Source organism: Microbispora oryzae (assembly GCF_017896165.1).
In the GTDB taxonomy this organism is placed as follows: Bacteria; Actinomycetota; Actinomycetes; order Streptosporangiales; family Streptosporangiaceae; genus Microbispora; species Microbispora oryzae.
Window position 1 is genome coordinate 230,687 of record NZ_JAFCNB010000009.1, and the last position, 55,995, is coordinate 286,681.

Consider the following 55,995-nt stretch of genomic DNA (forward strand, 5'->3'; position numbering starts at 1 on the left):
GTCGTCGTCCAGGACGTCCACCTGACCCCCACCGCGCGGCTCGCGGACGTCGTGCTGCCGGCCGCGGCGTGGGGCGAGCGGACCGGCACGGTCACCGCCGCCGACCGGACGGTCCACCTGTGCGAGAAGGCCGTCGACCCGCCCGGGGAGGCCAGGTCCGACCTCGAAATCCTGCTCGACTACGCCCGCCGGATGGGTTTCCGCGACCGGGACGGCGGGCCCCTGATGCGCTGGGAGGATCCGGAGTCGGCCTTCGAAGCGTGGAAGGCCTGCTCCCGGGGCCGCCCCTGCGACTACACCGGGATCACCTACGACCGGCTCCGCGCGGGCGGCGTCCCGTGGCCGTGCGCGCCGTCCAGCTCGCACGGGACCGAGCGCCTGTACGCCGGGGGCCGGTTCCCCACCGCTCCGGAGCACTGCCAGTCGTACGGGCACGACCTGGCGACGGGGGCCGAGCTCGGCGCGGAGCTCTACCACGCGGGATCACCGGCCGGCCGCGGCGTGCTGCAGGCCGCGGACTTCGAGCCGTCGCCGGAGGTCACGGACGAGGAGTTCCCGCTCGAACTGACCGTCCGCCGGATCCCGCCGTCCGACGGACCGGAGGAGGCGGAGGAGAAACCGGTCCTGGAGGTCCATCCCGCCGACGCGGCCCTGCTGGGGCTGCGGGACGGCGACCCGGCCGTGGCGGCCTCGCCGCTCGGCCGGATCGAGGCGCGGGCCCGCCTGACCGGCACGCGCCCGGGAGCGGTCGTGCTCTCGCTGGGCTCCGGCGTTCCTGCCGAGGTCGCCCTGGCCGTGCGGGAGATGACCACCACCGGCTGGGACCCGGTCTCCCGCACCCCGCTGCGGACCTCGGCCGCGGTCCGCCTGTCGGGGACGGGCGCGGAACCCGCGGCCGTGGAGAACGGAGAAGGCGGGGAGGGCAGGGAGGGCAGGGAGGGGCTCCGGTCCGCCGCGTCCCGGTTCACAAGGGTGCTGCCCGCCGGTGGGACGGCCGTCGGGACGGCAGGGGCGGCCGCAGAGGACGGGGCCGTCCCCGGTGCCCTGGATCCGGGGGTGCCCGCGGCCGCGGGCGGCTCCATCGAGGCTGTGGAACGGTTCGAGGGGGTGTGATGCAGCTCGCCCACTACCTGGGCCTGCTCCACCGGTCGCAAAGTGAGCTCGCGGAGGCGTTCCGCGCCATCAGGCGGGGTCATCCCCGTGAGCCGGACCTCTCCGGGGTGTGCGAGCGGCTGGCGGCGCAGTGCCACGACCAGGCCTACCGGCTGGAGCCGTTCCTCCGCAGATACGCGGTCGACGCGGCGGCCGAGCAGCCGGAGCGTCTCCATGTTCCGTTGTTCTCCGGGGCGCGCAGCGGAGGTCTGGGATTACTGCGGGACCTGCACGACCTCTATCTGCTCGCGACGGAGTGCGAGGTGTCCTGGACGCTGATCGGGCAGGCGGCACGTGGCGCCAGAGACGAGGAGCTGATCGATCTGGTGCGGCACTGCGGTCAGGAGACGGCCGTCCACCTGCTGTGGCTGCGCACCCGGATGCGTCAGGCGGCCCCCCAGGTGCTCGCCGTCCCGTCCGGATGACCGCCCTTCGGGCGGCCCGGCTGCGCGGGTAAACGAAACGGCGGGCACGCGTTTCGCGTGTCCGCCGTCGGTGGGAAGGAGTGGGCGATACTGGGATTGAACCAGTGACCTCTTCCGTGTCAGGGAAGCGCTCTCCCGCTGAGCTAATCGCCCGTGTCCCCGGAACGAGCCGGGATCCGAGCGGAAGACGGGATTCGAACCCGCGACCCTCACCTTGGCAAGGTGATGCTCTACCACTGAGCCACTTCCGCACTCGCCACCTGGGCTTCACCCGGCGGCGCGTGCTCAACTCTAGCGGATTCCCGGGGGTCCCGGTGCCGCATGTCGAGGTGGAGACGGGATTTGAACCCGTGTGCGCGGCTTTGCAGGCCGCTGCCTCGCCTCTCGGCCACTCCACCAGGGTGAGGACCCAGGCCGTTCACCCTGGCGGGGTGATCTTCTGCCGTCGGGTCGCGCCGTGGGACGGATCGGGCGATCGCCCCAGGTCACGAGCAGCACATTAGCCGCCGTTCCGGCTCGTTGTCGCGGCCTCGCACAGCACCCGTACCAAAGTCGTGCGGTGTGCGGACAAGCCGTTGACCTGACGCCGGGGCGCGCGGAAGATCGATGACGAACCGGACGAGGGAGGGGTATGCCATGGCCAAAGTACTGATGATCACCGGCGACGGCGCCGAGGACCTGGAGGTCATGTATCCGTACCAGCGCCTGCTGGAGGAGGGGCACGAGGTCACCCTCGCCGCCCCGACGGCGAAGCGGCTGCAGTTCGTCGTGCACGACTTCGTGGACGGCTTCGACACCTACACGGAGAAGCCGGGGCACGCCTGGGCGGCGGACGCGGCCTTCGCCGACGTGCGCCCCGAGGAGTACGCGGCGCTGGTGATCCCCGGCGGCCGGGCGCCGGAGTACATCCGCAGCGATCGGGACGTCCAGGAGATCGTCCGGCACTTCGCCGACGCCGGGAAGCCCATCGCGGCGCTGTGCCACGGGCCGCTGGTGCTGGCCGCCGCCGGCGTCCTCAAGGGGCGGGAGAGCAGCGCGTACCCGGCCTGCGCGACGGACGTGGAGCTCGGCGGCGGGACGTGGATCGACAGCGAGGCCCACGTCGACCAGAACCTCGTGACCGGGCGCGCCTGGCCCGACCACCCCGCCTGGATGCGCGAGTTCGTGAAGATGCTCCGGGCCGCGACCTCCGCCGAGTGATCCCGCGTCCTTACGGATCCGCCCCGGCCCGCCCCTCTCGCCGTTCACTCGTGGCGAGGGCGGGCCGGACGCGTTCCGGGGGTCGTGGGGCGACTGTGGCGACTGATCCTGCCCGATATCGGGCAAGAACGTTGGTAATCGGCGTCATTGCTGCGTTAGGGTCCTGCTCTGTGTCAACGGCACGGCATCCCTTCGAGGATCTGATCGGCCATCTCACCCGGACCACGTCTCTCGGCCCGGGGGAGGCCGCCCGTGTGGTCGCCGACGTGCTGGCGTACTTCGGCGAGCCCGCGGAGGAGTACGTGCGGCGCCGTCATGGCGAGCTCAAGTCGAGGGGGTTGACCAACGAGCAGATCTTTCCCCGGATCGCGGCCGAGCTTTCCGGCCGGCGTGTCACGGCACCGGAGCTGTCCCTGCGCCAGCTCCGCCGAATCGTTTACGGATAGGAGCTGATATGTGCGGAATCGTCGCTTATGTCGGGCCAAAGGACGCGGCGCCCATCCTGCTCGAAGGGCTCCAGCGCCTGGAATACCGGGGCTACGACTCGGCCGGCCTCGCCGTCGTCAACTCCAGGAGCCTGAAGACGCGCAAGGTGAAGGGACGCGTGGCCGACCTGGCGAGCGTTGTGCCCGCCCGCTTCAAGGGCACGCTGGGCATCGGCCACACGCGCTGGGCGACCCACGGCGTGCCGAGCGACGTGAACGCGCATCCGCACCTCGACATCGAGGAGCGGATCGCGGTGGTGCACAACGGCATCATCGAGAACGCCGACGAGCTGCGCAGCCGCCTGGAGACCGACGGGGCCGTGTTCAGCAGCGAGACCGACACCGAGGTGCTCGCCCACCTCATCGGCCGTACCGTCAAGGAGACCGACTCGCTTGAGGAGGCCGTGCGCAAGGCGCTGAACAGCGTCGTCGGCACGTACGGCATCGCGGTGGTCGACGCGCAGCGGCCCGGGGAGATCGTGGTCGCCCGCAACGGCAGCCCCATCGTCCTCGGGATCGGCGAGAAGGAGATGTTCGCGGCGTCCGACGTCGCGGCGCTGATCCGCTACACCCGGCAGGTCGTCCACCTGGAGGACGGCGAGCTCGCCGTGCTGAAGGCGGACGGGTTCCACACGTTCACCAGCGACGCGCGGGAGACCGCGAAGGAGCCGTTCACGGTCGACTGGGACGCCGGGCACTACGACAACGGGGGCTACGAGCACTACCTGCTGAAGGAGATCTCCGAGCAGCCCGACACCGTCGCCCGCACCCTGCGCGGCCGCATCGACGACCGGTTCCACATCGCCCACCTCGGCGGTCTGAACATGGACGCGCGCGAGACGAGGTCCTTCCGGCGAGTCAAGATCATCGGGTGTGGCTCGGCGTACTATTCGGGGCAGATCGGCGCGCAGCTCATCGAGGAGCTGGCCCGCATCCCGGCGGACGCGGAGCCCGCGTCGGAGTTCCGCTACCGCAGCCCCGTCGTGGAGCCCGACACCCTGTACGTCGCGATCAGCCAGTCGGGCGAGACCTACGACACCCTCGCGGCCGTGCAGGAGCTCAAGCGCAAGGGCGGCCGGGTGCTCGGCATCGTCAACACCGTGGGCAGCGCCATCGCCCGCGAGTGCGACGGCGGCGTCTACCTGCACGCGGGCCCCGAGGTGTCGGTCGCCTCGACCAAGGCGTTCACCTCCACCGCCGTGGCGTTCGCCCTGCTCGCCCTGCACCTCGGGCGCGTACGGGACATGTCCCCCGCCGACGGGCGGCGGATCTGCGAGGGGCTGCGCCGGCTGCCCGAGCAGATCAAGGAGATCCTCACGATGGAGGAGCAGATCAGGGCGCTGGCGATCAAGTACGCCGAGGCCCCCGGGATGATGTTCGTCGGCCGTGTGCGCGGCTACCCGGTGGCCCGCGAGGGCGCCCAGAAGCTCAAGGAGATCTCCTACGTCCACGCCGAGGCGTACCCGGCGAGCGAGCTCAAGCACGGCCCGCTCGCGCTGATCAGCGCCGACCTGCCGACCGTCGCGGTCGTCCCCGACGACGAGCTGCTCGACAAGAACCTCACCACCCTCGGCGAGATCCGGGCCCGGCACGGGCGCATCCTCATGGTCGGCCACCGCACCGCGGACGCGGCCGACGACTGCGTCGTGGTGCCGAAGAACGAGAACGAGCTCGACCCGATCCTGCTGACCATCCCGCTGCAGCTGTTCGCCTACCACGCCGCCGTCGCGCTCGGCCGTGACGTCGACAAGCCGCGCAACCTGGCCAAGAGCGTCACTGTCGAGTGACCGTCGAGTGACTGTCCCTGTCGAGTGACTGTTGAGTGACCTCAGGGCCCTCCGCCGTCCGGGCGTACGGCTCCCGCCTCGCGCGGCGGGCCGTACCCCCGGAGGGCGTCACTCCTTGAAGAACTCCACGAGGGGGAACATCGTCTGCCGGGGGTCCTCGAAGATCGAGGAGTGCCCGCCGCCGACCTCCAGGAGGCGGGCGCCCGGGATGCCCGCGGCGAGCTCCCGCGACTGGGCCAGGGGGATGAACCGGTCCTCCACGGCGGCGATGATCAACGCGGGCACCCGGATGAGGGGCAGGTCGGGCCGCACGTCGATCCGCAGGGCGAAGTCGATCTGCGCGTCGGCGCCGGGGCCCGCGTCGGCGCCGAGCAGGATGACCCGCTTGAGCTGCTCCTCGGACAGCGAGGCCAGGAATCCGTCGGACAGGGTCAGCGTGGCCAGCAGCTTGCCCGTCTCCTCGTCGCCGCGGGCCAGCAGGGTGCGCCACAGCTCGATGTTCATCCGCATCAGCGGCCGTGCCCAGGCGTACCCGACGACGGTGGCCAGCCGGGTGACACGCTCCGGGTGACGCGCCGCCACCCGGATGGCCACGGGCGCGCCGAGCGACGCCCCCGCGACGGCGAACCGCTCCATGCCGGTCTCGGCCGCGGTGGCGACGATCTGGTCGGCGATCACGTCGATGTCGAGCGGGCCGTCCGGCAGCCGGCTGTCACCGGAGCCGGGCATGTTCGGCAGCAGGACCGTGTGTTCCGCGGCGAGCGCGTCCAGCAGCGGAGCCCATGTGGCGGGGCCCGTGCTGCCCGTGCCGTGGATGAGAACGAGACCGGGCCCCGTTCCGCGCACCTCGAAGTCCAAGATGTCGGTCACCTGGCAGAGATTACCTGTGGATGGGGAAATGGCGCCTGCCCCCTGATCGGGCGTCTGCCCTCGCCCGTCTGGTAGATCCGTCCCAAGACGTCCGCTTACGCCGGATATGTGGTCACTAACGGTGATTCGCCATAGTCTGTGCGTGTAACGGGCTCTTCGGGGGGAGGGTGCCGGGCATGCGACGCCGTACGGTGCTCGCTTTGGGGGTGCTGGCCTTGGCGGGGTGCGGTACCACGGCCCCGCCGTTCCAGGGGGAGATCTCCCTGGTGGTTCCGGGAGCGCCCGGCGGATGCGCGGAACGCCTGGCGGGGGAGCTGAAAGCCCTCATCGAGGGACGCCGGTGGGCCCGGACCGTGCAGGTGGGCCACCGCGCCCGGGGAGGCGGGTCGTCCGCCGTTGGCCGCCCCACCGGCCGTGCCGAGCTGATGATCGTCGATCCCGCCCTCGTCGCCGCCACGGGCGGAAGGCGGGCGCTGCTGCCTGACCGCATGGTTCCGCTCGCGCGGCTGGCGGGCCAGTGGGAGGTCATGGTCACCGCGCCCGACTCTCCGTACCGGACCTTCGACCGCCTCGCCGCGGCCCTGCTGCGCGATCCCGCGCGTGTCCCGGTCGGGGGCGGGCCCTCCGCCGGGCCGGACCACATCCTGTACGGCATGACCGCCCTCGGGCTGGGGGCCGACGCCCGGCTGCTCGACTACACCGCCTTCGACGACCGTGCCAGGGCGATCGAGGCCGTCATCGACGGGCGGACGGCGGTAGCCCTCGGCACGGCGCGGGATGTGGCCGGTCACGTCCGCGCGGGCCGTCTGCTGCCGCTCGCGGTCTCGTCGTCCGAGCGGATCGACGGTCTGGACGCGCCGACGCTGAGCGAGTCGGGCGTACGCGTCGTGTTCGCCGACTGGGCGGGACTGGTCGCGCTGGGGACGCCGGGCGGCGGCGGATACGACGCGCTGCTCGACCTGTGCGGTGCCGTGGCCGGCTCGGCCGCGTGGGAGCACTGCTGCGGCCGGAACGGGTGGACGCCCATGTACCTGGAGGGCGACGACTTTCGCCGGTGGCTGGGCGAGGAGACCCGCCGCACCGCGCTCACGCTGCGGGAACTCGGCGTTCATTAGCCGCCGGCTCCGGCATCGGCCGGTCCCTGGTGGGCTCTGGTGGGCTCTGGTGGGCTCTGGTGGGGCTCGCCCCTGGCCGGCCGGTCCGGTGGTGCCGGTGGTGCCGGTGGTGCCGGTGGTGCTGTGGCGCGGTGGTGCTGTGGGTGCGCTGGTGCGGGTCCGGCGTGCGGGCTTCTGCGCCGCGGGGTCGTTCGCCCGGGTCTCGGCCGTGCCGAAGGTGGGTCTTCTCGCTCAGAGATTTCACTTGGGCCACAGGTGAGTTGGGCTCCACCTTTCTCTTTCCAATTTTTCGAACTGGCTAGCGGTTGCCAGGTGACTTTCTGTAGCGTTGCCATTGCGTGACGGAGTGATGGGGGAGGTGTCTCGGTGTCGGTGTTTCATGATCCTGTTGTCGACGGCCCTGTTGTCGACGGCCCTGTTGTCGACGACTGCGTCGATCGACCGGCGTCGGGTCGGCTGGCCCGGGGTCACTCCGTCTCGGATGCTGTTCCCCCGGGTTCCAACCGAGACGTTTCGGCACGGTCGGCACGGTCGGCACGGTCGACGGGATCGGCATGGTCGGCGGCATCACCACGGTCGGCGGCATCGGTGCCGCCGGAGCTTGAGGGCACGTGCCTGGACCCGTCGTATGCGGATTCCCGTGCGGCTCGCGGCGCGGAGTCCGGTGCCGCCGACGGTGCGGCCGGTGACGGCGCTGTCAGCGGTTGTGCTGCCGGTGTTCCAGGCTGGGGGCCGCGTCCGTCGACAGTGGAGTTGCTGCGGATGGCGGCTGAGTGGGCGGCTGCGGAGGTGCCGGACAGCGTAGAGGTGTGCGTTGAGGAGGCGGAGGTGCTGAGCCAGGCGGTGGATCTGCTGGGTTCGGCGATGGCGGGGCGGGTGCATCGGGTGGATGTCACGGGTGGGGCAAAGGAATGTGGACATGCATCCACCGCTTCATGGCTCCGCTCAGACAGACCGAGCACCCCTGATCTGAACGCGGCGGCACCGAGCATGTCAGTGCCGAGCGCCTCAGCGTCGAGCACGCCATCGTCGGGGGTGTCTACGTCGGACGCGGCCATGTCAGGTGCGGCGGAGCCTAGCGAGGCGGAGTCCAGTGCAGCGGTGCCGGGCATGCCGGGAGCGCCGGGGATGCCTGGTGTGCCGGTGGTGGTGCGGCGTGGTCCGGGGATGACGGGTGCGCAGGCGTCGCGGTGGTTGCGGATCTCCGGTGAGGTGGCCCGCCTTCCCCTGGTGAAGGCCCGCTACCGGGCCGGGTCCCTGTCCGGCGGAGCGGTGGACGCCATCACCACGGTGACGGCGAAGCTGACCGACGCGCAGACGGCCGAAGCCGAGCAGATTCTGGTGCAACTGGCCGACAGCGCGACCTGCGCCGAGGTGGCCAAAGCCGGCCGCTACATCCGGGAGATCCTCGACCCCGGCACCCTCGTCGAGGAGTGCGAGGACGACTACGCCTCCCGGTTCGTGCTGCTCCGCCCCTCCAGCACCGGCGGCATGGAGGGTGACTTCCGCCTGCCCAGGGAGGCCGCCGCGCGGCTTCGGGAGTTCATGACCGCCTACGCTCGGCCCAAGGACAGGGACGACGACCGGCCGCTGCGGGTCCGCCAAGCTGACGCGTTCGCGGCGCTGCTCAGTGAGAAGGTCTCCACCGAACTCGTCGTCTTCGTCCGCGCCGAATCCCTCCCCGAAGACATTCACGCCCCTACCGGCACACAGAACCCCGCTCCGGACATGTCACCAGGTGCAAGCGGCATGCCCGGCACGGCAGGTGGGCGCGCTGGCGAGGTAGGTGGCATGGCCGGCGAGGGCCGAGACGGTCCAAACGACGAGGCCGCTCCTCCCGGGGATGGTTCCCCCGACGGCGCGACCGAGCAGTCGTGTCCTGGCGACCCCCGTCCCGACCATGCCGCAGAGCCCGGCCATGGTGCAGAGCCCGGCCATGGTGCGGAGCCCGGCCATGGTGCGGGTTCTGACGATGCCGCATGGTCCGCCGACGGCCTACGCTCCGGCAACCGGGGTGATGGCGTGCCCGCTGCGGCTGCGGCTGCGGCTGCCGCTACCGCACACCCCGCTACCGCACACCCCGCTACCGCACACCCCGCTACCGCACACCCCGCTACCGCACACCCCGCTACCGCACACCCCGCTACCGCACACCCCGCTACCGCACACGCGGACGCGGACGCGGAGGCGCAGGCGGATGGGCGGGCGGAGGCGCAGGCCGCCGGAACGCGCGCTGATGCCTGCCGCACGTGCGGACATACCCCCGACAGGTTGGCTCCGGGCCTGCTGGTCGCGACCGGGCAGTTGCTGCCGGTGAGTGACGTGCACCGGCTGGCGCGGACTTCGCGGTTGACCCGGCTGGTGATGGATGCGAAGGGTCAGGTGCTGGACATGGGGCGTTCGGTGCGGCTGGCCACCCCAGCCCAGCGGAAGGCGCTGCTGGCGCAGTACGCGACCTGCTACTGCCAGGGCTGTCCGATCCCGGCCGACATGGCCGAAGTCGACCACGTCCAGGGCTGGATCGACGACGGCGTCACCAACCTCGACCTGCTGGCCCCCGCCTGCACCTTCCACAACCGCGACAAATTCACCCACCCCCACCGCTACACCACCCACCGCAACCCCGACGACACCAGGACCCTCCTCCACCACCCGAAGGGGCGCCTCACCCGCCAGCCCCGAACCGGCCGGGTTACCCGCCCACCGGGGTAAGGAGGCCGGCGACCGCTCGCGCTGGGGGTTACTTAGAACGTCGACCGGCTCGATAGCGGCGCCACAACACCAATGGCACTGTTCCTAGGGAACCCGCTAGCAGCGGTGAAGAAACGATTCCTGCGGCGACGTCCAATGCTGGCTGGGTGAACGTGTCAGGGATTGGAAGTATTTTTGCGCGGTCAAAAGGCCAAGCGATTACGAAGGCTCGGCCTATGACTTTGTCCATCGGGATCGAGCCGCCGCCGGGATCGTCTGTGTGAAATCGCGAGTCGGACGACAGGGACCGATGGTCGCCCATCACCCACAGCTGATTTTCCGGTACGGTGACCTCGAAGGTCTGAGTCGAGGGCTCGTCCCCCGGATATAAATAGGCCTTTTCGTCAAGTGGAGTGCCGTTAACGGTGATCCGACCTGTGGAATCGCAACACTTCACCGTGTCGCCTGGAATCCCTATGACCCGCTTGATGTAGTCGGTCTCGCTTGGGGCCATGCCGAATTCGGTGCCAACCCAGTGAAATGCCTTGGCGATTGGATTGCTGGGCTCCTGGTACGGAACCTCGATGTCCCAGGAGTCGACGCCTGAGAAGACGACGATATCGCCGCGCGCGATCTCGCGGACGTGATAGACGAGCCTGTTGACCAGTACTCGATCGTTGATGAGCAGGGTGTTCTCCATCGATCCGGATGGAATGTAGAAGGCCTGGGCCACGAATGACTTAATCAGCAATGCCAGGCCCAGCGCCACGACGACGAAGATCGGGAACTCTCGCAGAAACGAGTTCCTCTTGCCTCTGTCGTCCGTTTTGGTCTCCGGGATGTCTTCCGCGACCACATCTACCCCGCTCTCTGTAGGCCAGTGCATGAAAGCACCGCGATGCCGAGCTTCGCTAGTGCTCGCACGAGACTGGACTCGCGGTCTGACTCGGCAGGACGCGTCCTGTGCCGGTCGGTCAGAAGTTGGCCGCTCCGGTGGCGCCGTGGGCGGTCCAGCCGAGGTCGTCGCGGGCGCGGGCGACGGCCGGTTCGCCGCGCTGGCCGCGGCGGGTCACACCGACATCACCCGAGCTCAGGGGAAGTTGTTGCAGCGTGTCGGCGAAGAGGGCTCCCCGGTCACCGAGCTCGCCGAATCGGCCCAGGTCACCAAGCAGACCGCCGGATATCTGGTGGACCAGGTGGAGCGTACGGGCTACCTCGAACGCGCTCCCGACCCCACCGACGCCCGGGCGCGCCTGGTCCGCCTCACCAACCGATCCCTACATCGACGCCGGTGATCTCCCCTGATCTGAGGCGGAGCAGTCCGCGGGGGAGATCACGGCACGGTCCGCCGCCTCGCCGAGCCGTTGTGGGCGCGCTGGTCCATCCATACGGATTTGGGCTTTCATGGGTGGGCAAAGGGCTCATCATGCCGACGAAGGGGGCCGTCGTCCTGTCGACCGTGTGGAACTGGGTGACGCTGGCGATCGCCGTGGTGGCGGCGATCGTCGCGGTGGAGCTGCTGCGGCGGGTGCTGAAGTCGCGCCTCATCGGAGAGCGGTGGGCGCTCGCCGGTCCCGTGGTGCGCCGCTGCACGTGGCCGGGGTTCGCCTCGGCGGTGCTGGCGGCGGCGAGCGCGGTCTACAACCCCGATATGTCCGGCCCCCAGGCCAATGCCCTGGTCCAGCGGCTGTTCACGCTGCTGCTGATCGGATGCGTGACGTGGCTGGTGATCCAGGCCGCGTACGCGGTGACCGACGTGGTGCTCGACCGGCTCACCCAGGTCGAGGGTGCCCGCAACCGGCGGGCCCGGCGGATACGCACCCAGATCACGCTGGTTCGCCGGGTCTCGGCCGCCGTCGTCGTGCTGGTCGCGCTGGGCGCGATGCTGTTCACGTTCCCGCAGGTCCGGGCGCTGGGTGCGGGGCTGCTCGCGTCCGCGGGGATCGCCGGCGTGATCGCCGGCATCGCCGCCCAGTCGACTCTGGGCAATCTGCTCGCGGGCCTCCAGCTTGCCTTCAGTGACGCCCTCAGGCTTGACGACGTGGTCGTGGTGCGGGACGAGTGGGGCCGCGTGGAGGAGCTGACCCTCACGTACGTCGCCCTGCGCCTGTGGGACGAACGGCGGTTGATCCTGCCGGTCTCCTACTTCACCGCCAACCCGTTCGAGAACTGGACGCGGCACGAGAGCCGCATCCTCGGCAGCGTCTTCCTCCGGGTGGACTGGGCCGTACCGGTCGAGGAGATCAGGGCCGAGCTCTACCGGGCGCTGCGCGACAACCCGCTCTGGGACCAGAAGGACTGGACCCTCCAGGTCACCGACGTCACCCCGCAGGGGCTGATCGAGCTGCGCGCGCTGATGAGCGCGGCCGACTCCGCGAGCGCCTGGGACCTGCGCTGCGACATCCGCGAACACCTGGTGGGATTCATCCGGGAGAAGTATCCCGAGAGCCTGCCGCGGCTCCGGATCGACCAGGTCTGACGCCCGGCGCGGGGCGGGATCACGGGGAGTTCGACGCCCGCAGGACGCGGGTGCCGCCCGCGATCAGCGCGGTCGCCAGGATCCACCCCGCGGCGATCAGCCCGTTCGCCAGCCACTGGGTCCAGCCGACCGGCTGCCACGCGCCCCGCTGTTCGAACACGCTGACCGGCACCAGCAGATCGAGGGTGTAGGTGAACGCGTCGAACCGCCGCGACTCGTCCAGACCGATCTGATGAGGCGGCCAGTGGGAGAAGACCGCGGTGCCCGCGCCCAGCAGCAGGGCCACCCACAGCCCCGCCAGCCAGGGGCGGTAGCCGTACCCGACGATCAGATCGAGCACCCGGCCCCACAGCCGGCCGGGAAACCGCAGCGTCCGCCTGCGTGCCCGCTGCTTGGCGAGCAGCACCCGGCGGGCGTCCGCGTCGTGGCCGATCCTCCGGTAGTAGGTGGCGAGTTGCTCGTACGGCTGGGGCCGGTAGCCGTCCGGATCCCGGCGGACCCACGACAGGCGTTCCCGGACCGGCGCCTGCCCCCGCAGTGACTCGTACGTCAGGCCGTTGAGCTGGACGTGCTCGGGGTAGCCGGCCATGCGGTCGAACAGCACGCCGAGCCGCGAATAGTTCAGGTTGACCTCGCCCTCGATGGACGCGGGGAGGAGGATCAGCTCGTCGACCTGCATGTGGCTGAGGTGCAGGGCGCGGTCCTGCGCGGACAGCACGGCCCGGTCGAAGGAGAGCACCCCGCCGATCCTGGCCCCGCGCAACCGGACGGTGCCCCTGGTGGTGAACCCGTGGCTGAACTCGGCGGCCGTCGCCTCCATGTTGTCCGCCTGCACGGCGTGCGAGCCGGGGGAGACGATGACCGCCCGCTGGGCGTGCAGCCCCGTGTTGAACCGGGCGCCGACGAGGCGCAGGCAGCCGGTGGCGTGGAGGTCGCGCAGGAACGCCCCGCCGTCCACGATGAGCCCGCCGCCCCACAGCGCCACCGGTCCCCGCGTCCAGGGCTCCCGCCAGTCGTAGGCGGCGTCCGGGCCGCCGTCCAGGCGCTCGCCCGGCATGGGCCGCGGTGGGCCGGGATCGATCGGGTGCACACGCGCGTGTGTGAGCCGTAACTGCCCGGTGATGTGCGCGTTGTCCAGATAGACGCCCGCCCGTACGGTCGACCCGGCGAGATCGAGGAGTCCGTCGATCGTGGCCCGGCGCGCGGCGAAGCTGCGGATGTCACAGCTCCTCATCCGGACACCCCTGGTCCTGGAGTCGCTCAGGGAGACGTCTCCCCCGAGGTGGCAGCCGAGCAGGTGGATCTTGGATCCGATCGTCGCGTCGGTCAGGTTGAGATCGCCCACGACGCGCGCCCCGGCCAGGCGGACGGCCGCGACCCGGCCGGGCCGGTTCCCGCGCACACCCAGGAGGAGGGCGATGACGACCGAGGCCCGGACCGTACGGCCGCGGCCCCAGGAGCCTCCGGCCGCCGGGTCGTCGCGGGCGCCGTCGCGCAGATCCACCCAGGCGCCCGACGGGTACGCCTCCCACAGCCGCCGCTCGGCCGGGGTCATCCAGCGCACCGGGCGTGATCTTCCCACGGAGCGGACCCTACCTCTCCGCGTGGCACGCGAGGCTTCCGGTGTCCCGATCAGCAGTCGCAGGAACAGCGGTCACATGATCAGCAGTCGCAGGAACAGCAATCACAGGAACAGCCGTCACACGAGCAGCCGTCACAGGAGCAGCAGTCGCCACAGCCCCCGCCGTGCCCGTGGCCGTGGGAGCAGCGGCAGCAGTCACAGCAGTCGGCGCAGTCACAGGAGCAGTCGCAGTCGTTCAGGCAGCACCGCTCGTGCCACGGGCGGTGCCGCTGCGCGCTCCAGGGCGGCCGGTAGAGCCCGCAGGTCAGGAAGGTGGCGCCGCCCGCGACCACCTTGCGGGTCACGCCGGGGCCCGGCACCTCGTCGGGGAAGTCCCCGGGTGGCGGGCCGGGGGTGAAGGGCACGCGGTCCACGGCCCGCCGCGTCTCGTCCCGCAGCAGCGCCTCCACCAGGTGCGGGTCCTCCAGGTCCAGGTCCCGTACGGCGAGTGCCAGGCCGTGCACCGACCGCTCGCAGAGCAGGCGGGCCTCCTCGACCGGCGTCCCGGTGGCGTCGAGCGGGTTGAACGCGCCCCGCGCCCGGTCGGCGGCGAGGTCCTCGACGGCGTCGAGCAGGTGCGCGATCCGCCCGAAGTGGCGTCCGGCCTCCCGGAGGCTCTCGGCGTTGCCCGGTCTGCCCGCGAGGACGGCGGTGTGGGCGAAGGCCGCGGCGACCGCCTCCTCCGTCGGCTCGGTGAGCTGGAGCAGGGCGCGGCCCGGCGCCGCCTCCAGGGCGGCCTGCCGGTCCGCGGCTTCGGTCAGGACGGCGCCGTCGAAGCCGATCGCGCGGGCGCCGTCGCGCGCCGCGGCGGCCCACGACGCCGCGAGACCGCGCAGCGGCGCGCCGGAGAGGGGCCGGGCCGCGAGGCCGTCGCGGTCGGCCGCGTGATCACGGATCTTCCCGGCGGCCAGCGACAGGGACACCACGGCGGCCAGACGGGCGCCCGCCGCCCCGGACGGCACCACCCGGGCGGACCTGAAGCCGCGCAGTGCGCAGGGCCCGGCCTTCCGGCGGCCGGCGCCGCCCGGGATCTGCGCCTCGGTCAGGACCGAGAGGATCAGCCCGTCGTAGTTGGTCGCGGCTCTGGCCGCCTGCCCGTGCCGGTCCCGCAGGGTCAGGCAGAGCCCGCACAGGTGCGCGCGCCAGGCGTCGTGAAGGGAGGGACACGAGTGACGGGCGCACGGCTGGAGGATCCCGAACATCAGGCTCCTTGGGGGGTCGCGCTGTCGGGATCACCCCGTTTCGGGGTGATTATGTCACCGAAGTGGAGGGAGGGGCGCAGGGCGGAGTGGCGGAAACTTTCCTCGGGACACGTCCGCCCCCCTCATTTGGGACAGCGGCTAATAAAGACCTGCACCCTGCCGCAAAGGTGGCGGTCCGGTATTGGTGACTGCTCTTTCCCTGGCCCGCGCGGCGGTAGATCGAGACTTACCGGAGGGCCGTGTGGCACGGCCGCCGGGCGGTGCGAACGTTCCCCGCAGGGCGTTCCCCTCGATTCTCTTGAGATGCAATATAGGCATAAACGGGACTCGCAGTGGTAATGACCCTGTGAGGTGTGTGATGTCGCAGAATCCATTCGCCAGGCTCGTCCGATGGCTCGGGCTCGACAGGAATCCGCTTCGGCGCCGGTGCGACCGGGTCGAGGCGGTCGTCAGGCTGGCCGCGGTCATCGGCGTGGCCGTCGCGCTCGTGGTCGGCGTGTTCGCCGGCATGCGCGAGTACGGCCGCGGAGTGCGGACCGAGGCGCAGCAGGCCCACACCCGCCATCAGGTGAACGCGACCCTGATCGAGAACGTCACGACCCCCCGGCTGTCGACGGCCGGCGCCGCGGTGGGGCACGCGCAGGCGCGCTGGAAGGCCCCGGACGGCATGGAGAGGGTCGGGACCGTCGACGCCTCGCCGAACAAGCGCATGGGCGACGTCGTCAAGGTATGGACGGACGACCACGGGATCATCACGCCTCGCCCGCAGGATCGGGAGACCACGGTGGTCTCCGCGCTGACGGTCGGGACCGGCATCCCGCTGGGTGTCGCGGCCTTCCTGTCCCTGGTGGTCGTGGCCACCCGATCGGTCAACCAGTGCCGGGCGCGCCGCGTGTGGGAGGCGCAGTGGACCGTTGTCGAGCCCATGTGGCGGATCAACGGCCGCTGATCCCGGGCGGGGCCGGGCGGGGTCAGCGCTCGACGATCTCGTTCTTCCCGATGACCACGACGCCGCTGTCGGTCACCGTGAACCGCTGGCGGTCGTAGTCCAGGTCGAATCCGATGCGGGCGCCGTCGGGGATCACCACGTTCTTGTCGATGATCGCGCGGCGGACGATCGCGCCCCGCCCGACCTTCACACACCCCATCAGCACGGAGTCCTCGACGTGGGAGTGCGAATGCAGCACCACGCCGGGAGACAGGATCGAGCGCAGGGCCGTGCCACCCGAGACGATCACGCCGGGGGAGACGAGCGATTCGAGGGCGTGCCCGATCCGGTCGCCGTCGTTGTGCACGAACTTGGCCGGCGGCAGCGGGTCCTGCCCGGTGTAGATCGGCCATCGGTCGTTGTAGAGGTTGAAGACCGGGTGGACCGAGATGAGGTCCATGTGGGCGTCGTAGAACGCGTCGAGGGTCCCCACGTCGCGCCAGTAGCCGCGGTCGCGCTCGGTCGACCCCGGCACGACGTTGTGGGCGAAGTCGTAGACCTCGGCGCCGCCGCTCTTCACGAACATCGGGATGATGTTGCCGCCGAGGTCGTGCTTGCTGCCGGGGTCGAGAGCGTCCTCGCGTAGCGCCTCGATCAGGGACTGGGTCCTGAAGACGTAGTTGCCCATCGAGGCGTACACCTGGTCGGGGGCGTCGGCCAGCCCGACGGCGTCCTTCGGCTTCTCCCGGAACGCCACGATCCGGCGGCCGGCCGGGTCGGTCTCGATGACGCCGAACTGGTCGGCGAGCTGCAGCGGCTGCCTGATCGCGGCGACCGTCACGTCCGCGCCGGAGTCGATGTGCTGCTCGACCATCTGCCGGGGGTCCATGCGGTAGATGTGGTCGGCACCGAAGACGATCACGTGGTCCGGCAGCTCGTCGTAGATCAGGTTCAGGTTCTGGAACAGTGCGTCGGCCGAACCGGCGAACCACCGGGGGCCGAGCCGCTGCTGGGCGGGCACCGGTGTGACGTAGTTGCCCAGCATGGACGACAGCCGCCACGTGCGGGAGATGTGCCGGTCCAGGCTGTGGTTCTTGTACTGCGTCAGAACCACTATCTGCAGGTAATTGGCGTTGGCGAGGTTCGAGAGGACGAAGTCGATGAGCCGGTAGATGCCCCCGAAGGGGACGGCGGGCTTGGCCCGGTCCGCGGTCAGCGGCATCAGCCGCTTCCCCTCGCCACCCGCGAGCACGATAGCCAGGACCTTCATAGCCAGGACCTTAACCTGCCGAACCCCGAACAAACACCTGAAGCACGGCTAACCCGCACGTTGTATCCGATCCGATGACTCTAAGCTCCTCATATGCGCGTCGATCTGCTGAGCCGGGAGTATCCGCCCGAGGTGTACGGCGGAGCCGGAGTCCACGTCGAGTATCTGGCGCGGGAGCTGCGCCACCTGACCGATGTGCGGGTGCGGTGCTTCGGCGCACCCCGCCGGGAGGAGGGCGTGCGCGCCTACTCCGTGCCGGGCGGCCTGGCGGAGGCCAACGCGGCCCTGCAGGTGCTCGGCGTCGACCTGGAGATGGCCGCCGGGTGCGCGGGTGCCGACGTGGTGCACAGCCACACCTGGTACGCCAACTTCGCCGGGCATGTGGCGAAGATGCTCTACGGCGTCCCCCACGTCATGACGACACACAGTCTGGAGCCCCTGCGGCCGTGGAAGGCCGAGCAGCTCGGCGGCGGCTACGTCCTGTCGTCGTGGGCGGAGCGCACGGCCCTCCAGTCGGCCGACGCGATCGTCGCCGTTTCCGAGGGGATGCGGCGCGACGTGCTCACGGCCTACCCGGAGATCGCCCCGGAACGGGTCCAGGTGATCCACAACGGCATCGACACCGAGGAGTACGCCCCCTCCCGCGGCACCGAGGTTCTGTCCCGGCACGGCATCGACCCGGCCCGGCCGTACGTGGTCTTCGTGGGGCGGATCACCCGGCAGAAGGGCCTGGTCCACCTGCTGCACGCGGCCCGGTCGTTCGATCCCGACGCCCAGCTCGTGCTGTGCGCCGGCGCCCCCGACACCCCCGAGATCGCCGCGGAGGTGACCGCGCTGGTCGAGGAGTTGTCGGCCAAGCGGGAGGGCGTGATCTGGATCTCCGAGATGCTGCCGCGGCCCGAGGTCGTCCAGATCCTCACCCACGCCACGGTCTTCGTCTGTCCCTCGGTCTACGAGCCCATGGGCATCGTGAACCTGGAGGCGATGGCCTGCGAGACCGCCGTCGTCGCCACGGCGACCGGCGGCATCCCCGAGGTGGTGGCGGACGGGTCGACCGGGCTGCTCGTGCCGATCGACCAGGCCCGTGACGGCGAGCCGCGCGACCCCGGGCGCTTCGCCGCCGACCTCGCGGAGCGGGTCAACGCCCTGCTCGGCGACCGGGCGAGGGCCGAGGAGATGGGACGCGCCGGACGCCGGCGGGCGATCGACCACTTCTCCTGGCGGCGGATCGCCGAGCGCACTCACGAGCTCTACGCGACGCTGACGGGCTCCTGACCGGGGAGGATCCCGGGAAGGATCATCGTGACGCCGGGAGGCGTGCGCCCCTCGCCGAGGCCCGCGAGCGCCGCCGGGGCGTCGCCCAGCCCGATCGTGCGGGTGACCAGCAGGCCGGGCCGCAGGACGCCGGAAGCGATCATGCCGAGCATCGCCGGGTAGGCGTGGGCGGCCATGCCGTGGCTGCCCACGATCTCCAGCTCGTACGCGATCACCCGGCCCATCGGCAGCGCGGCGCCGTGGGGGAGCAGGCCGACCTGGACGTGCTGGCCCCTCCTGCGCAGCCCGAGGACCGAGGCGGCGCAGGTCGCGGCGTCGCCGAGGGCGTCGAGCGAGACGTGCGCGCCGCCCCCGGTGATCTCCCGTACCCGCTCCGCGACGTCCTCACCGACCTGGCCGGGGCGGCCGGGCCACGCGGCCGGAACGGCCAGGACGCCCGCGGCGGCCCCGAGCCGTTCGGCCAGCTCCAGCGCGGCGGGGGAGACGTCGACGGCGACCACCCGCGCGCCGGCCGCGACGCCGATCATCACGGCGGACAGTCCGACCCCGCCGCAGCCGTGCACGGCCAGCCAGTCGCCCGGCCCGCACCGGCCCTGCGCGATCACCGCCCGGAACGCGGTGGCGAAGCGGCAGCCGAGGCTCGCCGCGGTGGTGAAGGACATGTCGTCCGGCAGCCGGATCAGGTTCACGTCGGCGTGGTCGATCGCCACCCGCTCCGCGAACGACCCCCAGTGGGTGAACCCCGGCTGCGTCTGCCGTTCGCAGACCTGCTGGTTGCCGGTGACGCACTCGCGGCAGGTCCCGCAGGCGCAGACGAACGGCACGGTGACCCGGTCGCCGGGGCGAAAACCGGCGACCCCCGCGCCGACGGACTCCACCACGCCGGCCAGCTCGTGACCCGGCACGTGGGGGAGCGCCGTGATGTCGGAGTCGTGCCCCATCCAGCCGTGCCAGTCGCTGCGGCACAGGCCGGTGGCCTCCACCCGGACGACCGCGCCGCCCCGCGAGGGCACGGGCTCCGCCACCTCGCACACCCCGGGCATCGCGCCGAACGCCTCGTAGATCACCGCACGCATCACAGAGCCTCCTTCGCTCACGCCGCACGCAACGCTAGCCCCGGGCGCCCGCCGGCCGGGAAAGGGGGTGCGCGGGCCGGTCGCCCGCTCAGTACGCTGGTCCGGTGATTGCGATCGACCAGGTCCGGATGGCCTTCACCGACCGGCACGGCGGCGTGAGCGACGCGCCGTACGGCACCCGCAACCTCGGCGGCGCGGTCGGGGACGCCCCGGCGGCGGTCGCCGAGAACCGGGCGAAGACCGCCGCGGAGTTCGGCCTCGACGAGGTCGTCTTCATGCGGCAGGTGCACGGAACAGACGTGGCGTACGCGACCGCCCCGTACGAGGGGGAGCCCCCGGCCCTCGACGGCGTGTTCACCGACCGGCCGGGGCTGGGCGTCGCGGTCCTGGTCGCCGACTGCGCGCCCGTCCTGCTGGCCGACCCGGCGGCCGGTCTGGTCGGCGGGGCGCACTCGGGCCGGCCGGGCACCGAGGCCGGGGTGGTGCCCGCGCTCGTCGAGGCGATGGCCGCGCGCGGCGCCGAGCCCTCCCGGATGGTCGCCGCGATCGGCCCGTCGGTGTGCGGGCTGTGCTACGAGGTCCCGGCCGAGCTGCGGGACCGGGTCGCCGCCCGGGTGCCGGAGACCTGGTCGGCCACCCGCCAGGGCACCCCCGCGCTGGACATCCGGGCGGGCATCGCGGCCCAGCTCGTCCGGGCGGGAGTGACCGACGTGCGGCACGACGGCCGCTGCACGATCGAGACGGCAGATCTCTACTCCTATCGCAGAGAGGGGCGCACCGGCCGTTTCGCCGGTTTCGTCTGGCTCCGAGGCTGATCTTCGAGCCAGCCATCAGCCCGGATCCTGAGCCCGGATCATCTTTTCCGTTCCGTGATGTTCCACTGATCGTCCTCGGGGTAGTCGCGATCCTCCGAGGGCGTCCCGCCCACGCCGGTCCGCGACCCGGCGGGGGCGGGGCGTCCCCCTGGCGGGCGAGACGAGGAAGGGACATGGGAACCGCGACACCGGTGCCGGAGACCACGACCATGAGCGGCGACGAGCTGTCCGCCGACGACGCGTACGCCGCCATCAGGAGATACGGCGGGTGGCACCTCATCCGCGACTCCTACACCCGCTTCAGGTACGGGGACGGCGTCAGCCACGCCCGCGCCCTGGCCTTCCAGATCTGCCTCGCCGTCATCCCGGGGGCCATCGCCGTCGTCGGCCTCAGCTCCGTCCTGCACCAGGAGGATCTGGGGCGGGTGCTGGAACAGACGCTGCGCCGCCTCACGCCGGGCGCCGGTTCCCAGGTCGTCCAGGAGACGCTGGCGCGGAGCCACAGCGAGGCGGGAGCGGGCGGGTCGCTGGCGCTCTGGTCCGGCCTGATCACCGCCGTCGTGTCGCTGACCACGGCGATGGGCCAGTTCGAGCGCGGGGTCAACCGCATCTACGGCATCGAGCGCGACCGGCCCTTCAAGGAGAAGTACGCCAGGGCGCTGCTGATGGCCGTGGCGGCGGGGGTGCCGATGAGCGTGGGCTTCGTCGTCCTGGTCGGGGGCGGGGCGGTCGCCGAGGCCGCGGCCGGCGCCTACGGCTGGAGCGACACCGTCCGGGCGCTGTTCGGGTGGCTGCGGTGGCCGGTCGGCTTCCTGCTCGCCGTCCTGTCCATCTCGGTGCTGTTCCGCTCCTCGCCCCGGCGCCGCCAGCCCGGGCACACCTGGCTCGCCGTCGGCGCGACCGTCGCCGTCCTGCTCTGGATGCTGCTGACCTGGCTGCTGGCCCTCTACACGGCGAGCAGCGGCACCTTCGGCACGATCTACGGACCGCTGACCGCGGTGATGGCGCTGCTGCTGTGGTCGTTCCTGAGCTCGACGGCCCTGCTCCTCGGGCTGGCCTTCTCCGCGCAGCTGGAGGCGTGCCGGGCGGGGCGCGGCGACCCCGTCCTGCCGGACCCCGGCCCCGGCTCCCCCGAGCGGGCGGAGCGGCGGCCCGCGGTCGGAACGGCGGGCGCCCGATGAGCTCGTGGTTCCGCGGGCGGCTCGACCCCGGACGGAGGCTCGGCCTGCGCCTCACGGTCGCCACGGGAGCGCTCACGCTGCTCGGGGTGCCGTTCATGTTCCTGCTGGTCCTGGTCAAGACGGCGTTCCCCCCGCTCACCCGGATCGACGAGCGGGCGGCGCTGACCCTGCACGGCTACGCCTTCCTCCATCCGGGGTTCGCCCGGGCGATGGAACTGATCACCAACGGCTTCCAGCCGCTGACCTGGCGGATCGTGGTGGGGGTCGGGTGCGCCTGGCTGCTGTGGCGCCGGGCCTACCATCTGGCGATCTGGGCGGCCACCACGATCACCGTCGGCGGCCTGCTCGGCCTGGCCGTCAAGGTGATCGTCGACCGGGCCCGGCCGGTCCTGCCGGACCCCCTCGCGCTCGCCCCCGGCGCCTCCTTCCCCTCGGGGCACACGGTCAACGCGACGCTCGGGGCGGGCATCGTGCTGCTGCTGGTGCTGCCCTTCGCCGGGACGGGCGGACGGATCGTCGCCTGGACGTTCGCGCTGCTGATCCCGGTCGCCGTCGGCTTCAGCCGCATCGCGCTGGGCGTGCACTGGTTCAGCGACGTGGTCGCCGGACTGCTGCTCGGGGTGGCGGTGGTGGCCGCCACGGCCGCGGCGTTCGAGACCTGGCGCCGAGACCTCGGCCGGCGGCCGGCCGAGCCGTACAAGGAGGGCGTCGGGCCGGAGGCGCGGCGCGAACTGTCCGGAGGAGGGCGAGTTGGGCGGCGATCGTGAACGGATCCGCAGGGACGCGACTCCACGTGCGGCGGTCGCGGAGGCCGCGATGGTCGCGATGGAGACCGCGCGGCGCGTCCTGCCGTGGCTGACGGCCATGGCACTGGTGACACTCGGGCTCGGGGCGCTCATCACGAAGGTGCTGGCGCACTCCGCGCTGATCGCGGGGGACGAGGAGATCAGCCGGGAGATCGCCGCGGACCGCACGCCTCTGTGGAACCAGATCACCCATTACGCGTCGCTGCTGTCCGACACGCCGGTGATCGTCGTGCTGACCGCGGTCGCGGCCGTGATCTTCCGGCTGGCCTTCCACCGCTGGCGGGAGGCCGTCTTCCTGGCCGCGGCCGTCTGCGCGCAGTCCGCCATATTCCTGCTGGCCACTGTGTTCGCCCAGCGTGCCCGGCCGCACGTGCCGCACCTCGACCCCGCGCCGCCCACGTCGAGCTACCCCTCGGGGCACACCAGCGCCGCCGTCGCCTTCTACTGCGGGGTCGCGGTCGTGCTGACGCTGCACACGCACCGGCACCGGATCCTGAACGCGCTGTGGTGGCTCGCCGGAGCCGGAGCCCCGCTGTCGGTCGGCGCGGCGCGCATCTATCGCGGCATGCACCACGTGACCGACGTGGGCTGGGGCCTGGTGCTCGGCGTCTTCTGCGTGGCCGTCCTGGCACGGGCCATCCTGCTACGGCCCCGCCGCGCCGTCGCGGCGGGACACCGGACCGGCGACGCCGGGCACAGGGCCGAAGTCACCACGGGCTGAGCCTGTTGTCAGCGTCGCTCCTGCCGGGAGCCGTCGCCCGCCGGGGACCTCAGGCGGACTGGCGGCCGCGGGTGAGGCGGCAGGCCTCCGCCCAGCGCACCGGATCGACGGACGTCTCCTCGGCCGGATCGCCGTGGAGCAGGGCCCGGCAGTCGGCGATGGCGCCCGCCAGGAGATCGCGCAGAAGCGGGTCGGGGTCGGGCACGCAGGCCTGCGCGATGCCGCGGACCGCGAGCTGCACCGTGTTGGGCGCGGCGTACCGGCGGAATCCCCGCGCGGAGATCCGCAGGCCCCGGCCGAACGTCTGGGCCCAGTGCGCGGCGTCGGGCACCTGCTCGAACGCCGCGCGGCTGCGCGCCTCGAGCCCCGCGGGCCGGCCCTCCACCTGCGCGAGCACATGTTCGGCCGACAGGATCGACACCGCCATGGCGAGCTGCCGATCATGCGCGACGACCGGAAGCGCGGTCGTCGCGCACCGCAGCGCGATCCGCGCGTCCAGCCGCGGGTCGTCGCCGGTCAGGCCGATCACCGACGGGACCAGCTCGGCAAGGCCCGGCCGGGCGTCGTCGGAGATGTGATCGTTGACGAGGCGCGCGAGACCGGCGAGCAGCGGGTGCGTGCACGACGGATGGTCGCTCCACCGCTCACCTGCGAGGTAGGACGCGAACTCCATGAAACAGGCGCCCTTGCTGGGACTGCGATGCTTCCCACGAGAGAGCATCGGCATCATCGGAGGCATGTGACTGTGCACGAGCTACTCCAAGAAGTCGCCCTTCATGTCTCTTTCAGTGTGCGCTCGGCGGAGGGCGTTGAGAAGAACCCCGGGGCGTCTTCTCGCCTACTTCGATGGCGGGAGCCTGGCCTGCCTGATGGTTCCGTACGAGGAGCAGGAAGAGTTCGTCGACGATCGAGCGGATGCCTGCGGTCGTCGGGCGCTTGAGGTCCATGAGCAAGTCGGTGCCGCTGTGCGTGGTGGGCGATACTGGGATTGAACCAGTGACCTCTTCCGTGTCAGGGAAGCGCTCTCCCGCTGAGCTAATCGCCCTCGGTGCCAAAGCGCGGCACACGATCGAACAGAGGTGGAGACGGGATTTGAACCCGTGTACGCGGCTTTGCAGGCCGCTGCCTCGCCTCTCGGCCACTCCACCGAGCGAGGCCCGGGAAGACCTCTGAGAGCGGAAGACGGGATTCGAACCCGCGACCCTCACCTTGGCAAGGTGATGCTCTACCACTGAGCCACTTCCGCGTCCGCCTCGCGGCGACGTCGCTACTGTATCGGGTTTTCCACCCCGGTGTGTACTCGAAATGGCGCGCCGGTGGCCTTCCGGAAGACGCGGTCGGCTCCGCGCTCGACCGCGGGCAGCGTCAGGAAGATCTCCAGGATCCGGGTGAGCCGGTGCACCTCGGTACGGTGGAAGGCCGATCCCTCGGTCCGCGCGAGCGTCAGCGTCAGCGCGAGCGGGGGCAGCGGCGCCGTGATCACGTGCACGCCGGACGGCAGGGTGGCCGCCGCCGGCCGGGGCGGCGTCTCGTCGGGGAGGGGCACGTCGGCGGGCGCCCGCCAGCTGGAGTAGACGACCGTCCGGGGCTCCCGCTCGGTCGCGGCGGCGGCCCACTCGGCGCTGAACAGGACGGGAATCGAGTCGATCAGTGTGGCCAGCGCCCGATCGCCCGCGGTGGTGAGGAACTTCAGGATCTCCAGCTCGGGATAGGTCCCCGGTGCCTCGCGGGTGGCCCAGACACCGTCGACCGTCACTCCGTCGACGCCGCGCAGCGCCTCGATCAGGTGGTCGCGGGGAGCCGTGTCCGGCCAGTAGACCGTGAAGTCGTCCAGCGCCCGGCCGTCGCCCCGGTCCAGCACGGTGACCTGCGTGATGTCGGCGCCGGCCGATCCGAGCGCCCGCGTCACCTGTCCGAGGGAGCCCGGCCGGTCGGGCAGGTCGATCCTCAGCCGCAGCAGCATGCCTGCCTCCAGATGCCTCGTCCGGATGTCTCGTCCGGATGTCTCGTCCAGATCAGGTTAACCAGGGCAAAAGCCGCACGTCCAAGCTCGTTGTCCCGCCCACGCGCCCCGGGCGGGAGAATGGACGGATGAAAATCGGCACGTACGACGTCTGGCCCCCCGTGGTGCTGGCTCCCATGGCCGGCATCACCAACATCGGCTTCCGCACGCTGTGCCGGGAGCAGGGCGGCGGCCTGTTCGTGTCCGAGATGATCACGTCCCGGGCGCTGGTCGAACGGGTGCCGCTGACGTTCCAGATGATCCGTTTCGGCGAGCACGAGACCCCGCGGAGCATCCAGCTCTACGGTGTGGACCCCGCCATCATCGGCAGGGCCGCCAGGATGATCGCCGAGGAGGACCTGGCGGACCACATCGACCTCAACTTCGGCTGCCCCGTGCCCAAGGTCACCCGGCGAGGCGGCGGGGCGGCCCTGCCGTACAAGCGGAACCTGCTGCGCGCCATCCTCCGGGAGGCCGTCGCCAACGCCGGGTCCCTGCCGGTCACGATGAAGATGCGCAAGGGCATCGACGACGACCATCTGACCTACCTGGAGGCCGGCCGGATCGCCGTGGGCGAGGGCGTGGCCGCGATCGCGCTGCACGCCCGCACCGCGCGGCAGCACTACGGCGGCACGGCCGACTGGGACGCCGTACGGCGGCTCAAGGAGGCGGTGCCCGAGATCCCCGTGCTGGGCAACGGCGACATCTGGAGCGCCGACGACGCCCTCCGGATGGTGGCGGAGACCGGCTGCGACGGTGTGGTGATCGGGCGCGGCTGCCTCGGACGGCCGTGGCTCTTCCGCGACCTCGACCGCGCCTTCGACGGGTCACCGGAACGCGCGCGGCCCACCCTGGGAGAGGTCGGCGCGATGATGCTGCGCCACGCCGGGCTCCTGTGCGAGGTGATCGGCGACGAGCGGCACGGCCTGGCCGACTTCCGCAAGCACGTCGGGTGGTATCTGAAGGGCTTCGTCGTCGGCGCGGACAGCCGCCGGGCCCTCACGTCGGCCGGCACGCTCGCCGAGTTCGCCGAGCGGGTCGCCGAGCTGGACGCCGGCCAGCCCTGGCCGGACGAGGCCGACGGCCCGCGCGGCAAGAGCGGCGAGCGGTCGAAGGTCGCCCTGCCGCACGGCTGGCTCGACGACCCGGACGACACGGCCGTCCCCGGCGCCGGAGCGGAGGACGCCACCTCGGGCGGCTGAGCCCGCCTACAGGCGGGTGAGCCCGGTGACGTGGAGGACGGCCTGCCCCTCCTCGTCGGACGCGGCCAGGTCGACCTCCGCGCCGATGCCCCAGTCGTGGTTTCCGGCCGGGTCGTCGACGATCTGCCGGACCCGCCACAGCTCCTTCTCCTCCTCGATGAGCAGGAGGGCGGGGCCGCGGGCGGCCGGGCCGGTGCCGATCTCGTCGTGCTCGTCGTAGTACGCGTCGAGCCCGGCGGCCCAGTCGACGTCCGGGTAAAGCTCGACCAGTTCCTCCTCCCGGTCGAGCGCGGCCAGCTCGACCATGCGGAACATCGCGTTGCGGACGAGCACCCGGAAGGCGCGGGGGTTCGCGGTCACCGGGCGGATGCGGGTCTCCAGTTCGTCGCGCTCCTCCAGGGCCTGCGACGGGTTGGCCAGCTTCTCCCACTCGTCGATCAGGCTGGAGTCCACCTGGCGCACCAGCTCGCCGAGCCACTCGATGAGGTCGATCAGCTCGTCGGTCTTCAGATGCTCGGGCACCGTCCGCGACAGCGTCCGGTACGCGTCGGCCAGGTAGCGCAGCACCGTGCCCTCCGACCGGGCCAGCTCGTAGAACTGGATGTAGTCGGTGAAGGTCATGGCCCGCTCGTACAGGTCCCGGACGATCGTCTTCGGGCTGACCACGTGGTCGCCCACCCAGGGGTGGCCGCGCCGGTAGGTCTCGTACGCGCCGAAGAGCAGGTCGGCCAGCGGCATCGGATAGGTGATCTCGGCGAGGCGCTCCATTCGCTCCTCGTACTCGATCCCGTCGGCCTTCATCTGCGCGACGGCCTCGGCGCGCGCCTTGTTGAGCTGGGCGTGCAGGATCTGCCGCGGGTCGTCCAGGGTGGACTCGACGATCGACACCACGTCCAGCGCGTACGTGGGCGACCCCGGGTCGAGCAGCTCGAACGTGGCCAGGGCGAACGTGGACAGGGCCTGGTTGAGCGCGAAGTCCTCCTGCAGGTCGACGGTGAGCCTGGCCCTGCGGCCGAGGTCGTCCGGCTCCGGCAGGGTCTCCACGATGCCCCCGGCCAGCAGCGACCGGTAGATCGCGATGGCATGGCTGATGTGCCGCCGCTGCGCCGCGCGGTCCTCGTGGTTGTCGGTGAGGAGGCGCTTCATGGCCTGGAAGCAGTCGCCCGGCCGGTTGATGATCGAGAGCAGCATGGCGTTGCTGACCTTGAACCGTGAGGTCAGCGGCTCGGGCTCGGCCGTCTGAAGCTTCTCGAACGTCTCCTCGCTCCAGCCGACGAAACCCTCCGGCGGCTTCTTGCGGGCGTAGCCGCGCCGCCGCTTCGGGTCGTCGCCGATCTTCGCCAGGGCCCGCTCGTTCTCGATGACGTGGTCGGGCGCCTGGCACACCACGTAGCCGACGGTGTCGAACCCGGCCCGGCCGGCCCGCCCGGCGATCTGGTGGAACTCCCGGGCCCGGAGCCGCCGCACCCGGTTGCCGTCGAACTTCGACAGCGCGGTGAACAGGACCGTCCTGATGGGCACGTTGACGCCGACGCCGAGGGTGTCGGTGCCGCAGATGACCTTCAGCAGCCCGGCCTGGGCCAGCTTCTCCACCAGCCTGCGGTATTTGGGCAGCATGCCGGCGTGGTGCACGCCGATCCCGTGCCGGACCAGCCGGGACAGCGCCCGGCCGAACCGGGTGGTGAAGCGGAAGCCGCCGATGAGCCGGGCGATGGCCTCCTTCTCGGCCTTGGTGCACATGTTGATGCTCATCAGGGCCTGCGCCCGCTCCATCGCGGCGGCCTGGGTGAAGTGCACCACGTAGACGGGGGCCTGCTGGGTCGAGAGCATCTCTTCCAGGGTCTCGTGCAGCGGGGTGACCCGGTAGGAGTACAGCAGCGGCACGGGCCGTTCGGCGTGCTTGACGACGCTCGTGGGACGGCCCGTCCGGCGGGTCAGGTCCTTCTCGAACCGCTCGACGTCGCCCAGCGTGGCGGACATCAGGACGAACTGGGCCTGCGGCAGTTCCAGCAGCGGAACCTGCCACGCCCAGCCGCGGTCGGGCTCGGCGTAGAAGTGGAACTCGTCCATGATGACCGTGCCCACGTCGGCGTCCGCGCCGTCACGCAGGGCGATCTGCGCGAGGATCTCGGCGGTGCAGCAGATGATCGGGGCGTCGGCGTTCACCGAGGCGTCCCCGGTCATCATGCCGACGTTCTCGGTGCCGAACAGCGCGCACAGGTCGAAGAACTTCTCCGACACGAGGGCCTTGATCGGCGCGGTGTAGAAGCTGACCTCGTCCCGGCCCAGCGCGGCGAAGTGGGCGCCCGCCGCCACCAGGCTCTTGCCCGAGCCCGTGGGCGTCGCCACGATCACGTTGTTGCCGGAGACGACCTCGATCAGCGCCTCCTCCTGCGCCGGGTAGAGCGTGAGCCCCCGTTCGGTGTTCCAGGCGACGAACGCGTCGAAGACCGCGTCGGGTGCCGGGTCGGGGGGAAGACGCCGCAGAAGGCTCGTGCTGTCGCTCACGCCCTCCATCCTGCCCAAGTCGCCGCACTGTTTCGACCCGCCGGGCCCCGCCCGTCCCGATCGCCCGGGGAACGAACCCGGAACCGGTCGCCACACACCCGGAACGGCGCAGGACGGGAACGGGACCGGAAAGGCCGGGCCCGGCTACCGCAAAAAGGTGTGGCGAGGGGAGTATTCGCAGGTCAAGCACACAAACTAGCGGTATGGGGCAGAAGTGGGCAGAGGTCGTCGCCCGCAGCCGGGATCGGATCGTCGACCTGCTGCTGGCGCTCGCGATCCTCGCCTTCACGATCCCGCCGGCGTCCACCGGCGGTTTCCTGGCGCTCGTGGTGGCTCCCGCGCCGATCCGGGTCCTCGTGGCGCTCGCCACCGCCGTCGCGGTGCTCGCCCGGCGTCGTACGGCGTGGCCCCTGATGGCGGGGGCCGTGGCCTGCGCCGCGTTGGCGGGATCGCTCGTGCCGCTGACCCTCGCGGCGTACTCGATGACGGCGCGGGGCACGGTGCGCCGCTGGCAGCGGGCGGCGGCCGGGCTGGCGGTCGTCTACGTGATCGCCGAGAGCGCCGGGCGGTACACGGGCGGGCAGGTCGTCATCTCCGCCGTGCGCGCCCTTACCCTGGTCTACGCCCCGGCGCTGGTCGGCACGTGGGCGCGGGACCACCGCGAGATGATGACGCGGCTGTGGCGGGAGGTCCGGACGCGGGAGGAGCAGGCCGCGTCGGCGGAACGGCGCCGCCTCGCGGGGGAGCTGCACGACTCGGTGACCCACGCCGTCACCGTCATGGTCCTCAACGCCGGCATGATCCAGGACACCGACGACCCGGACGAGATCCGCGCCATGGCCGGGACGATCGAGGACAAGGGCGTACGGGCGCTGACGGAGCTGCGGGAACTGCTCACCTCTCTGCGGCGCAGGGACCTGCCGCCGTCGGCGGAGGGGTGCCAGGGCATCCCGAGACTCGTGCGGGAGAGCAGGGACGCCGGTCTGAAGGTCGACCTGTGCTACGACCTCGGCGACCGGGAGCCGCCGCGCGACGTGGGTCACGCGTGCTTCCGCGTGGTCCAGGAGGGGCTCAGCAACGTCTGCAAGCACGCGCGGAAGTCGGACGTCAGGGTGCGGTGCCTGATGCGCGACGAAGAGGTGGAGGTGTCGGTGGTGAACAGCGCCGTCGACGGCGCCGTCGACGGCCACGTCGAGGGCCCCTGCTACCGGCGGCCCGGGCGCGAACGGGAGCCGGGCTACGGGCTGGCCGGGCTGCGGGAACGGGTCAGCGCGCTCGGCGGGCGGCTCACCTGCGGGCCGACGGACGAAGGCGGCTTCGCCCTGTCGGCGGTGATCCCGCTGTCGGCCACGGTGCCCCCGCCCGAAACCGAGCACTGACCCCGCGGCCGGGTCTCATCGGCCGCGCCGGGCCTCAGAGCCCGAGGTCCTCGATCTCCTTGAGCAGGGCCGAGCGAGGGCCGTCGGAGGCGGGCCGCCGGGCCCCGGACGGCGGTGGCCCGGAGGCGGTCCGGCGGTCGCGGAAGAGGTAGCCGCCCAGGATGCCGCCGGCGAACCCGAACAGGTGGGCCTGCCAGCCGATGCCCTCCGCGGGCAGCAGGCCGGCGAACTGGTAGGCGAAGCACAGGCCCATGACCAGGCCGATGACGATGTCGATCAGATGCCGGTCGAAGGCGCCGCGAACCAGGACGTACCCGAAATATCCGAACACGAGGCCGCTGGCCCCGGCGCCCACGGAACCGGGGGCGGCGGTGAACCACGATCCCGCTCCGCTGGCGACCGCGATGAGGCCGGTGACGCCCAGGAAGCGCCGTACGCCCCGGTAGGCGGCCAGGAAGCCGAAGATGAACAGCGGCCCCGAGTTGCCCTCGATGTGGGCCCAGCTCCAGTGCAGGAGCGGCGCGGTGACGATGCCGGGCAGCCCCCCGGCGTCCCAGGACCTGATCCCGTAGCTGAAGCTGAGCCGGTAGCCGTCGGCCCAGTTGACCACCTGGATCACCCAGATCAGGGCCAGGAAGCCCACCATGACCCAGAACGCCTTGCGGGCTTCGGCGATCATGATCTCAGCGGTGCGGCCGTCGGTCACGGCACCTCTCCGTCCCATCGCGATGACGGTCGATGACCCGGGAAAGATACCGCCGGCGGACCCGTCCGGACAGGCCGTCGCCGCCAGATCGCCGTTCGCCGCGATCTCGGGGGCGCCGGACGCCGCCTAACCCTCGATCAGCTCCTCCGCCACGGCCAGGGCGGCCGCCACCCGCTCCTCGTCGGTGGCCTCGGTGTCGGGGGCGACGAACCACGCCATGTGCAGGGTGAACACCGCCATCGCCCGCTTGAGCGAGGTGGTCAGCGTGTCGCCCGGCTCGCCGAGCACCCGCAGGAGTTCCGTCGACCGCTCCCGGATCACCTCGACCTTGCTGTGGCCCCGCAGCGCGGTCTGGTTGCGCTCCATGAAGCGCATGACCGCGTGGTGGCGGGGCCCGGTCATGTCGGCCGCGTACCGGCGGAGGATCTCCCTGCGCGTCTCCGGACCGCGTGGCTGCCGGGCCGCCCATGCGATCAGCTCGTCGAGGGCGGCGATCCGGTCCTCGGTCAGGCTGGCCACGATGTCCTCTTTGGTGCGGAAGTGGTAATACAGCGCGGCCTTGGTCACGCCGAGTATCTCGGCGATCTCCCGCAGCGATGTCGCCTCGTACCCCTTCTCCGTGAAGAGCTGGAGGGCGACCTCCTGGATGCGGGTCCGCGTGTCTTTCTGTGCACCCATGCGTGGCTGTTCCCTTATTTACTTGACGGCCGGCAAGTAGGGAAAATACCCTATGCCCGGTCACTAGCCGGTCGTCAAGTAAGCTTTTTTACCACAAGGGGGCGCCTCCATGACCGAGGCCGCGGCCGTGCCTGGGCGGTCGAAGGAAGTAATGGCCGTCCTGCCCGGCCTGATGCTGGCGATCATGCTCGCCATGCTGGACAACATGATCGTCGGTACGGCGATGCCGCGGATCGTCGGCGAACTGAACGGTCTCGAGTACTTCACGTGGGTGACCACCGCCTACGTGCTCGGGACCACGGTGTCGACCCCGATCTGGGGCAAGCTGGGCGACCTGTACGGCCGCAAGAACATCTTCATCGGCTCGATCGTGCTGTTCCTCGTCGGATCGGCGCTGTGCGGCATGGCGGGATCGTCGCTGCTGGGGGGCACGAGCGACGGAATGGCCGAGCTGATCGCCTTCCGGGCGTTGCAGGGCCTCGGCGCGGGCGGCCTCATGGTCAACGTGATGGCCATCATCGGCGACCTGGTGCCGCCCCGGGAGCGGGGCCAGTACCAGGGCATCATGGCCGCGATCATGTCGCTCGCGATGATCGCCGGCCCGCTCGTCGGCGGATTCATCACCGACAACCTCGACTGGCGCTGGGCCTTCTACGTGAACCTGCCTCTCGGCGGTGTGGCCCTCGTCTGGCTGATCGCCCGGCTCCACCTGCCGAAGCACAGGACCGAGCACCGCATCGACTGGCTCGGCGCCGGCGTGCTGACCGTCGGCATCACCGCGCTCGTCCTGATCACCTCGTGGGGCGGCCAGTCGCACGGGTACGCGTGGGGCTCCTGGCAGATCCTGTCACTGGCGGCCCTGGCGCTGGTCGCGATCGCCGCCTTCATCCCCATCGAGCGGCGCGCGGCCGAGCCGATCATCCCGCTGCACGTCTTCCGGATCCGCAACTTCACGCTGATCTCGCTGATCGGCTTCCTGCTGGGCTTCGCGATGTTCGGGGCGCTCAGCTTCATCCCGCTCTACCAGCAGCTGGTGCAGGGCTCCACGGCGACCAACTCGGGCCTGCTCCTGCTGCCGATGATGGCCTCGGCCATGGTCGTGTCCCTGTTCGTCGGCCGGGCGATCACCAAGACCGGCAAGTACAAGATCTACCCGGTGGTCGGCGGCGTGATCATGGCCGTCGGGATGTTCCTACTGGGCCTGCAGGACGCCTACACCCCTTCCTGGCAGACGGGCGTGTTCATCGCCGTGCTCGGCCTCGGCATGGGCTTCCTGATGCAGACCACGATGCTGATCGCGCAGAACAGCGTCGAGCAGAAGGACCTCGGTGTGGCCAGCAGCGCCTCGACGTTCTTCCGCTCCATCGGCGGCTCGTTCGGTGTCTCGCTGTTCGGGGCCATCTTCAACAACCAGCTCGCCGCCAACCTGGCCGACCGGCTTCCCCCCCAGATGGCCCAGGGCGTGAACCTGGAGGGCGGCCGGATGGACCCGGCCCAGCTCGCCCAGCTGCCCGCGCAGGTGAAGGTGCCGCTCCTGGAGTCCCTCGCAGGCGCCATCGGCTCGGTCTTCATGTGGGCGATCGTGTTCGCCGCGCTGGTCCCGGTGATCGCCGTCTTCGTGAAGCACGTGGCGCTGCGCAGCGGCGCCCCCGGCCAGAACCAGCCGCAGGAGGAGGCGGCGGCGCCCGTCGCCGCCTTCGACTGACGGACAGCTGACAGGCAACTGACTGACAGGCCGGTACGGCTCACGCCCCGCGCGGGGCGTGAGCCGTACCGGTTTCCGCGCGGTCGCGCGGGGGCCCGGGAACCGGGATCAGGCGGGGCGCTCGGCGCGGTCGCCCGACCAGTCGGTGTGGAAGACGCCCTCGGTGTCGACCCGCCGGTAGGTGTGGGCGCCGAAGTAGTCACGCAGCCCCTGGATCAGCGCCGCGGGCAGCCGGTCGCGCCGCAGGCCGTCGTAGTAGGCCAGGGCCGAGGAGAAGCCGGGGGTGGGCACGCCGATGGTCGCCGCCGTCGCCACCACCTTGCGCCATGACTCCTGCGCCTCCTCCAGCACCGCGGCGAAGGTCGGGTCCACGAGCAGGGACGGCAGCGCCGGTTCGGCGTCGTAGGCCGCCCGGATGCGGTCGAGGAACCGGGCCCGGATGATGCAGCCGCCCCGCCAGATCGTGGCCATGGCGCCGAGGTTCAGGTCCCAGCCGTACTCGCGGCTCGCGGCCGCCATCTGGTCGAAGCCCTGGGCGTACGCGACCACCTTGGAGGCATACAGCGCGCGGCGCACGTCCTCGACCAGGCCGGAGTCGGCCGCGGTCCCGGACGGCCCGGCCAGCGAGCGGGCCGCGGCCCGCTGCTCGGGGTGCCCGGACAGGGCGCGGGCGAAGACGGCCTCGGCGATGCCCGTGACCGGGACGCCGAGCTCGAGCGCGCCCTGGACCGTCCACCGGCCGGTGCCCTTCTGCTCGGCCTGGTCGACCACCACGTCGACGAACGCCTTGCCGGTGACCGGGTCGACGTGCCCGAGCACCTCGGCCGTGATCTCGATCAGGTACGACTCGAGGTCGCCCCGGTTCCACTCCCGGAAGACATCGGCCAGCTCCTTGGGGCTCAGCCCGAGGGCCTGCCGGAGCAGGTCGTACGACTCCGCGATGAGCTGCATGTCGGAGTATTCGATGCCGTTGTGCACCATCTTGACGAAGTGCCCGGCGCCGTCGGGGCCGACGTGGACGCAGCACGGGGTGCCGTCGACCTTGGCCGCGATGTCCTCCAGCAGCGGGCCGAGCGTCTCGTACGCCTCGGCGGCGCCGCCCGGCATGATGCTGGGGCCGTTGAGCGCGCCCTCCTCGCCGCCGGAGATGCCGGTGCCGACGAAGTGGAGGCCGCGCTCGCGCAGCGCCGCCTCACGCCGCCGGGTGTCGGCGAAGTGGGCGTTGCCCCCATCTATGATCATGTCGCCCGGTTCCATGTGGGCGGCCAGTTCCTCGATTACGGCGTCGGTGGACGGGCCCGCCTTCACCATGATGATCGCCTTGCGCGGCCGCTCCAGTGAGGCCACGAACTCCTCGACGGAGCCCGAGGACAGGAAGGCGCCCTCGTCCTTGTACTGCTCCATGAATTCGTCGGTGCGGCTCTGCGTCCGGTTGTGCACCGCCACGACGTGGCCGTGATGCGCGAAGTTGCGGGCCAGATTGCGCCCCATGGTCGCGAGTCCGGTCACCCCGACATCTGCTTTTTTCATGCCTCCAGTCATATACCCCAGGCGCGCCGTACGTCGGATCGGCCGGGCCCCTGCGAGAAGGGGTCGCGGCGGTTGTCGAGCCGCGGCCGGTCCGACCTGGCCGCCTGATGACGTACCATGACAAAACCCTTTAAACTCAGCGGGTTTTGTATAGAGATGGCAGCCTGGTGGGCGAGGACGCTTGGAGTCTCCCCCGAACCTCTGTTATCAGGAGGGAACGCCCGGGGCCGGGCCGTCCACCGTCGTCGCAGTCGTCACACAACGGAGATCCACGTGTTCACACCGCAGCCGGAACGGTCAGTCGTCGCGGTTCCCCCACCCGGTGACGGGCCGGGATTCTGGTCGGGCGCTCCCAGCGCCGTCAGCGCGGGCGGATGGATCTACCTCGCCTACCGGCTCCGCCGGCCCCTCGGAGAGGGCCGCGGCTACGCCGTCCAGGTGGCCAGGTCGGCGGACGGCGAGCGCTTCGAGCCGCTGCTGACCATCACCAAGGAGGAGATGAAGACCGAGTCGCTGGAGCGGCCGGCCCTCGTGCTCACACCCGGCGGCGTGTGGCGGCTCTATCTCAGCTGCGCGACGTACGGCACCAAGCACTGGCGGGTGGAGGTCATCGAGGCGGGCGACCCCGGCGGCTTCGATCCCGCGAACGCGCGGGTCGTGCTCCCGGGAGACCTCAAGACCGGCGTCAAGGACCCGGTGATCCTTCACCACGGCGGCATGTGGCACCTGTGGGCGTCCTGCCATCCGCTGGAGATTCCGGAGGAGGCCGACCAGATGGTCACCGACTACGCGACCAGCGTCGACGGCCTGGAGTGGGTCTGGCAGGGCACCGCGCTCGACCGGAGGCCGGAGGAGTGGGACGCGCGCGGCGTGCGGATCAGCGCCGTCACCTTCACCGGTGAGACCGTCATCGCCTACTACGACGGACGCGCCACGGCCGCGGAGAACTACGAGGAGAGGACGGGCGTCGCCATCGGCCCCGATCCGTCCACGCTGACCGCCGTCGGCACCGAGCCGGCCGCCGGCTCGCCGTACGGCGCGGGAGGGCTGCGTTACCTGTCCGTCGTTCCGGTCCAGGGCGGTCACCGGCTCTACTACGAGCTCACCCGGGCCGACGGCACGCACGAGCTGCGCACCGAGCTGCGTACCGGGACGGCCTGAGCCCTCAGTCACGCGGGCGGCCGTTGCGGGCCTGCCGCTGGCCCGTCGGCCGGCTGCCGACCAGGCCGCCCGACCGCTCGCGCGGGCGCAGCCAGTCGCCGTAGTCCTGGTCGGTGATCTCCTGGAGCAGGGCGATGTCGGCGGCGAAGTAGGACAGCAGCTCCTGGCGCTGCGCCCACGTCAGGGGTTGCCGCGGGTGTCCCCTGCGCTGCAGCAGCCGCTCCAGCGGCCCCGTGAGCCGCCGGCCCAGCAGGGGGTCGCCGAGCCGGGCGATCCTCGCCAGCGCGCGGTGGCGGCGTGTCTGCGGCGGGTGAGCCGTGACGTTCTCGCGCGGCATCTCGGTCAGCAGGCCCTGCTCGACCCCGAGGAACCCGCAGATGCGATCGAGGGTCTCGGTGGGACGGTCGACCAGGTCGCGGTAGCGCAGGATCAGCACCTGCTCCCGCGGGAACAGCGAGTAGAGGTCCCTGAGCTGTGCGCCGTACCGGCCGAGACCCACGTAGTGCCAGAACGGCGACCAGCCCTCGGCGGCACGCCACCGCTCGGCCGCGCACGCCTCGATGACGTCGCCGATCGGCTCCAGCCCCGCCGACCACAGGTGGGTCCAGTTGGAGTGCGCCCGTTCCACCGGGTCGCGCAGGGAGACGATGAGCCGCGCGTCCGGGACCGCCGCTCTGATCCGCCGCTGGGCGTGCCTGTCGTAGAGGTAGAACGGGGTCGACTCGCCACGGAGCGCGCCGGTCGGAGCATCCGCGAAGAGGGCCTCGTAGTCGGATCGGCGCCAGACGTGCTCCCGGTAGGTCTGGGCGTCACCGGGCCCGCCCTTCGCGGGAGGGGGGCCGTCGGTGAGGAAGAACTTCGGTTCCTTCACCGGGGACATGAACAGCCCCGGGTGACGGGAGAGGGCCGCGTGCAGCGCGGTGGTGCCTGCCTTGGGCACACCGACGATCAAGAAGTCCGGCAGGGCCATCGCATCCTCCCATTTCCCGACAAGGTTTGTAGTAAACACCTCCTGGAAAGGGTCTCATCGGAGTGGGTCTACCACCAAGGCGGCCGGACCTATCTCATCGGGCGCACTGGTCTTCCCCTACCTCATGGATCTCGTCCGATGATCCTGCGCGTTCCGCTCGCGCAGCACGATCGCGAGCACGGCGCCCGCGGCGGCCAGCGCGACGCCGGTCCAGAGCATCGCGTCGGTGCCGACGGCCGGGGAGCGCGCGGCGCCCGACACGGCCACGGAGACGGCCACGGAGACGGCCACGCCGAGTGATCCCCCTATGTAGCGGGCGGTGTTGTTCGCCCCGGAGCCCATGCTCGCCCGCCCGGCCGGGACGCTCTCCACCGACAGGCGGGCCAGCGCCGCGTTGGCGAGGCCGCTGCCGGCGCCGATGAGCACGAGACCCACGGTGGCGTGCGGCCAGGACCAGTGCGCGGCCATGCCGAGGAGTCCCAGCTCGCCCACCGCGGCGGCGGCCAGGCCGATCGTGAGCTGCGTACGGCCGAGGAGCCGCAGCCGGCCTCCGGCGATCGCGGTCACCACGGACGTGCCGGTCCACACGGCGGTGGCCCCCGCCGTGCCCAGCGGCGTGAAGCCGCTCGTCACCTGGAGCAGGGCCGCGAGGTACGACATCGGGCCGATGATCGACAGACCGGTGGCGAGGGCCCCGGAGATCGAGACGAGGAACAGCGGGCGGCGGAACAGCGCCAGGTCGAGCATCGGCGCCCGGCGCCTGAGCTCCACCGCGACGAATGCCGCGAGCAGGACCGCCGCGGCGGCGAACAGGCCGGCGACCTCCGGACCGGCCCATCCGGTGCGGCCCTGCGTGACGGCCATGAGCAGGGCGGCAAGCCCGAGGGCCAGGGTGGCCACGCCCGGCACGTCGACCTTTCCGGGCGTCTCGGACCGCGACTCCTCCAGGAACGCGGCCGCGGCCGGCACGAGCAGCCCGGACACCGCGGCGACGACCACGTAGATCAGGCGCCAGCTGGCCCACTGGGTCAGGATCGCCGACAGCGGCGGCCCGATGGTGAGCCCGCCGCCGATCATGGCGCCCCACGCGGCGGTCGCGCGCACCCGTTCGCGCCCCGGCGGGAAGGCGTGCCCGATCATGCCGAGGCTGGAGACGAGCAGGGCCGCGCCCGCGCCGCCCTGGACGATGCGCGCGGTCAGGAAGACACCGAGGTTCGTCGCGAGTGCGGCGGCCGCGGCGGAGACGGCGAGCAGGACCAGGCCGATCACGAACACCCGCTTGCGGCCGTAGTCGTCGGCCAGGGTTCCGGCGCTGAGGAGCAGCGCCGCGAGGCCGAGGGCGATGCCGTTCAGGATCCAGACCTGGCCGGCCGGGCCGGCGTGGAGGCCGGCGGCCGTCTGCGGGAGGGTCGCCGCGGGGGCGGCGTAGTTCATCAGGACGAGCAGCGTCGCGGCGCATCCGAGCACGAGGGTGGCGGAGCGGTGCCGGCGGTCGATGACGGGGTGGACTGCGGCGGGTGCCGATGTCGTCACTGCTGGACTCCATGGTTCGGTGATTGAACTTAGGGGATCCTAGCAGAGTTGATTCATTGACTGAACTGATTGGGTTAGACTTGGCCCATGGCGCTGGGCAAGGACTACGAAGGTCAGGACTGCGCGCTGGCGCGGGCCCTGGAGCTGGTCGGCGAGCGGTGGACGCTCCTGGTGATCAGGGACGCGTTCTACGGCGTGACGCGCTACAGCGACCTGGTCGCCCATCTCGACATCCCGCGGGCGGTCCTGTCCGACCGGCTCCAGACGCTCACCGCGGCGGGGGTGCTGGAACGACGCCGCTACCAGGACTCGCCGCCACGCGACGAGTACGTCCTGACGGAGATGGGCCGGGAGTTGTGGCCCGCCGTGTACGCGCTCAGCCGGTGGGGCGGGCGGCACCTGTCACCGGACGGGCCGAGCAGGGCCTACACGCACGCGGAGTGCGGCACCCGGCTCGATCCCGCCGGTGGGTGCCCTCGGTGCGGGAACGGCCTGGTGCCGCCGGAGGACGTCGCCTTCCGGCCCATGCGGCCCACGCGGGAGGACCGTAGCGATCAGGTCAGCCGCGCGCTGTCCGGGCCGCGTCGGCTGCTGCGGCCGCTGGCCGAGGTCGATTAGCCGCCCAGTGGCCCTCACGCGGGACCGGCCGCGGGTCCCGCTCGGCGTCGAACCAGATCTCGAACCACACGATGGTGCGGCCGCACTCCCGGACCAGCCCCCAGCGGTCCGACAGAGCGTCGAGAAGCGGAAGACCGCGGCCGCCGGTCGAGCCGCCGGCGACCGGATGGCCGGCGCAGGGCGGCCTGGCGGAGCCGCCGTCCTCGACGCAGACGCGGATCCGGTCGGCCAGGCGCGCGACGGTGACGGTGAAGGTACCGCCCGCGCCGGAACGCGAGTGGAGGACGGCGTTGGTGGCGATCTCGCTTGTCAGCAGCACGCAGTCGTCGTGCCGGGGGTGATCGCGCCCCAGGGTGGCCGACACCAGTCTCCGGGCCCGGCCGACCTGGTCGCGCCCGCCGCCGAGCCGTGCCACGCGGTTGCCCGCGCCGTCCCCCGAGATCTCCATGGCATCCTCCCACTCTCGCCGCGCTTACATGACGCCCCCACGCCTGACCGAGATGTCACGAGAAAGTAGGAGTCTGCTAGCCGTACGGACCACGGGCATGACCTCCGGCAGGCGTGGTGACCCAGGGGAGCGACCGGCGGAGTGCCCGGCGGCGGGGCGCGGTCAGTGCTCCGCCGCGGCCGAACCGTTCACGGTGAGGACCCGGTCGGGCACCTCGATGGCGGGGAAGGTGCCGGTGTCGACGATGCCGTGCTCCCGGAAGGCGGCCTCCAGCAGCGCGTGAGCCTGCGGCTCCAGCTTCCACAGCGCCCGCCACTCCCGTGCGGTGCCGATGGGGATGCCGACCTCCTGGGCGATGTCGGCGGCGCGGGGCACGTACTTGCGATCGATCTGCTGTTCCCAGTACTGCCGGGCGGAGCGCATCTGGGCGGCGCGCTGGGCGGTGTCGACCTGCGGCGCCGGGTCGGCGGGCCGGTCCTCCTCGTCGTCCTCGTCGAGGACCGTGACCGTGCCGGGGAGAGGCAGCGCGGCGGGTCCCTCGGGCTCGTCGGGCGCCCACGGCACGGGCGGGGTGAGGTCGATCAGAGCGGCCGTATTGTAGAGCGCTCCAATTTGGGAGAGCAACTCCTCCTGCCGTTTGTCGTCGACCGCCAGGCCCGTGTATTCGACGGCGCGGTCCATCGCCCGGTCGAGTTTCGCCAGCGCGACGCGCATCTTGCGCTGGGACGCGCCCGCCTCGCGCAGCGCGCGGGCCCGCTTGGCGGCCAGCGCCACCTGGGTGAGCTTGCGGTGGGCGTCGACCTCGCTGGCGGTGCGGTCGCTCGCCTCGGCCAGGCCGACGCGGACCAGCACCCGCTCCGGGGTGAGCCGCCAGTTGATGCGGGAGCGGCCGGTGATGCGGTGCCGCTCGATGGCCATGCCGCGCTCCCACAGCCAGGCGGCCACCAGCGGGGCGGCCAGGCGGAACACGGCCTCGGCGACGCTGCGGGCGTCCATGCTGGACAGCACCGCCGACAGGCAGGTGAGAGCCCAGACGGCGATGCCGTCGATGCCGGCGGAGTAGTTCTCCCGCATGTTGCGGCGGGCCCGCACGGCGCTGGTGATCACCGCGACCTCGATGAAGGCGAACAGCAGCAGCCGCAGCGGTCCGTCGAATCCGAGCACGTCCCCGGAGAACCGCCACATTCCCTGGGCGGAGACGCCGGTGGCGATGCTGGCGGCGACGATGGTGAGGATGTCCTCGGTGGGGCGGCCACCGGCCCAGCGGCGCAGCATCCTGGACACCGCGCGGACGGCCACGTGCAACGCGAAATAGATCGCCGCCAGCAGCACCAGGGCGAACAGGCAGATGAATACCGCTCCGACGGGGTGCTCCGACGCGAAGGCGGTTATCTGATCAATGGGGGGCATCAGTCACGGTCTTTCGACGTCCGACACTTTTTATCGCGATCATTCCAGAAGCCTGCCGCGCCGGTACCGGAAACGGCGGCCTACGCCTGTGGCGATTGGGACGTGCGGCACCTCAAGCATCGACTCAAGCGACGGCTCAGGCCCCGGCTCAGGCCTCAGGTCAAGGGACGCCTTGGGGACGACTCAGGAGACCGGGGACGCGAGCCACTCGTCCACGCCGCGGCGCAGCCGCTCCTTGGTGGCCTCAGGGGCGAACGACGCGTCGACCGACGCCCGGGCGAGCGCGGCCAGGACGTCGTCGCCGTATCCGAAGGCGTCCCTGACCCGGGCGTACTCCTCCGCCAGCGACGTCCGGGCGGTCAGCGGGATGTCGGTGTTCAGCGTGACGGTCAGCCCGGCGTCGAGCAGGAGCGGCAGCGGGTGGGCCGCGAGCGAGGGAGCGAGCCCGAGGGTGACGTTCGACGACGGGCACACCTCCAGGGGGACGCCCCGCTCGCGCACCTCGGCGACCAGATCGGCGTCCTCCAGGACGCGCACGCCGTGGCCCAGCCGCTCGGTCCGCCCGAGGGCGAGCGCCTCCCGGATGCTCGCGGGGCCCTCCGTCTCGCCCGCGTGGTGGACGAGGTGGAGCCCGGCGTCCGCCGCCGCCTCGATGATTTCGGCGAACGGCGCGAGCGGGTACGACTCGTCACCGGCCATGCCGATGCCGGCGACGCCCCGGTCCGCGTGGGCGGTGGCCAGCCCGAGAGTGCGCCGGGCGCGGCCGGCGGACCGCCTGCGGGAGTGGTCGAGCAGCACCCGGCACTCCACGCCGTACGTGGCCGACCCCTCGGCCAGTCCGTCGAGGACGGCGTCCAGGGGCATCTCGAGGTCGCCGAGCCGTTCGCCGTGGGAGGCCGCCGTGAACGTCACCTCGGCGTAGCCGGTGCCCTGCGCGGCCTCGTCCTCGCAGAATTCGACGGCGATCCTGCGGAAGTCCTCCGGCCGTCGCAGGCAGTCCCGTAGGAGTGAATTGTGGTCGGCGAACGCGCGGAAGCCGTCGAAGGACGTCCCGTCCGAGACCGGGGGGACCGGTAGCCCGTTGGCCTCGGCGATCTCGTGGAGCGTCCCCGGCCTGATCGTGCTCTCCAGGTGGACGTGCAGGTGGGCCTTGGGCAGTGCGACGATCTCCCGCATGCCCGCGAGGATAGGACAGGGCCCGCGCGACGCCCGTCAGAGGGGCAGGTTGAGCCGGGCGAGCGGCTCGACCAGTTCCTCCTCCTCGTACGCGAGATGCGACAGCAGTACCTCCGACAGCAGGTCGACCTGCTCCCGCACCCCGTCGAGCCGGTCGGCATCCTCGATCATGGCCACCAGTGCCGCGTCGAGATCGGTCAGCACCTCGGCGACGATCTCGTGCTCCTGCTCCAGCCGCTTCACGACCGGCGCGAGGGACTCCTGCGCGCGGGCGAGGGACGGGAACATGTGCTCGTCCTCGATCGTGTGATGTGTGGTCAGCAGCCGGCAGTAGGACGCGCAGAACGCGCCGAGAGTCCAGTAGTTCTGCCGCATCGTCAGCTCGCTGATCATCGAACGCAGCGCGGCGGCCTCGACGCGTCCTTCGGCCACCTGCTCCACCGCGTCCCTGACCTGGGCGAGCTCCCGGCGCAGGTGGTCGTGGATGAGCACGAGCCGGCGGCCGTTCTCCTGCTGGGCGGGCGGCAGCGCGGCCAGGTCGCGCTTGGGCAGGCGCGGGCGGGTGGACTCGTCGAGCCGGCCCGCAGCCGATGTGGCCCGCAGAGGCCCGTTGTCACCCATTTCCCGGTATTACCTCCGAGTCGTCCTGATTTCGAGGGAGCCTACCGGGACATCCTTCTGGCAGGATCCTGCGGCATGGAGCTCCAGGTCCCGGAGGGAACGATTCTGTCGGTCGTGGTCGGCTCACGCGCGTACGGACTGGACACCGACGATTCGGACGTCGACAGGCGGGGCGTGTTCGTCGCGCCGACCGAGGCGTTCTGGCGCCTGGACAAGCCTCCTGAGCACGTGGAGGGTCCGATGCCCGAGCAGTTCTCCTGGGAGGTCGAGCGCTTCTGCGTGCTCGCGCTGGCCGCCAACCCGACCGTCCTGGAGTGCCTCTGGTCGCCCATCGTCGAGCGTGCGCTGCCCGTAGGAGAGGAGCTGCGGGGCATGCGGCGGGCGTTCCTCTCCCGCAAGGCGGTGGACGCCTGCGCCGAGTACGCCGGACGCCAGTTCCGCCGGCTCGGCGGGTCCACGCGCGGGGACGGCGGCGCTCCGGCCGGCAAGGACGCGCGAGCCGGGAAGATGGCCATGCACGCGCTGCGGCTGCTTCTCTGCGCCGTCCACCTGGCCCGCCACGGGGAGCCGCTGGTCCGCGTCGACGGCCATCGCGACCGCCTCCTGGCCGTACGACGGGGTGAGACGCCGTGGCCGGACGTGACGCGCTGGCGGGACGAGCTGCTGGCCGATCTGGACGGGACCCGGACGGGCGTGGCGCTGCCGGAGCGTCCCGACCGTGAGGCGGTCGAGGCGTTCCTCGCCGGGGCGCGGAGGTCGGCGCTGTGACCGCGGTGCTGCCGGGCTGGCTCGGCGAGATCCCGGGCGGGCAGCCGCATCCGCTGGGCTTCGCGACCGTGAGCGGCGCCCACCTGTACGGCTTCCCCTCCGACGACTCCGACGTCGACCTGCGGGGCGTGCACGTCCTGCCGCTGGAGGAGATCGTCGGGCTGCGGACGGGCGAGGAGACGGTCGTCCACTCGTGGACCAGGGACGGGGTCGAGGTCGACCTCGTCACACACGACCTCGCCAAGTTCTGCCGCCTGCTGCTGAACAAGAACGGCTACGTCCTGGAGCAGCTGCTGTCGCCCCTCGTCGTGTACACGACGCCGCTGCACGAGGAACTGGTGGCGCTGGCGCCCGGCTGCCTCACCCGCCACCACGCCCACCACTATCTCGGGTTCGCCCGCACGCAGCGGCGGCTGTTCGACCGGACGGGCGAGCTGAAGCCCCTGCTGTACGCGTTCAGGGTGCTGCTGACGGGCATCCGTCTGATGCGGACCGGGGATCTCGAGGCCGACCTCACCCGCCTGTACGACGAGGGGCCCGCCTACCTGCCGGACCTGGTCGCCGCCAAGCGGTCGGCCGAGCACGGGGCCCTGCCGGAGGACGCTCCGGACCGGCCCGCGCTCGACCGCGATCTCGACCGGCTGACCACCGTCCTGGAGGCCGCCGGTGACGCCTCCCACCTGCCCGGCGGGCCGTCCGCCGGGGACGCGCTGCACGACCTCGTCATCCGTACACGTCTGGCGGGCCGCGACGAGGGCCCCTTTTCCCGGGTCGGCTCGCGGCGCGGCGACCCGGTCGCGGATAATAGGTCGAGCCGCCACCATCCCGGGAGACCCGCGTGACCACTTCGTTCAACGACAACCTGGACCTGGCCGCGACCGCGGAGAAGCTGGCCGACAGCGCTCCCACCGGTTCGATCAGGCATGCCGCGGCCAAGTCGGTCGCCATCACCTTCGCCACCACGAGAGACCTGTCCGAGGCCCGGACCGCCCTGGGCGGGCTCACGCCCGACGAGGTGCGCCGGGCGGCGCTGGAGCTGTTCAGCGAGATCTCCGGAACGTCCGCGTAGTCCGCGCGAGCCGGATCGCGGTGGCGATCGAGAGATTTTCGCCTGCCGCCACCGCGGTCTCGCGTGTGCTCGCTCATATGTTCGTTTGTGCGCCGTCGCTGATTCCGGGATTCGGCGGCGCCGCTTTCCGCGCGCGGTACGACGCCTTTCCCGCGCGGCGGGAGAAGGATGTCCGGAATAGGCCTCCGGCGCCCCGTCCGGGATAAGCGGGCGCCTCGTGCGCGCGGACGGCGGCGATTTCCCCTCTCGACCGCGGCGGGTGACGCGGCCCAGGTCACGCCGCCGGCTCTCGGCGCTCCCACCGCCTGCCCGATGCCTTCCCCGGCGGCCCGCGATGAGGCCCGGCCGGTGATTTCCGGCCGGAATTCCGGCGTTTCCCCAAAACCAGATCCGGTGCTTACCGGCGGCCGGACGAGCGTGTACGGAAACGGCCGGAGATTGCGTGAGCGGACCCGGCGTGATGGGCCCGGGGAAATGCGCGAGCGCGTGCCGGGGCATGTGAGCCGCCTGGTGACGCGCGCGCCACCGTCCGGCAGTTTTGACTCTTGAGGGCCCTGTGGAGGCGTGGCTTATTGGATGACGCCGACCCGGTGAGAGCCGGGTGTCCCGATCGCCTCGAAGGGGGAGTGGCGTGGTCCTATGCGGTCAGAACGTCCAGTTGCCGGCCGAGCCCGCGGTCCACGCGGTGGTCGGCTCGCACGCGAGCCGGCATCCGGACCGCATCGCGCTGACCCACGGGACCGGGGAACTGTGGAGCTACGGACGGCTCGACGCCCGGGCCAACCAGTTCGCGCACTTTCTCCGCCTCCAGGGCGTGGGGCGCGGATCGATCGTGGGCGTGTGCGCCGACCGGACGCCCGAACTGATGATCGCTATTCTCGGCGTCCTGAAGGCCGGGGCCGCCTACGCGCCGCTCGACCCGACGTACCCCGAGGACCGGCTGCGACTGATGATCTCCCGCCTGGCGCGGATGGATCTGATCGCGGTCACGCCGGAGACCCGCGAGCTGGTGCCCGGCGGCCACCTGCTGGACCTGGTGGAGCTCGGCCCCCGGCTGGACCCGCTGCCGGTCACCGCGCCGGAGGTTCGCACGCGCGGCGACGACCTGTGCTACGTCGTGTGCACATCGGGCTCCACCGGCACGCCCAAGGCCGTCACCGTCGATCATCGCGGCTGGTACAACCTGCTGAACTGGCTTTGCACGGAGTATCGGCTGGGCCCCGGGTCCGGCGGCATGGTGATCAGCCCGCTCGGGTTCGACATCACCCAGCGCGCCCTCATGCTGCCGCTGTTCGCCGGGGCGGCCGTCCACCTGCTGCCGAGCCGTCACTTCGATCCCCGGCTCGCGTACCGGCTGATCGGCGAGCTGGGGGCACGCGCCGTGCACTGCGCGCCGAGCGCCTTCTACCTGCTGGCCGAGCACGAGATGGCGGGCGGCGGCGAGGTGCTGCGCGAGCTCGACCGCGTCTTCCTCGGCGGGGAGCCTCCGGCGGCGAGCCGGTTCGCGGACTGGGCCCGGCTGCCGGGCAACCGGGCGACTCTGGCGAACGTCTACGGCGTCGCCGAGTGCACGGACATCTCCACGGCCCACGTCCTGTCCGACTACGAGTCGTACCTCGCGGGTTCCGTGCCCGCCGGACGGCCCATTCACAACACGCGGGTCCTCGTGCTCGACGACGGTCTCGCGGAGGTCATCGACGGCGAGGTCGGCGAGATCTGCGTGGCGGGCACGGGAGTGGGGCCGGGCTATCTCGACCCGGCCCCCGAGGATGAGGCGCGGTTCGTCACGGTGGAGCGGGACGGCGTTCCTGTCCGGCTGCACCGGACCGGCGACCGCGGCTACGTGTCCGCCACGTCCGAACTGATGGTCGTCGGCCGGGTGGACGCCCAGGTCAAGGTCCGTGGCATGCGGATCGACCTGGGCGACGTGGAGACGGCGATCCGGCGTCATCCCGGCGTGCGGGACGCGGCGGTGCTCGCGCTTCCCGACGCGCGGGGGCAGACCGAGCTGGTGGCGGCGGTGCTCCCGGCGAACGGCCCGATCGAGGGCCGCGGCCTGCGCGGAGACCTGCTGCGGGCGCTGCCGAAGGGCATGATCCCGCAGCGCCTCGTCGAGGTCGCCGAGTTTCCCCTGAGCCCGCACGGCAAGGTCGACCGCCGCGCCCTCGCCCGCCGCCTGCGCCACGACGGCGACGGCGCCCGGGTGTTGTGAGCGGACGAGCACGAGCACGAACGAACACCGAACAAGGGAAAGGTGTGTGCCCATGACCGACACCGGACACGGCGTCGCGGCGCCGAAGATCTCCTCAAGCGCCCACGTCCCGGATGACATCGCCGACGACATCGCCCGCTTCGGGCAGGACGGCTTCGTCGGGCCGATCAAGTTGTACGAGGAGGACGAGGCCGCGGAGCTCATCCGGCAGATCCGGGTCAAGAACCAGGACAGGTCCAACGCCCTCTACGACAACAACGTCAACTACGACAGGCACTTCGACATCCCGGAGCAGGCCTCCCACGCGACCCACCCCACGATCGTCAAGTACCTGACCTCCATCCTCGGCCCCGACGTGCTGCTCTGGCGTTCCGAGTGGTTCCCCAAGTTCCCCGGCTCCAAGGGGACCGAGTGGCACCAGGTCCGCGACTACAGCTACGCCAACGGCAAGCCCCAGCTGCTGCCGACCGAGACGGCCTGGAACGCCTACATCGACATCACGGTCTGGACGACGTTCACCCCCGCGACCAGGGAGACGGGCTGCATGCGGTTCGTCCGCGGCTCGCAGCGGCACGAGATCTTCGACGAGCACAAGGCCGTCGAGATCGGCCGGGCCGAGGGATACGACGTGACGAGGGCCAACACCAGCTTCTTCGGCTACAACTTCTCCGACTTCGCGATCGACCCGAACTGGGAGCCGCGGCCGGAGGACGTCGTCGAGCTGGAGATGCAGCCGGGCGAGGCTGTGATCTTCACGGCCTCCTGCGTGCACGGCTCCCTGCCGAACAGCTCCGAGCGGGAGACCCGGATCGCGATCGCCGGCCGCTACGTGCCCACGCACGTCCGCGTCTACCCCGACCAGGACTCCTTCACCGCGCACGGGTCCACCTTCGACCTGTCCAACTACGGCTGCGTCCTGGTCGCCGGAGAGGACCGGTACCACCACAACCGGCTCCGCGAGGAGACGAACTACGGCGAGAAGTTCCGCCGCGTCTGACGGCCATCGGCAGCCCCGGGCCCGCAGGCCCGCGGCAGGAGGGAACGAGAGTGATCGAGCAGACCATCCACGAGATCTGGGGCAGGGAGCTGAAGCTGTCGGACTTCTCCGACCACGACGACTTCTTCGCGCTCGGCGGCCACTCCCTGATCATGACCGAGATCCAGAAGGCCATCGCGGAGAAGCTGGGCGTCGAGGTGCCCATGGACGAGCTGTTCCGCCAGAACACCGTGCACAAGATCTCCACGCATATCGGATCGCTGCTGGCCGTGTCCTAGGGGGTGCTCCCAGGGAGTGCCCTGGGAGCGTCCCGCACGACCTGGGACACGCCCGCGCGACCTACGTAGTTCATGCCCGGGGTCACGCGGTGGCCGGCTGTCGGCCACGCCCCGGAGACACAGTGAAATGGAGTGGATGTGCCCGAAGAATTCGACGTGCTGGAGCCGGGAGAGCTCTACCGGCTCGACGACGAGAACCGTGAGAGGCTCCTCGTCTCGGCACCGCTGACGTGGGAGTGGTCGAGGACGCTGTGCGCGTCCAAGTCCACCGGCGGCATGGAGGAGTGGGCGAAGAACAAGGGAGAGGCCGCCGAGGCGGAGCCTCTGACGTGTGACTGGTACCACGGCACCTGGCAGTTCCTGCGGCTGCTCAACATGGTCGCGGTTCCGCCGTGGTACGAGTTCTACTCCAAGACCCTGCGCGCGATTCTCCTCGAGCGGCCCGACGCCAACGTGCTCATCTCGGCCGCCGCCGACTTCGGGATGTTCTCGACACTGCACGAGGCGATCTCCGCGTCCGGGGCCAGCCCGACCGTCACCCTGTACGACATCTGCCAGACGCCGCTGCGGGCCACCCAGTGGTACGCCGAGCGGTACGGCCTCACCATCGAGTGCCTCTGCGACAACCTCATCACCAGCCCGGCGATCCCCACCGGTGCGTACGACCTGATCGTGACCGACGAGTTCCTGACCGTGCTGAAGGACCCCGACAAGCCGCTGATCCTGGAGCGGTGGAAGCAGTTCCTCAAGCCCGGCGGCACCCTGGTGACGACGGCGATGATCGGCGGGGTCACCACGCCCGAGCTGCGCGAGGGCTACGCGGCGCGGGCGCGGCGGCTGCTCGACCAGAACCCCGAGCTGTGCGAGCTCACGGGAACCGACCGTGACGAGCTGATCCGCCGCTTCGACGTGTTCGCCGCCCGGCACACCCGGCACATGCTCAAGGACGAGGAGCAGATCCGCTCCCTGTTCTCCGACTTCGACGCGACCTTCGCGCTCACCGTGACCCCGGGCGAGTGCGTCAACCCGACGAGCTCCTACCAGATCGTCGCCAAGAAGAGGGACTGACCGCGTCCTCCCGGCCCCGGCGGCCGGGAGGCCATCAACCGGAGATCGGACCGATGGTCGACATCTATCGAATCCAGCAGTGGCTGTTCGATACGGCGGGAGGAGGATACGACTTCGATCTGGCGAAGAGCCACATGCAGGCCGCCCTCGTCCGCGACGTGACCATCCGGGACACGTGGGATCTCGACTACACGGCGGACCGTGGCCTCGAAACGGTCCGCCGTGCCGTGGCGGACCTGTACGGCCCGCGCGTCCCGGCCGATCGGGTGCTGATGGCGAACGGGGCGCAGGAGGCGCTCTACCTGTTCTACCGGTGCCTCCTGGCCCCGGGCGACCACGTCGTCACCACCGTGCCCGGCTGGCAGCAGTCCTGGGTGATACCGCGGGAGATCGGCGCCGAGGTGTCCCTGATGGTGTGGACCCCCGGCACGCCGTTCGACGTCGACGCCCTCGACAGGCTGGTCCGGCCGGGCACCCGGCTCATCAGCCTCGTCTCGCCCGGCAACCCGTCCGGATGCCTGATCGACTCCGGCACCTGGACCGCCCTGATCGACATCGCCGAACGGCACGGCATCTGGATCCTCGTGGACGAGGAGTTCCAGGTGAACCTGCAGGAGTCGGTGGTCAACCGCTATCCGCGCGCGGTGTCCGTGGCCGGTCTCTCGAAGGTCTACGGACTGCCGGGCCTGCGTGTGGGCTGGGCGGTCGCCGGCTCGGAAGAAGGCGGCGCCGTCATCGAGGACATGGTCAACTACAAGCGTTATCTCACGATGTGCAACTCCTCGCTGTCCGAGCGGGTGGCGCTGGCCGCACTGACGGACCGGTCCGCGCACGTCGAGCGGTACCGGGGCCTGCTGAGCCAGGGACGGCAGATCCTCGACCGGTTCGCCGCCGACATGGCGGACTCGCTCCAGCTCGTCCCGCCGGTGGACACCCCGTTCGCGTGGTTCAACCTGCCCGGACCGATCTCGTCGGCGGAGTTCGCCGAACGGCTCCTCAAGGAACACCGGGTGCTCATCATGCCCGCCGAGGTGTTCGGGGCCGAGCGTGGCTTCCGGCTCACCTACGCCCGTCCGCTGCCGGTACTCGAACCGGGCCTGGACCGGATTCGGACCCTGATCGGTGAGGTCGCCGGAGCCGCGCGACCATCGGGACGGGTGCGGTGAGCGCAGTCGGCGAGCCGGGGCTCCGGGAGGAGGACAGCGCGCCCGCCGGGCACCGTGCGGCGCGCGGCCGGTTCCTCCTCCGCGGTGTCCGGCTGCCGATCGTCGTGGCCCTCCTCGCGGCGGCCGCGGTGCTCGCCGGCGTCCGGGCCGGCGCCCTCCCCTCACCCTCCACCGGGGTCGACCCGCTCGCCCGGTTCCTCATCGCGGTGGTCGTCGTACTGGTGGTCTGCCACCTGTTCGGCGGGCTGCTCGAACTCGCCGGCCAGCCGCCGGCGATCGGCGAGATCCTCGGCGGCCTGGTCCTCGGGCCGTCCGCGCTCGGCCTCCTCTGGCCGGAGGGGCAACGCTGGCTGTTCAGCCCCGAAGTGGTGTCCGTCCTGGGACAGACCGCGCAGCTCGGCCTGGTGACGTTCATGTTCCTGGTCGGGTACGAGCTGCGGCTGGACGCGCTCAGGACCGACCGCCGCGCCGTGGGCCTGGGCCTGGTCGGCTCGCTGGCGCTGCCGCTCGTGCTCGGGGCCGCGGCCGCGACCCCCGCCTACACAATGCTGGCCGGACCGGACGTGCCCCGCGTCACCTACGTGCTGTTCATGGCGCTGGCCCTGTCGATCACGGCGCTGCCGGTGCTCGCCAGGCTCCTCACCGACCTCGGGCTGACCGGCAGCAGGACCGGCACGCTCGCGCTGGCCTGCGCGGCGGGCGGCGACGTCGTGGCGTGGACGGCGCTGACCCTCGTGCTCGCCCTGCGGGGGGACGCGGGCTGGGCCCAGGTGGTCTCGACCGCCCTCGTGGTCCTCGTGCTGGGCCCGGTGGCCGTTCCGATCCTGCGCTCCGCGCTGGCTTGGGCGCTGCGCACGCTGGCCGGGACGTCCCGCGGCGCCCGCCTCACCCTGCCCGTCCTCGCCGCGGGGGCGACGGCCTGCGGCGCCCTCACCCAGGTCCTCGGCCTCCACCCGGTGATCGGGGCCTTCCTGTTCGGCGTCGTCGTCCCGCGGGACATGCCGGTCGTCGAGCGGGCGGTCACGCAGCTGCACGGCTTCGCGGTGGGCCTGCTGCTTCCTCTGTTCTTCGCCGGAGTCGGGCTCCAGGTGTCGGTCGGCCTGCTCGACCACGGGAGCGCGCTCCTGGTGTTCGCCGCAATCACCCTGGTGTCGACCGCCGCCAAGATCTTCGGATCCGCCCTGGCGGTACGGCCGGCCGGGCTGAACCGGTCGGAGGCGCTCGGTTTCGGAGCGCTGATGAACTGCCGCGGCGTGACCGAGATCGTCGTGGCCCTGGTCGGCTGGGAGAACGGGATCGTCAACACGCTCGCGCTGACCATGCTGGTGCTGCTGGCCCTGTTGGCCACCGCGGTCACCGCGCCGCTGTTGCGCGTCGTCGGCCGGCTCGACCGCTGACGCCCCCATCGGAAAGGTGCCTCATGTCCCTGGCGATGGCAGACGTGGTGAGGATCCTCATCGCGATCACGCTGCTGGTGCTGCTGGCCCATCTGGGCGGTCACCTGTTCGCGCTGCTCCGCCAGCCGCCGGTGATCGGCGAGATCCTGGGCGGGCTACTGCTCGGACCGTCGGTGCTCGGCTACTGGGCGCCCTCCGTAATGGACCGGCTGCTGCCCGCCACCGGCCCGACCGCCGCCGTGCTCGGCGCGTTCTCCCAGCTCGGCCTGGTGTTCCTGATGTTCCTCGCGGGCAGCGAACTGCCACGCGGAGGCTCGCCCGCCGAGCGCAGGACCGTCCTCATGGTCACGGTGTCCGGCCTGACGCTGCCGTTCGTCGCCGGGCTGGTGATCGTCCGGTTCCTGGACACCGCCCGGCTCTCCGGGCCGCACGGCTCCGCGACGACCGTGACCCTGGTGTTCGGCATCGCCGTCGCCGTCACCAGCATCCCCGTCATCTCCCGGATCCTGCTGGACCTCGGGATGCTGAACACGCCGTTCGCGCGGATCGTGCTGTCCGTCGCCGTGCTGGAGGACATCGCGCTGTACGTGGTGCTGGCCGTGACCCTCGGGCTCGTCCAGGCCCGCTCGGCCGACTACGGGCTGTGGGCACTGCTCGGGTCCGACTCCATGACCTGGAGCGCGGTTTACCACGTCGGCGTCTCGATCCTGTTCCTGTCGGTCTTCCTGTTGTGGGGCGGCCGTATCTTCGGCTGGCTCGTCTCGATGCGGTTCAACGGTCTCGAACGGCGCAGCCCCGTGGCGTTCCGCGTGCTGTTCCTGCTGGCCCTGGTCCTGTGCGCGGTGGCGCTCGGCATCAACGCGGTCTTCGGCGCCCTCGTCGCGGGCATCAGCGCGGCGCGCGGAGACGCGGGTGGGGGCACGAGAACCGGCCGCACCTGGGACTCGCTGCGCCAGTTCCTCCTCGGCTTCTTCGTGCCCGTCTACTTCGCCCTCGTCGGCGTCCAGTTGGACGTCATCCATCACTTCCCCGTGCTGATCTTCCTCGTGTTCTTCGTCCTGGCGTGCGCGGTGAAGGTGGCGGGCGTCTGGATCGGCGCGCGGCTCGCGGGCCGGGACCGGGAGACCTCCCTCGATCTCGCCGTGGCGATGAACGCCAGGGGTGGCCCGGGCATCGTGCTCGCCGCCGTCACATTCGGGGCGGGAGTGATCAACGAGGACTTCTTCACTATCCTCGTCGTGTTCTCCGTCGTGACCTCGCAGCTCGCCGGCATCTGGCTCGACCGGGTCCATCGCCACCGTGGCGGAAGCGGCCTCACGCCCGAGGCGCCGGCCGACGCCGCCGTCGGGGGTGGCGACCGGCGGGACGCGGCGGCACCGATCGCACGCGCACAGAAAGGGAATCCATGACGGAATCCATGACCGGAAAGCACGGAGCGGAACCGGTGTCGGTCGACGAGGTGGCCCGCGACCTGCCGGGACCCTGGCAGCCGCGCGATCTCGTCTTCGCGAACGACGCCGTCGTGCGCATCGCGCTCTTCGAGGGCGAGTTCCCGTGGCACGTGCACGAGGAGGACGAGCTCTTCCTCTGCTGGGACGGCACCTTCCGGATCGACCTCGACGGCCGCGAGCCGGTCACCATGCGTCGCGGCGACCTGTTCGTCGTGCCGAAGGGCGTGCGCCACCGGCCCGTGGCCGCCGAGCGGGCGCACGCGCTCATGCTCGAACGGCCGGAGACCAAGCAGTACGGCAACTGAGCGGCACAGCGGGTGAGGGCGCGCCGGGTCTCACGGACGGTGGAGGTCGCCCTCGGCCTTGGCGATCCGGGTGACCGCGTCGGTCAGCTGACGGGCCGGCAGGGAGAAGGGAAGGCGGAGGTAACGCTCGAGGGTGCCGTCGAGACCGAACCGGGGGCCCGGCACGAGACGGACCGCGTACTGCTCGGCCGCGTCGGCCAGTGCCGTGGAGACGGGGCGGTCGAGCGTGACCCACACCGACAACCCGCCCGGCGGCGCCGTCCAGCGCCAGTGGGGGACGAGGTCGCCCAGCGCGTCGAGCAGCGCGTCACGCCGGCGCCGGAACTCGCGGCGCCGCCGCGGCAGCAGCTGCTCGACCCGCTGGAGCAGGTGGGCGGCGGCGAGCTGTTCGAGGACCGGACCGGCGAGGTCGACGCTGGACCGGGACGTGGCCAGCTCCGCGACCCGGGCCTCGCTCGTCCTCAGCCACCCCACCCGCAGGCCGCCCCAGAAGACCTTGCTGAGCGAGCCCACACTGACGACGTTGTCGCCGGGGTCGAGAGCCGCGATGGGCGGAGGCGCGGTCTGGCCGTCGAGGGCGAGTTCGCTGTTCGTCTCGTCGATCAGCAGGATGGTGCCGTACCGCTGCGCGGCGGCCACCAGGCGCACCCGTTCGGCGGCGGACATGACCGCGCCCGTCGGGTTGTGGAAGTCGGGGATGAAGTAGGCGAGCTTGGGGCGGGCCTGCGCCATGGTGCGCACGACGTGGTCCATGTCCCAGCCCTGCGGGGTGACCGGGACGCCGATGAGCCGCGCCCCCGTGCGGCGCAGCGCGTCGATGGCGTTGGGGTAGGAGGGCTGCTCCACCATGACCGTGTCCCCCGGCCCGACCAGCGAGCGGGTGACGAGATGGATGGCACCCTGGGAGCCGGCGGCGGCGAGGATCTGCCCGGCGCGGGTGTCGGCGCCGCGCTGGACGTAACGGCGGGCCACGGCCTCGCGGAGACAGGAGATGCCGGCGGGGTGATAGCCGTGCGCGTTGCCGCCGTCCGCCCCGCGCAGCTGGGCCGGGAGCAGTGCGGCCGCGGCGGTCACCGCCTCCAGCACGGCGTCGGTGGCGGGCTCCGCCACGGCGATCGCCAGGTCGAGCAGGTCGGGAGCCGCCCGCAGGTTGGGCGTGATCGGGCCGACGTTCCGGTTGATGCGCGTGGGGACGGTCGTCCAGCTGCCGGCGCCCCTCCGGCTGACCAGCAGGCCGTCCTCACGTAATCGGGCGTAGGCGCCGGTTACGGTCGACCTGCTCACGTGCAGGGCCACGGCCAACTCACGTTCGCTCGGCAGCCGGGTGTTCACCGTCAGCCGTCCGTCGAGGATGAGACTGGCGAGGCACGCCGAGAGACGCTCGTGAATCAGACCGTGCCCCGCTTGCTGCCACCCGTCCAGGAGCCGCGCCAGCGCCGGAGCTCCTGTGCTCACAGTCATGAAGGCCAGTTTATTTCGATTGGCTGTGCGAATCAACGCATGGGCCTATTAAGGTTGACCTCAAAGGTAATCGAGGTGACCATCGGGGGGTCATGCGCTCGCGGTTTGAAGAGAAAACGGACCGTTACCACGTGTGAGGACGGCCCGTTGTTCCGGGATAAGGTCGCCCCGTGCGACGGCCGTGAAAGCGAACGAATATCGGGCCGTCCGGGGTGGATAGTCCCGCCGCCGCCAATGGGGATTGGCGCCGGCCGGACGACTGGTCCCCGGAGGTCGCCGCCGGGCTGTCAGTCGCATGGGGGAAGCGATGATTTCGCATTGTCCGGTGTGCCGCGACGTACCGCCCGGTGTGCGGAAAGCGCGGACGGCATCCCATTCCGTTCCGTGACAAACGGGCCCAGCGGGCACTCTCGACCAGGAGGTCACGGTGAGTGTATGTGGAGCGCAGCCGGTCGTTGACTATGCCGGTGCGCTGACGCGCGTCGCGGAACTCACGGCGCGGCAACTCGACGTGTTCGAATGCCTGGGCAGAGGGATGTCGAATCGGCAGATCGCCGCCGGCCTTGGTATCAGCGAGTACACGGTCAAGGTGCACATCGGCAAGATAATCGACGTGCTCGGACTGGATTCGCGCCTGCAGATAGGCATCGTCGCCTACATTCACATGACCGGGTGTTCCTGCGGAGTGGCGGAGCACGGCGCGGTCGTGTGAACGGCCGGCCGATCCGGCCGCGAACGGTGCCGCGGTATTCCGGCGGGCCGTTTTCCCGTGACGGCCGAATTCGATTTCCACGCCGCCGCACGGTCGCGTGCCGTGGGCCCGGAACCGGCGCGGCGGCCGGGCGGTCCGCGGGCGGGCCGGCTGATCGGGCAGGCTCTGATGGTCAGACCCGATCAGCCAGGGCCGATGGGGCAGGGGCCGCCCGGGCCGTTCGAGCCGTTCCGAGTAAACGACCGCATCGCGTCCGGCGTGGACCCGGGATGCCGGTCTGATTCGGATGGATGACGTTACGGGATGGAACATCACGGAACGCAGTCGAACGCCATCGAATAATCCAAAAGTCTGATTGTCTGCAG

51 protein-coding genes and 6 tRNA genes (1 of these 57 running past the window's edge) are annotated in these 55,995 nt (G+C 71.3%); 32 read left to right on the forward strand and 25 right to left on the reverse strand.

Annotation, left to right across the window (positions count from 1 at the left end; genetic code table 11):
• Window positions 1-1,113, forward strand: the 3' portion of a protein-coding gene (locus tag JOL79_RS18525; protein ID WP_210157079.1) for a molybdopterin oxidoreductase family protein. The gene continues 1,455 nt to the left of window position 1, outside the view; only the last 1,113 of its 2,568 coding nucleotides appear in the window; its start codon lies off the left edge, out of view; the stop codon is at window positions 1,111-1,113.
• A complete protein-coding gene (locus tag JOL79_RS18530; RefSeq protein ID WP_210157080.1) occupies window positions 1,113-1,577 on the forward strand; it encodes a hypothetical protein in 465 nt (154 codons plus the stop codon). Before JOL79_RS18525 ends, JOL79_RS18530 begins: the two co-directional genes overlap by 1 nt.
• Window positions 1,578-1,658: 81 nt before the next feature.
• Here JOL79_RS18530 and JOL79_RS18535 read toward each other — a convergent pair.
• The 3 genes from JOL79_RS18535 to JOL79_RS18545 form a co-directional block, all read right to left on the reverse strand.
• Window positions 1,659-1,730: transfer RNA gene (locus tag JOL79_RS18535), tRNA-Val, on the reverse strand.
• A gap of 26 nt (window positions 1,731-1,756) precedes the next feature.
• Window positions 1,757-1,828 (reverse strand) — tRNA-Gly (locus JOL79_RS18540).
• A gap of 76 nt (window positions 1,829-1,904) precedes the next feature.
• Window positions 1,905-1,975 (reverse strand) — tRNA-Cys (locus JOL79_RS18545).
• Between the two features lie 238 nt (window positions 1,976-2,213).
• Here JOL79_RS18545 and JOL79_RS18550 point away from each other — a divergent pair.
• From JOL79_RS18550 to glmS, 3 genes are all read left to right on the forward strand, one after another.
• On the forward strand, window positions 2,214-2,777 hold the full coding sequence (locus JOL79_RS18550) for a DJ-1/PfpI family protein (protein WP_210157081.1): 564 nt from the start codon (window positions 2,214-2,216) through the stop codon (window positions 2,775-2,777).
• Window positions 2,778-2,947: 170 nt separating this feature from the next.
• Window positions 2,948-3,223 (forward strand): hypothetical protein, encoded by a 276-nt coding sequence (locus tag JOL79_RS18555; RefSeq protein ID WP_210157082.1) that lies wholly within the window; start codon window positions 2,948-2,950, stop codon window positions 3,221-3,223.
• Between the two features lie 8 nt (window positions 3,224-3,231).
• On the forward strand, window positions 3,232-5,049 hold the full coding sequence (gene glmS / locus JOL79_RS18560; RefSeq protein WP_210157083.1) for a glutamine--fructose-6-phosphate transaminase (isomerizing): 1,818 nt from the start codon (window positions 3,232-3,234) through the stop codon (window positions 5,047-5,049).
• 108 nt (window positions 5,050-5,157) lie between these two features.
• Here the strand turns inward: glmS and JOL79_RS18565 are convergent, their stop codons facing one another.
• A complete protein-coding gene (locus JOL79_RS18565; protein ID WP_210157084.1) occupies window positions 5,158-5,919 on the reverse strand; it encodes an alpha/beta fold hydrolase in 762 nt (253 codons plus the stop codon).
• Between the two features lie 176 nt (window positions 5,920-6,095).
• Here JOL79_RS18565 and JOL79_RS18570 point away from each other — a divergent pair, with 176 nt between their 5' ends.
• Together JOL79_RS18570 and JOL79_RS18575 are read left to right on the forward strand one after the other, a co-directional pair.
• Window positions 6,096-7,034 carry a Bug family tripartite tricarboxylate transporter substrate binding protein gene (locus tag JOL79_RS18570; protein ID WP_210157085.1) on the forward strand — a complete coding sequence of 313 codons (939 nt, stop codon included), beginning with the start codon at window positions 6,096-6,098 and terminating at the stop codon, window positions 7,032-7,034.
• A gap of 1,128 nt (window positions 7,035-8,162) precedes the next feature.
• Window positions 8,163-9,746: an HNH endonuclease signature motif containing protein gene (locus JOL79_RS18575; protein WP_210157086.1), complete on the forward strand. Its 1,584-nt coding sequence runs from the start codon at window positions 8,163-8,165 to the stop codon at window positions 9,744-9,746.
• A gap of 28 nt (window positions 9,747-9,774) precedes the next feature.
• On the opposite strand, the gene lepB is transcribed toward JOL79_RS18575, so the two are convergent.
• On the reverse strand, window positions 9,775-10,611 hold the full coding sequence (gene lepB / locus JOL79_RS18580) for a signal peptidase I (RefSeq protein ID WP_210157087.1): 837 nt from the start codon (window positions 10,609-10,611) through the stop codon (window positions 9,775-9,777).
• Between the two features lie 115 nt (window positions 10,612-10,726).
• On the opposite strand from lepB, the gene JOL79_RS18585 reads away from it, so the two are divergent.
• Both JOL79_RS18585 and JOL79_RS18590 read left to right on the forward strand, forming a co-directional pair.
• Complete coding sequence (locus JOL79_RS18585) at window positions 10,727-11,020, forward strand: MarR family transcriptional regulator (protein ID WP_307848600.1); 294 nt, start codon at window positions 10,727-10,729, stop codon at window positions 11,018-11,020.
• Window positions 11,021-11,151: 131 nt separating this feature from the next.
• A complete protein-coding gene (locus JOL79_RS18590) occupies window positions 11,152-12,204 on the forward strand; it encodes a mechanosensitive ion channel family protein (protein WP_230985002.1) in 1,053 nt (350 codons plus the stop codon).
• Window positions 12,205-12,223: 19 nt separating this feature from the next.
• Here JOL79_RS18590 and JOL79_RS18595 read toward each other — a convergent pair whose 3' ends face one another.
• Window positions 12,224-13,786: a hypothetical protein gene (locus JOL79_RS18595; RefSeq protein ID WP_307848601.1), complete on the reverse strand. Its 1,563-nt coding sequence runs from the start codon at window positions 13,784-13,786 to the stop codon at window positions 12,224-12,226.
• Between the two features lie 80 nt (window positions 13,787-13,866).
• Window positions 13,867-15,027, reverse strand: coding sequence for a DUF5685 family protein (locus JOL79_RS18600; protein ID WP_210157089.1), 1,161 nt, complete (start codon window positions 15,025-15,027; stop codon window positions 13,867-13,869).
• Between the two features lie 358 nt (window positions 15,028-15,385).
• Between JOL79_RS18600 and JOL79_RS18605 the strand changes: the two genes are divergently transcribed.
• Window positions 15,386-15,976: an Rv1733c family protein gene (locus tag JOL79_RS18605; protein ID WP_210157090.1), complete on the forward strand. Its 591-nt coding sequence runs from the start codon at window positions 15,386-15,388 to the stop codon at window positions 15,974-15,976.
• Between the two features lie 22 nt (window positions 15,977-15,998).
• Here the strand turns inward: JOL79_RS18605 and glgC are convergent, their stop codons facing one another.
• The gene (gene glgC / locus JOL79_RS18610) at window positions 15,999-17,258 is read right to left on the reverse strand and encodes a glucose-1-phosphate adenylyltransferase (protein ID WP_269143853.1); all 1,260 of its coding nucleotides are present in this window, start codon (window positions 17,256-17,258) and stop codon (window positions 15,999-16,001) included.
• A gap of 60 nt (window positions 17,259-17,318) precedes the next feature.
• Between glgC and glgA the strand changes: the two genes are divergently transcribed.
• Window positions 17,319-18,500, forward strand: a complete 1,182-nt coding sequence (glgA, locus tag JOL79_RS18615) for a glycogen synthase (protein ID WP_210157092.1) — start codon at window positions 17,319-17,321, stop codon at window positions 18,498-18,500.
• Here the strand turns inward: glgA and JOL79_RS18620 are convergent.
• Window positions 18,476-19,576, reverse strand: coding sequence for a zinc-dependent alcohol dehydrogenase family protein (locus JOL79_RS18620; RefSeq protein ID WP_210157093.1), 1,101 nt, complete (start codon window positions 19,574-19,576; stop codon window positions 18,476-18,478). The two genes, glgA and JOL79_RS18620, sit on opposite strands and share 25 nt — an antisense overlap.
• 128 nt (window positions 19,577-19,704) lie before the next feature.
• Between JOL79_RS18620 and pgeF the strand changes: the two genes are divergently transcribed.
• From pgeF to JOL79_RS18640, 4 genes are all read left to right on the forward strand, one after another.
• Complete coding sequence (gene pgeF, locus JOL79_RS18625) at window positions 19,705-20,391, forward strand: peptidoglycan editing factor PgeF (protein WP_210157170.1); 687 nt, start codon at window positions 19,705-19,707, stop codon at window positions 20,389-20,391.
• Between the two features lie 173 nt (window positions 20,392-20,564).
• Window positions 20,565-21,572, forward strand: a complete 1,008-nt coding sequence (locus JOL79_RS18630; protein WP_210157094.1) for a YihY/virulence factor BrkB family protein — start codon at window positions 20,565-20,567, stop codon at window positions 21,570-21,572.
• Window positions 21,569-22,339, forward strand: coding sequence for a phosphatase PAP2 family protein (locus JOL79_RS18635; RefSeq protein ID WP_210157095.1), 771 nt, complete (start codon window positions 21,569-21,571; stop codon window positions 22,337-22,339). Before JOL79_RS18630 ends, JOL79_RS18635 begins: the two co-directional genes overlap by 4 nt.
• Complete coding sequence (locus tag JOL79_RS18640) at window positions 22,323-23,099, forward strand: phosphatase PAP2 family protein (RefSeq protein WP_210157096.1); 777 nt, start codon at window positions 22,323-22,325, stop codon at window positions 23,097-23,099. The genes JOL79_RS18635 and JOL79_RS18640 overlap by 17 nt, the downstream gene beginning before the upstream one ends.
• Window positions 23,100-23,148: 49 nt before the next feature.
• Here the strand turns inward: JOL79_RS18640 and JOL79_RS18645 are convergent, their stop codons facing one another.
• The 5 genes from JOL79_RS18645 to JOL79_RS18665 form a co-directional block, all read right to left on the reverse strand.
• The gene (locus JOL79_RS18645; protein ID WP_230985003.1) at window positions 23,149-23,772 is read right to left on the reverse strand and encodes a hypothetical protein; all 624 of its coding nucleotides are present in this window, start codon (window positions 23,770-23,772) and stop codon (window positions 23,149-23,151) included.
• A gap of 297 nt (window positions 23,773-24,069) precedes the next feature.
• A tRNA-Val gene (locus tag JOL79_RS18650) sits at window positions 24,070-24,144 on the reverse strand.
• A 32-nt stretch (window positions 24,145-24,176) separates the two neighbouring features.
• A tRNA-Cys gene (locus JOL79_RS18655) sits at window positions 24,177-24,247 on the reverse strand.
• A gap of 26 nt (window positions 24,248-24,273) precedes the next feature.
• Window positions 24,274-24,345, reverse strand: a tRNA-Gly gene (locus tag JOL79_RS18660).
• A gap of 21 nt (window positions 24,346-24,366) precedes the next feature.
• Window positions 24,367-25,062, reverse strand: a complete 696-nt coding sequence (locus JOL79_RS18665; RefSeq protein ID WP_210157097.1) for an ACT domain-containing protein — start codon at window positions 25,060-25,062, stop codon at window positions 24,367-24,369.
• A 128-nt stretch (window positions 25,063-25,190) separates the two neighbouring features.
• Here JOL79_RS18665 and dusB point away from each other — a divergent pair, with 128 nt between their 5' ends.
• Window positions 25,191-26,303 carry a tRNA dihydrouridine synthase DusB gene (gene dusB / locus JOL79_RS18670; protein ID WP_230985004.1) on the forward strand — a complete coding sequence of 371 codons (1,113 nt, stop codon included), beginning with the start codon at window positions 25,191-25,193 and terminating at the stop codon, window positions 26,301-26,303.
• A 6-nt stretch (window positions 26,304-26,309) separates the two neighbouring features.
• On the opposite strand, the gene JOL79_RS18675 is transcribed toward dusB, so the two are convergent.
• A complete protein-coding gene (locus JOL79_RS18675; RefSeq protein ID WP_307848602.1) occupies window positions 26,310-28,811 on the reverse strand; it encodes a DEAD/DEAH box helicase in 2,502 nt (833 codons plus the stop codon).
• Between the two features lie 203 nt (window positions 28,812-29,014).
• Between JOL79_RS18675 and JOL79_RS18680 the strand changes: the two genes are divergently transcribed.
• On the forward strand, window positions 29,015-30,190 hold the full coding sequence (locus JOL79_RS18680) for a sensor histidine kinase (protein ID WP_210157099.1): 1,176 nt from the start codon (window positions 29,015-29,017) through the stop codon (window positions 30,188-30,190).
• 34 nt (window positions 30,191-30,224) lie between these two features.
• Here the strand turns inward: JOL79_RS18680 and JOL79_RS18685 are convergent, their stop codons facing one another.
• Window positions 30,225-30,914: a rhomboid family intramembrane serine protease gene (locus JOL79_RS18685; RefSeq protein ID WP_210157100.1), complete on the reverse strand. Its 690-nt coding sequence runs from the start codon at window positions 30,912-30,914 to the stop codon at window positions 30,225-30,227.
• Between the two features lie 108 nt (window positions 30,915-31,022).
• Window positions 31,023-31,574: a TetR/AcrR family transcriptional regulator gene (locus JOL79_RS18690; protein ID WP_210157101.1), complete on the reverse strand. Its 552-nt coding sequence runs from the start codon at window positions 31,572-31,574 to the stop codon at window positions 31,023-31,025.
• Window positions 31,575-31,683: 109 nt separating this feature from the next.
• Between JOL79_RS18690 and JOL79_RS18695 the strand changes: the two genes are divergently transcribed.
• Window positions 31,684-33,279 carry an MDR family MFS transporter gene (locus JOL79_RS18695; protein WP_210157102.1) on the forward strand — a complete coding sequence of 532 codons (1,596 nt, stop codon included), beginning with the start codon at window positions 31,684-31,686 and terminating at the stop codon, window positions 33,277-33,279.
• Window positions 33,280-33,387: 108 nt separating this feature from the next.
• Here JOL79_RS18695 and gnd read toward each other — a convergent pair whose 3' ends face one another.
• Window positions 33,388-34,809: an NADP-dependent phosphogluconate dehydrogenase gene (gnd, locus tag JOL79_RS18700; RefSeq protein ID WP_210157103.1), complete on the reverse strand. Its 1,422-nt coding sequence runs from the start codon at window positions 34,807-34,809 to the stop codon at window positions 33,388-33,390.
• Window positions 34,810-35,082: 273 nt separating this feature from the next.
• On the opposite strand from gnd, the gene JOL79_RS18705 reads away from it, so the two are divergent.
• The gene (locus JOL79_RS18705; protein WP_230985005.1) at window positions 35,083-35,970 is read left to right on the forward strand and encodes a hypothetical protein; all 888 of its coding nucleotides are present in this window, start codon (window positions 35,083-35,085) and stop codon (window positions 35,968-35,970) included.
• Between the two features lie 4 nt (window positions 35,971-35,974).
• On the opposite strand, the gene JOL79_RS18710 is transcribed toward JOL79_RS18705, so the two are convergent.
• Together JOL79_RS18710 and JOL79_RS18715 are read right to left on the reverse strand one after the other, a co-directional pair.
• Window positions 35,975-36,940: a sulfotransferase family protein gene (locus JOL79_RS18710; RefSeq protein ID WP_210157104.1), complete on the reverse strand. Its 966-nt coding sequence runs from the start codon at window positions 36,938-36,940 to the stop codon at window positions 35,975-35,977.
• 117 nt (window positions 36,941-37,057) lie between these two features.
• Window positions 37,058-38,473 carry an MFS transporter gene (locus JOL79_RS18715; protein ID WP_210157105.1) on the reverse strand — a complete coding sequence of 472 codons (1,416 nt, stop codon included), beginning with the start codon at window positions 38,471-38,473 and terminating at the stop codon, window positions 37,058-37,060.
• An 87-nt stretch (window positions 38,474-38,560) separates the two neighbouring features.
• Here JOL79_RS18715 and JOL79_RS18720 point away from each other — a divergent pair, with 87 nt between their 5' ends.
• A complete protein-coding gene (locus JOL79_RS18720; RefSeq protein ID WP_210157106.1) occupies window positions 38,561-39,091 on the forward strand; it encodes a winged helix-turn-helix transcriptional regulator in 531 nt (176 codons plus the stop codon).
• Here JOL79_RS18720 and JOL79_RS18725 read toward each other — a convergent pair.
• The 4 genes from JOL79_RS18725 to JOL79_RS18740 form a co-directional block, all read right to left on the reverse strand.
• The gene (locus JOL79_RS18725) at window positions 39,033-39,539 is read right to left on the reverse strand and encodes an ATP-binding protein (protein ID WP_210157107.1); all 507 of its coding nucleotides are present in this window, start codon (window positions 39,537-39,539) and stop codon (window positions 39,033-39,035) included. The genes JOL79_RS18720 and JOL79_RS18725 overlap by 59 nt on opposite strands.
• A 162-nt stretch (window positions 39,540-39,701) precedes the next feature.
• Entirely contained in the window at window positions 39,702-40,949 is a 1,248-nt protein-coding gene (locus tag JOL79_RS18730) for a hypothetical protein (protein ID WP_210157108.1), read from the reverse strand.
• Between the two features lie 183 nt (window positions 40,950-41,132).
• Window positions 41,133-42,125 (reverse strand): adenosine deaminase, encoded by a 993-nt coding sequence (gene add / locus JOL79_RS18735; RefSeq protein WP_210157109.1) that lies wholly within the window; start codon window positions 42,123-42,125, stop codon window positions 41,133-41,135.
• Window positions 42,126-42,161: 36 nt separating this feature from the next.
• Window positions 42,162-42,746: a hemerythrin domain-containing protein gene (locus JOL79_RS18740; protein ID WP_210157110.1), complete on the reverse strand. Its 585-nt coding sequence runs from the start codon at window positions 42,744-42,746 to the stop codon at window positions 42,162-42,164.
• A gap of 75 nt (window positions 42,747-42,821) precedes the next feature.
• Between JOL79_RS18740 and JOL79_RS18745 the strand changes: the two genes are divergently transcribed.
• The 11 genes from JOL79_RS18745 (at window position 42,822) to JOL79_RS18795 (ending at window position 53,457) form a co-directional block, all read left to right on the forward strand.
• Window positions 42,822-43,514: a nucleotidyltransferase domain-containing protein gene (locus JOL79_RS18745; RefSeq protein WP_210157111.1), complete on the forward strand. Its 693-nt coding sequence runs from the start codon at window positions 42,822-42,824 to the stop codon at window positions 43,512-43,514.
• Window positions 43,511-44,356, forward strand: coding sequence for a nucleotidyltransferase domain-containing protein (locus tag JOL79_RS18750; protein WP_210157112.1), 846 nt, complete (start codon window positions 43,511-43,513; stop codon window positions 44,354-44,356). The genes JOL79_RS18745 and JOL79_RS18750 overlap by 4 nt, the downstream gene beginning before the upstream one ends.
• Window positions 44,353-44,583 carry a hypothetical protein gene (locus JOL79_RS18755; RefSeq protein WP_210157113.1) on the forward strand — a complete coding sequence of 77 codons (231 nt, stop codon included), beginning with the start codon at window positions 44,353-44,355 and terminating at the stop codon, window positions 44,581-44,583. Before JOL79_RS18750 ends, JOL79_RS18755 begins: the two co-directional genes overlap by 4 nt.
• Before the next feature lie 631 nt (window positions 44,584-45,214).
• Entirely contained in the window at window positions 45,215-46,795 is a 1,581-nt protein-coding gene (locus tag JOL79_RS18760) for an amino acid adenylation domain-containing protein (RefSeq protein WP_210157114.1), read from the forward strand.
• Window positions 46,796-46,847: 52 nt separating this feature from the next.
• Window positions 46,848-47,792: a chlorinating enzyme gene (locus JOL79_RS18765; RefSeq protein ID WP_210157115.1), complete on the forward strand. Its 945-nt coding sequence runs from the start codon at window positions 46,848-46,850 to the stop codon at window positions 47,790-47,792.
• Between the two features lie 50 nt (window positions 47,793-47,842).
• Window positions 47,843-48,070 (forward strand): acyl carrier protein, encoded by a 228-nt coding sequence (locus JOL79_RS35080; RefSeq protein ID WP_210157116.1) that lies wholly within the window; start codon window positions 47,843-47,845, stop codon window positions 48,068-48,070.
• Window positions 48,071-48,208: 138 nt separating this feature from the next.
• Window positions 48,209-49,138 carry a class I SAM-dependent methyltransferase gene (locus JOL79_RS35490; RefSeq protein ID WP_210157117.1) on the forward strand — a complete coding sequence of 310 codons (930 nt, stop codon included), beginning with the start codon at window positions 48,209-48,211 and terminating at the stop codon, window positions 49,136-49,138.
• Window positions 49,139-49,191: 53 nt separating this feature from the next.
• Window positions 49,192-50,304 (forward strand): pyridoxal phosphate-dependent aminotransferase, encoded by a 1,113-nt coding sequence (locus JOL79_RS18780; RefSeq protein ID WP_210157118.1) that lies wholly within the window; start codon window positions 49,192-49,194, stop codon window positions 50,302-50,304.
• Window positions 50,301-51,701: a cation:proton antiporter gene (locus JOL79_RS18785; protein ID WP_210157119.1), complete on the forward strand. Its 1,401-nt coding sequence runs from the start codon at window positions 50,301-50,303 to the stop codon at window positions 51,699-51,701. Before JOL79_RS18780 ends, JOL79_RS18785 begins: the two co-directional genes overlap by 4 nt.
• Before the next feature lie 23 nt (window positions 51,702-51,724).
• Window positions 51,725-53,110 (forward strand): cation:proton antiporter, encoded by a 1,386-nt coding sequence (locus JOL79_RS18790; protein ID WP_210157120.1) that lies wholly within the window; start codon window positions 51,725-51,727, stop codon window positions 53,108-53,110.
• A gap of 8 nt (window positions 53,111-53,118) precedes the next feature.
• The gene (locus JOL79_RS18795) at window positions 53,119-53,457 is read left to right on the forward strand and encodes a cupin domain-containing protein (RefSeq protein WP_230985006.1); all 339 of its coding nucleotides are present in this window, start codon (window positions 53,119-53,121) and stop codon (window positions 53,455-53,457) included.
• Between the two features lie 30 nt (window positions 53,458-53,487).
• Here JOL79_RS18795 and yczR read toward each other — a convergent pair whose 3' ends face one another.
• Entirely contained in the window at window positions 53,488-54,918 is a 1,431-nt protein-coding gene (yczR, locus tag JOL79_RS18800; protein WP_210157122.1) for a MocR-like transcription factor YczR, read from the reverse strand.
• Between the two features lie 427 nt (window positions 54,919-55,345).
• On the opposite strand from yczR, the gene JOL79_RS34140 reads away from it, so the two are divergent.
• Window positions 55,346-55,630 (forward strand): response regulator transcription factor, encoded by a 285-nt coding sequence (locus JOL79_RS34140; protein ID WP_210157123.1) that lies wholly within the window; start codon window positions 55,346-55,348, stop codon window positions 55,628-55,630.
• Window positions 55,631-55,995: the final 365 nt, after the last annotated feature.

Excerpts from the sequence above, each read along its gene's own strand:
- JOL79_RS18630 (WP_210157094.1), top strand. The coding sequence starts at position 20,565 with ATGGGAACCGCGACACCGGTGCCGGAGACCACGACCATGAGCGGCGAC.
- yczR (WP_210157122.1), bottom strand. The coding sequence starts at position 54,918 with ATGACTGTGAGCACAGGAGCTCCGGCGCTGGCGCGGCTCCTGGACGGG.
- JOL79_RS18575 (WP_210157086.1), top strand. The coding sequence starts at position 8,163 with ATGCCTGGTGTGCCGGTGGTGGTGCGGCGTGGTCCGGGGATGACGGGT.
- JOL79_RS18740 (WP_210157110.1), bottom strand. The coding sequence starts at position 42,746 with ATGGGTGACAACGGGCCTCTGCGGGCCACATCGGCTGCGGGCCGGCTC.
- JOL79_RS18665 (WP_210157097.1), bottom strand. The coding sequence starts at position 25,062 with ATGCTGCTGCGGCTGAGGATCGACCTGCCCGACCGGCCGGGCTCCCTC.
- add (WP_210157109.1), bottom strand. The coding sequence starts at position 42,125 with ATGCGGGAGATCGTCGCACTGCCCAAGGCCCACCTGCACGTCCACCTG.
- JOL79_RS18795 (WP_230985006.1), top strand. The coding sequence starts at position 53,119 with ATGACCGGAAAGCACGGAGCGGAACCGGTGTCGGTCGACGAGGTGGCC.
- JOL79_RS18745 (WP_210157111.1), top strand. The coding sequence starts at position 42,822 with ATGGAGCTCCAGGTCCCGGAGGGAACGATTCTGTCGGTCGTGGTCGGC.
- JOL79_RS18690 (WP_210157101.1), bottom strand. The coding sequence starts at position 31,574 with ATGGGTGCACAGAAAGACACGCGGACCCGCATCCAGGAGGTCGCCCTC.
- JOL79_RS18725 (WP_210157107.1), bottom strand. The coding sequence starts at position 39,539 with ATGGAGATCTCGGGGGACGGCGCGGGCAACCGCGTGGCACGGCTCGGC.
- JOL79_RS18780 (WP_210157118.1), top strand. The coding sequence starts at position 49,192 with ATGGTCGACATCTATCGAATCCAGCAGTGGCTGTTCGATACGGCGGGA.
- JOL79_RS18570 (WP_210157085.1), top strand. The coding sequence starts at position 6,096 with ATGCGACGCCGTACGGTGCTCGCTTTGGGGGTGCTGGCCTTGGCGGGG.
- JOL79_RS18685 (WP_210157100.1), bottom strand. The coding sequence starts at position 30,914 with ATGGGACGGAGAGGTGCCGTGACCGACGGCCGCACCGCTGAGATCATG.
- glmS (WP_210157083.1), top strand. The coding sequence starts at position 3,232 with ATGTGCGGAATCGTCGCTTATGTCGGGCCAAAGGACGCGGCGCCCATC.
- JOL79_RS18635 (WP_210157095.1), top strand. The coding sequence starts at position 21,569 with ATGAGCTCGTGGTTCCGCGGGCGGCTCGACCCCGGACGGAGGCTCGGC.
- JOL79_RS18620 (WP_210157093.1), bottom strand. The coding sequence starts at position 19,576 with ATGCGTGCGGTGATCTACGAGGCGTTCGGCGCGATGCCCGGGGTGTGC.
- JOL79_RS18605 (WP_210157090.1), top strand. The coding sequence starts at position 15,386 with ATGTCGCAGAATCCATTCGCCAGGCTCGTCCGATGGCTCGGGCTCGAC.
- lepB (WP_210157087.1), bottom strand. The coding sequence starts at position 10,611 with ATGCACTGGCCTACAGAGAGCGGGGTAGATGTGGTCGCGGAAGACATC.
- JOL79_RS18695 (WP_210157102.1), top strand. The coding sequence starts at position 31,684 with ATGACCGAGGCCGCGGCCGTGCCTGGGCGGTCGAAGGAAGTAATGGCC.
- JOL79_RS18530 (WP_210157080.1), top strand. The coding sequence starts at position 1,113 with ATGCAGCTCGCCCACTACCTGGGCCTGCTCCACCGGTCGCAAAGTGAG.
- JOL79_RS18590 (WP_230985002.1), top strand. The coding sequence starts at position 11,152 with ATGCCGACGAAGGGGGCCGTCGTCCTGTCGACCGTGTGGAACTGGGTG.
- gnd (WP_210157103.1), bottom strand. The coding sequence starts at position 34,809 with ATGAAAAAAGCAGATGTCGGGGTGACCGGACTCGCGACCATGGGGCGC.
- JOL79_RS18680 (WP_210157099.1), top strand. The coding sequence starts at position 29,015 with ATGGGGCAGAAGTGGGCAGAGGTCGTCGCCCGCAGCCGGGATCGGATC.
- dusB (WP_230985004.1), top strand. The coding sequence starts at position 25,191 with ATGAAAATCGGCACGTACGACGTCTGGCCCCCCGTGGTGCTGGCTCCC.
- JOL79_RS18720 (WP_210157106.1), top strand. The coding sequence starts at position 38,561 with ATGGCGCTGGGCAAGGACTACGAAGGTCAGGACTGCGCGCTGGCGCGG.
- JOL79_RS18765 (WP_210157115.1), top strand. The coding sequence starts at position 46,848 with ATGACCGACACCGGACACGGCGTCGCGGCGCCGAAGATCTCCTCAAGC.
- JOL79_RS18730 (WP_210157108.1), bottom strand. The coding sequence starts at position 40,949 with ATGCCCCCCATTGATCAGATAACCGCCTTCGCGTCGGAGCACCCCGTC.
- glgA (WP_210157092.1), top strand. The coding sequence starts at position 17,319 with ATGCGCGTCGATCTGCTGAGCCGGGAGTATCCGCCCGAGGTGTACGGC.
- JOL79_RS18600 (WP_210157089.1), bottom strand. The coding sequence starts at position 15,027 with ATGTTCGGGATCCTCCAGCCGTGCGCCCGTCACTCGTGTCCCTCCCTT.
- JOL79_RS18790 (WP_210157120.1), top strand. The coding sequence starts at position 51,725 with ATGTCCCTGGCGATGGCAGACGTGGTGAGGATCCTCATCGCGATCACG.
- JOL79_RS18550 (WP_210157081.1), top strand. The coding sequence starts at position 2,214 with ATGGCCAAAGTACTGATGATCACCGGCGACGGCGCCGAGGACCTGGAG.
- JOL79_RS18645 (WP_230985003.1), bottom strand. The coding sequence starts at position 23,772 with ATGGAGTTCGCGTCCTACCTCGCAGGTGAGCGGTGGAGCGACCATCCG.
- pgeF (WP_210157170.1), top strand. The coding sequence starts at position 19,705 with ATGGCCTTCACCGACCGGCACGGCGGCGTGAGCGACGCGCCGTACGGC.
- JOL79_RS18710 (WP_210157104.1), bottom strand. The coding sequence starts at position 36,940 with ATGGCCCTGCCGGACTTCTTGATCGTCGGTGTGCCCAAGGCAGGCACC.